The organism is Robinsoniella sp. KNHs210, from assembly GCF_000686105.1.
Lineage (GTDB): Bacteria > Bacillota > Clostridia > Lachnospirales > Lachnospiraceae > Robinsoniella > Robinsoniella peoriensis.
The window spans coordinates 3,517,401-3,575,071 of sequence record NZ_JMLZ01000002.1 but is presented as its reverse complement, the minus strand read 5'-3'; the positions used below and the strand labels follow the sequence as shown (position 1 = coordinate 3,575,071).

At 42.8% G+C, this 57,671-nt stretch carries 31 protein-coding genes (2 of these 31 cut by a window edge); 3 read left to right on the top strand and 28 right to left on the bottom strand.

The window, feature by feature from the left end:
* From CD03_RS0122240 to CD03_RS0122230, 3 genes are all read left to right on the top strand, one after another.
* A protein-coding gene (locus CD03_RS0122240; RefSeq protein ID WP_027295514.1) for a TetR/AcrR family transcriptional regulator crosses the window boundary here: on the top strand, positions 1 to 317 show its 3' portion. The gene continues 268 nt to the left of window position 1, outside the view; only the last 317 of its 585 coding nucleotides appear in the window; its start codon lies off the left edge, out of view; the stop codon is at positions 315 to 317.
* A 134-nt stretch (positions 318 to 451) separates the two neighbouring features.
* Positions 452 to 775, top strand: a complete 324-nt coding sequence (locus CD03_RS0122235; protein WP_027295513.1) for a PadR family transcriptional regulator — start codon at positions 452 to 454, stop codon at positions 773 to 775.
* Positions 772 to 1,764, top strand: a complete 993-nt coding sequence (locus tag CD03_RS0122230; RefSeq protein WP_027295512.1) for an HAAS signaling domain-containing protein — start codon at positions 772 to 774, stop codon at positions 1,762 to 1,764. Before CD03_RS0122235 ends, CD03_RS0122230 begins: the two co-directional genes overlap by 4 nt.
* A 70-nt stretch (positions 1,765 to 1,834) precedes the next feature.
* On the opposite strand, the gene CD03_RS0122225 is transcribed toward CD03_RS0122230, so the two are convergent.
* From CD03_RS0122225 to CD03_RS36365, 28 genes are all read right to left on the bottom strand, one after another.
* Complete coding sequence (locus CD03_RS0122225) at positions 1,835 to 2,476, bottom strand: DUF4318 domain-containing protein (protein ID WP_027295511.1); 642 nt, start codon at positions 2,474 to 2,476, stop codon at positions 1,835 to 1,837.
* Entirely contained in the window at positions 2,473 to 2,925 is a 453-nt protein-coding gene (locus CD03_RS0122220; RefSeq protein ID WP_027295510.1) for a LytTR family DNA-binding domain-containing protein, read from the bottom strand. Before CD03_RS0122220 ends, CD03_RS0122225 begins: the two co-directional genes overlap by 4 nt.
* A 106-nt stretch (positions 2,926 to 3,031) precedes the next feature.
* On the bottom strand, positions 3,032 to 4,102 hold the full coding sequence (locus tag CD03_RS0122215) for a zinc-binding dehydrogenase (RefSeq protein ID WP_044289595.1): 1,071 nt from the start codon (positions 4,100 to 4,102) through the stop codon (positions 3,032 to 3,034).
* 82 nt (positions 4,103 to 4,184) lie between these two features.
* Positions 4,185 to 5,291, bottom strand: coding sequence for a sugar ABC transporter substrate-binding protein (locus CD03_RS0122210; protein WP_197041688.1), 1,107 nt, complete (start codon positions 5,289 to 5,291; stop codon positions 4,185 to 4,187).
* Between the two features lie 147 nt (positions 5,292 to 5,438).
* Positions 5,439 to 6,425, bottom strand: coding sequence for an ABC transporter permease (locus tag CD03_RS0122205; RefSeq protein ID WP_027295507.1), 987 nt, complete (start codon positions 6,423 to 6,425; stop codon positions 5,439 to 5,441).
* Positions 6,418 to 7,914 carry a sugar ABC transporter ATP-binding protein gene (locus tag CD03_RS0122200; protein ID WP_027295506.1) on the bottom strand — a complete coding sequence of 499 codons (1,497 nt, stop codon included), beginning with the start codon at positions 7,912 to 7,914 and terminating at the stop codon, positions 6,418 to 6,420. Before CD03_RS0122200 ends, CD03_RS0122205 begins: the two co-directional genes overlap by 8 nt.
* A 311-nt stretch (positions 7,915 to 8,225) precedes the next feature.
* Positions 8,226 to 9,734 carry an ATP-binding cassette domain-containing protein gene (locus tag CD03_RS0122195; protein WP_027295505.1) on the bottom strand — a complete coding sequence of 503 codons (1,509 nt, stop codon included), beginning with the start codon at positions 9,732 to 9,734 and terminating at the stop codon, positions 8,226 to 8,228.
* The gene (locus tag CD03_RS34405) at positions 9,727 to 10,830 is read right to left on the bottom strand and encodes a sensor histidine kinase (protein WP_052377920.1); all 1,104 of its coding nucleotides are present in this window, start codon (positions 10,828 to 10,830) and stop codon (positions 9,727 to 9,729) included. Before CD03_RS34405 ends, CD03_RS0122195 begins: the two co-directional genes overlap by 8 nt.
* Positions 10,831 to 10,863: 33 nt before the next feature.
* Positions 10,864 to 12,483 (bottom strand): response regulator, encoded by a 1,620-nt coding sequence (locus CD03_RS0122185; RefSeq protein WP_027295504.1) that lies wholly within the window; start codon positions 12,481 to 12,483, stop codon positions 10,864 to 10,866.
* Between the two features lie 106 nt (positions 12,484 to 12,589).
* A complete protein-coding gene (locus CD03_RS0122180; protein WP_027295503.1) occupies positions 12,590 to 13,114 on the bottom strand; it encodes a spore maturation protein in 525 nt (174 codons plus the stop codon).
* A 149-nt stretch (positions 13,115 to 13,263) separates the two neighbouring features.
* Positions 13,264 to 14,577: a sensor domain-containing diguanylate cyclase gene (locus CD03_RS34400; RefSeq protein WP_052377919.1), complete on the bottom strand. Its 1,314-nt coding sequence runs from the start codon at positions 14,575 to 14,577 to the stop codon at positions 13,264 to 13,266.
* Between the two features lie 131 nt (positions 14,578 to 14,708).
* Positions 14,709 to 15,554, bottom strand: coding sequence for a carbohydrate ABC transporter permease (locus tag CD03_RS0122170; RefSeq protein WP_027295502.1), 846 nt, complete (start codon positions 15,552 to 15,554; stop codon positions 14,709 to 14,711).
* Position 15,555: 1 nt separating this feature from the next.
* Positions 15,556 to 16,476, bottom strand: a complete 921-nt coding sequence (locus CD03_RS0122165; RefSeq protein WP_027295501.1) for a carbohydrate ABC transporter permease — start codon at positions 16,474 to 16,476, stop codon at positions 15,556 to 15,558.
* Between the two features lie 135 nt (positions 16,477 to 16,611).
* On the bottom strand, positions 16,612 to 18,042 hold the full coding sequence (locus CD03_RS0122160) for an ABC transporter substrate-binding protein (protein ID WP_027295500.1): 1,431 nt from the start codon (positions 18,040 to 18,042) through the stop codon (positions 16,612 to 16,614).
* 126 nt (positions 18,043 to 18,168) lie between these two features.
* Positions 18,169 to 26,145 carry an Ig-like domain-containing protein gene (locus CD03_RS0122155; RefSeq protein ID WP_027295499.1) on the bottom strand — a complete coding sequence of 2,659 codons (7,977 nt, stop codon included), beginning with the start codon at positions 26,143 to 26,145 and terminating at the stop codon, positions 18,169 to 18,171.
* A 50-nt stretch (positions 26,146 to 26,195) separates the two neighbouring features.
* Positions 26,196 to 26,939, bottom strand: a complete 744-nt coding sequence (locus CD03_RS0122150; RefSeq protein WP_027295498.1) for a hypothetical protein — start codon at positions 26,937 to 26,939, stop codon at positions 26,196 to 26,198.
* Between the two features lie 210 nt (positions 26,940 to 27,149).
* Positions 27,150 to 33,149: an InlB B-repeat-containing protein gene (locus CD03_RS0122145; RefSeq protein ID WP_027295497.1), complete on the bottom strand. Its 6,000-nt coding sequence runs from the start codon at positions 33,147 to 33,149 to the stop codon at positions 27,150 to 27,152.
* On the bottom strand, positions 33,136 to 33,942 hold the full coding sequence (locus CD03_RS0122140; RefSeq protein WP_027295496.1) for a DUF6273 domain-containing protein: 807 nt from the start codon (positions 33,940 to 33,942) through the stop codon (positions 33,136 to 33,138). Before CD03_RS0122140 ends, CD03_RS0122145 begins: the two co-directional genes overlap by 14 nt.
* A gap of 174 nt (positions 33,943 to 34,116) precedes the next feature.
* The gene (locus tag CD03_RS0122135) at positions 34,117 to 34,917 is read right to left on the bottom strand and encodes a hypothetical protein (RefSeq protein ID WP_027295495.1); all 801 of its coding nucleotides are present in this window, start codon (positions 34,915 to 34,917) and stop codon (positions 34,117 to 34,119) included.
* Between the two features lie 332 nt (positions 34,918 to 35,249).
* Positions 35,250 to 36,815 (bottom strand): response regulator transcription factor, encoded by a 1,566-nt coding sequence (locus CD03_RS0122130; protein WP_027295494.1) that lies wholly within the window; start codon positions 36,813 to 36,815, stop codon positions 35,250 to 35,252.
* A 26-nt stretch (positions 36,816 to 36,841) separates the two neighbouring features.
* Entirely contained in the window at positions 36,842 to 38,599 is a 1,758-nt protein-coding gene (locus tag CD03_RS0122125; RefSeq protein WP_027295493.1) for a sensor histidine kinase, read from the bottom strand.
* A 258-nt stretch (positions 38,600 to 38,857) separates the two neighbouring features.
* Positions 38,858 to 45,418 (bottom strand): glycoside hydrolase family 2, encoded by a 6,561-nt coding sequence (locus CD03_RS0122120; protein ID WP_027295492.1) that lies wholly within the window; start codon positions 45,416 to 45,418, stop codon positions 38,858 to 38,860.
* 167 nt (positions 45,419 to 45,585) lie between these two features.
* The gene (locus tag CD03_RS0122115; RefSeq protein ID WP_044289594.1) at positions 45,586 to 47,484 is read right to left on the bottom strand and encodes an ABC transporter ATP-binding protein; all 1,899 of its coding nucleotides are present in this window, start codon (positions 47,482 to 47,484) and stop codon (positions 45,586 to 45,588) included.
* Positions 47,462 to 49,228 carry an ABC transporter ATP-binding protein gene (locus tag CD03_RS0122110; protein WP_027295490.1) on the bottom strand — a complete coding sequence of 589 codons (1,767 nt, stop codon included), beginning with the start codon at positions 49,226 to 49,228 and terminating at the stop codon, positions 47,462 to 47,464. The genes CD03_RS0122115 and CD03_RS0122110 overlap by 23 nt, the downstream gene beginning before the upstream one ends.
* 168 nt (positions 49,229 to 49,396) lie before the next feature.
* Positions 49,397 to 49,834 carry a MarR family winged helix-turn-helix transcriptional regulator gene (locus CD03_RS0122105; RefSeq protein ID WP_027295489.1) on the bottom strand — a complete coding sequence of 146 codons (438 nt, stop codon included), beginning with the start codon at positions 49,832 to 49,834 and terminating at the stop codon, positions 49,397 to 49,399.
* Positions 49,835 to 49,933: 99 nt separating this feature from the next.
* A complete protein-coding gene (locus CD03_RS0122100; RefSeq protein ID WP_027295488.1) occupies positions 49,934 to 50,620 on the bottom strand; it encodes a hypothetical protein in 687 nt (228 codons plus the stop codon).
* Positions 50,610 to 52,007: an AAA family ATPase gene (locus CD03_RS0122095; protein WP_027295487.1), complete on the bottom strand. Its 1,398-nt coding sequence runs from the start codon at positions 52,005 to 52,007 to the stop codon at positions 50,610 to 50,612. The genes CD03_RS0122100 and CD03_RS0122095 overlap by 11 nt, the downstream gene beginning before the upstream one ends.
* 170 nt (positions 52,008 to 52,177) lie before the next feature.
* Positions 52,178 to 57,671, bottom strand: partial view of an InlB B-repeat-containing protein gene (locus CD03_RS36365; RefSeq protein ID WP_197041687.1) — the 3' portion only. The gene runs 1,814 nt beyond the window's last position; only the last 5,494 of its 7,308 coding nucleotides appear in the window; its start codon lies beyond the right edge, outside the window; the stop codon is at positions 52,178 to 52,180.

Genomic DNA, 57,671 nt, shown 5'->3' with positions numbered 1-57,671 from the left:
ATTATATTATAAAGAAAGCATATGACTATGGACACAATGAAATAACCATCAAGCTTTATCCGATCAGCCAGAAACTTGCTATATCTTATAATTATCCTCTTTTATATATATGGGCAGGCCAGGCTACAGAATTAATGCTGAATTTTATCAGAAAATCCTGCCCTGGTATGTCTTTAACCCGTGCAAATACCATTGCCAACATCTGGCGTTGCCTGATTGATAATTATGCAATGTCCTTTGTATGGATTAAAAATCCACGATACTCCTTTTATACTGAAGAATTAAAGGAGTGTCTTCTGAAGCTTCTGGAATTTTAGAGTCTGCCGGCTTTCAAGGCAGATAAACGGCAAAATTAAAACAAAAAAACCTCTTGACATTTTTTAACCACAATACTATACTATGCATAGTATACAATACATAGTATGCATAACAGGGTATCAGGAGGTATTACATGGATACGCAAAGAAAAAAGGGTCTGCTGGATATCTGTGTATTGTCCGTCTTAAAACAAGGTCCGTCTTATGGATATTTGATCAATGGAGAGGTTTCAAAATGTATTGAGATTTCCGAATCAACCTTATATCCTATCTTAAAACGACTGGAATCCACGGGCAGTCTCACAACATATAAGCAGGAATACAACGGGCGCACCCGTAAATATTATAAAATTACGGATACAGGTATTGCAAAGATTCAGGAATTTTTAAATGAGTGGGAAGAAATGAAACAAATTTACACTTTCATAGAAAAAAACAGCCAGGAGGGATCACTATGAAGCAAGCAGAATTTTTCAAAGAATTAATGGAACAATTATCGGAGATACCAGACGCTGACAAAGAGCAGTTAAAAGAATATTATCAGGAATTGATCTGTGACGGTCTGGAGCTGGGGCGTGATGAAGAAAATATCATTGCCGGATTTGGTACCGTCGAATCCATTGTCAAACGAATTAAAGAAGAATACAGGGAAATCGGCAGACCGAGATATACCCAAACTAATACCGGGCAGGAAAACATTCAAGATGCGGGTTATGCATCCTCTACTCCCATACACACAATTAACGTGGAAGCCGAAAATGTACGAATTGAAGTAATTCCCGTGACCTCCGGTCCCATCCGGGTACTATTTAATCCACGGGAAGACTGTGATTACGTTTCCTTTACAGAACATGACGGGGAATTTAACTTCCGCCATACCATGCGTAACTTCCTTTCCTGGAACTGGCGCAATCTCTTCCGTGGTCCCTGGATACTAACTCTGGAAGTTCCCATAGATTTTGCAGGTAATCTGAGGGTGAAATCCTCCAATGCTTCTATTTCTGTAAACGGATTGAAACATTTGACCAATTCACAATTTATTACCAGTAATGCGCGGATCAGGGTTGACGACATCCATTGCAATTCCGTTCTAATACAGAGTACCAATGCATCTTTGGATCTGAATAACCTATCCGGTGACCAGTTGGAGGCCGTGACGAACAATGGCCGTGTTACGGCATTTGGATGTACTTTTACATTCGGACTCCTGCTCTCTACACGCAATGGTGCCATAGAAGGTAAGAACCTGACTGGAGATAACATTGTAATGAGAACCAGCAATGGTGCTGTCAGAGGTACCATCATCGGTGATATCCGTGATTACTCTATCCAGAGCCACACGGTAAATGGTTCTAATAATCTGCCGAACAGTAATTATCCGGATCAGAAAAAACATCTTGTTGCGAAGACCAGCAATGGACGTATTGATGTTGCGTTTATCCGGTAAATTTTCTTAAGAGGGGAAGACACACCAGAAAATTCAATTTTGGCATTTCTTCCCCTTACAGTCTCAGTTATTAATCCTGCTCATTTGCGCTGGAAAAGGTCATTGTATACACAATCGTTCCAATAGGTGTATAATACAATCCCATTTTTACGGCGTACTTTTTACCATTTATCCTGATTAGAGCCGGTTTCTCTTTTTTGATATATTCCAGATTCCAGTGATTGGCTTCACAGTATTTTTCAATTTCATGAAAATAGGCTTCCATGGTAGCTGGCTTTTCATCCAGATCTACCACTAACGCAGACCTGCCTTGAGGCATTCCCTGATTCAGCTCATCTGCTATTTTTTTTAAAGATACGTATTCCATCAGCCACAGCACAAACAATACTGCAATATTTACCAGTATCACGTAACGCACTGTCTGCGTCAAAAACGCAGCTATCGTCATCACCGCTACTACTACAAGAAACACCAGATAGCTGGATGCTGCACCGGTTAACAGACTGTGTTCTTTTGGCGTTCTTCCATGTATCCACCAGAAAAAGACGCCCAATATCAGGTAACCAGCCAAGATAACAGGCATATATGGCAGCGCCAGAACAATACCCGCTGTATCACCGGTGAAACTCACTACTAAAAGTGAACTCATCATTAACACTAAACCCAAAATACTGCCCTTTAATCCACATTCTTTTCGATTTTCCACACTCATCGTAATCCCTCCCGAATTAACGCTCTCAGATCTTTTAAATATTTTCTTGAAATATATACAGATTCCCCGTTATCCAGCTCCGCTTTCATAAGTCCATTTGCCAGGGGACTGTAAACGCTGACTTTATTCAAATGCAGAATTACAGATTTCGAAACTCTGACAAATTTTACAGGGAGCAGTTTTTCTAACTCATACAATTTTTTCGCAGATTCAAATATTTTCTCTCTGGTATGAACATATTGGACATTGTCAACCGATTCAATTATATAAATACTTTCACTTGGGATCCTGTAAATCTTCCCGTCCGCAGTACATGGAACAATGACCGCATTATATTCTTCATTTTCAATATATGATGAAATCTGTTCAGCCTGAGGTGTTAATTCATGCACATGCAGCGCCGCATATTCTATTTTGTCCTCCGGGATCTTCTTAATAACTACTTTCATTTTCTGCCCCTCCCTATGGACTTATATTATAATAAATTCCGGGAGAAATCTATATTATTTTAGTAAGTGGGCGGTTATGGGAGTGTAAGTGGCAAAAAGTACATTTCTATTCCTGCGGAACCAGCATCACCTTCACAGCATCTTCCGCTTTTTCCGCCGTTTCAAAAGCCTCTTCCCAGTCCTCCAGCTTAAACCGGTGGGAGATTAGTCCTTCGGTCCGTATCAACCCTTTTTGTATTCCCTTTATCACAGCAGGATAAGTCAGCGCCGACAAATGAGATCCGATTATCGTTAATTCTTTCCCATCCCCGATTACATTCCAATCCGCCTGTACTTCCTTTGCAAATACACCCATCTGAACATAACGCCCCAGATTTTTCAGTGCATCCATTCCCTGTGTGACACTTCCGGGACTTCCGGACGCTTCTACGTAGACATCACAGCCCAGACCGTCTGTCAGTTTCATAATTTCTTCCGCCACATTACATTCTGCCGGATTCAATACTACATCCGCTCCAAATTCTTTTCCCATTGCCAGCCGGTTCTCCTTTACATCAATTCCAATCACCATTCCTGGAAGATAAAGACTGGCTATATTCACCATGGACAGCCCAATTGCTCCAAGCCCTGCAATCACTACCACATCGCTGTGTTTGATATCAGCACGTTCCAATGCATGCATTCCGCAGGCGATTGGCTCCACCAGAACTGCCTGCTCCTGTGTAAATCCTTCCGGAATTCTGTGTTTTATACAATTCTTGTCAATCTTAACATATTCTGCAAAACCGCCATTGGCATATTGCTTAAATCCAAAAACTGCTGACCGGGTACACATCCAGTATTTTCCTTCCCGGCAGAATTTACATTCACCACAGGGAATTACCTGCTCAGCCGTAATAACTTCTCCAACCTCATATCCCGTAACATCCTCTGCTTTTTCTACGATTTCTCCGTAAAACTCATGTCCCCCTATGCACGGCGCTTCTATGTACCTGTTTTCTTCTGAAGTTCCCCAGATACGGATTCCCCCATGGTAAGATTTTACGTCGCCTGCGCAGATCCCGCAGCCCTTTACCTTTAACAGCAGTTCCCCTTTCCCTATCTCCGGTACCGGAAAGTCTTCGTAGCGGTTATCGTATGGCGCATAGGATACCAGCGCTTTCATTGTTTTACTCATATTGGTGCTCCTCCATTTTATAATAATTCTTTACTTAGCAACTAATATTGTTTCATTGCTTTTCATTTTTTATCTTTTTTCATTATTTTTTATAAATTGTATCGTAATATTCCTGTGCATTGGATGAATCTATCACATCGATGGGCATATACTGGGTTTCCTCGATCTTTTCATTTTTCAGCAGTGCATTTGTCATATCAATCAAGGCTCTTCCGTGTGCTTTTCCGCCGCCAAGGCTGACGGAAGATTTCTGAGGATCCCCATTGATGATATTTAAAATTTCGTTTTCCGTAGCATCGATCCCAAAGAGTCCGACAGATTCAAAATCTGTAATACCGGCCGCCTTTATCCCTTCATTTCCTCCTACACTTCCTCCGCCGCCAATGCAGCAGATTGCTTTTAGATTTGGATTTGCCTGTAAAAAGTTCTCTGCGTTACTAAGACCCTGCTCTGCTGTCAATGCCGGAGAAGTAGCGACTAATTTCGCATTCTTTGCGTTTTCTTCCACACCTGCTTTGATTCCATTGGCACGTTCTATGATTTCCGGAAATTCCGGAAGATCCATAAGCGCCCATTCCACAACTTTTTCATCTCCATATTTTTCGTTAATCCACTCCGCAGCTTTTTTACCGCATGCATAGCCTGTATTATAAGGATCTACCAGGTACTGGGCATCATAATTTTCTAATACCTGGGTGTAGGCAACCACATAGATTCCTGCCTCTTTTGCTTTTTTTGTCACATCGGCAATAGCATTTGCCTCCACTGCACAGATAATAATTGCATCCATTCCATTTTGGATAAAGTTCTCAATCTGGGTAACCTGCTTAGTCGCATCACTCTGTGCATCTACATAAGTAACTGACATTGCTTTTTCTTTACCATAGCTTTCTGCTTCCTGAACCAGCTCTGCCCAAACCGGATTACTGAGATCTGAAAATGTAATTCCTACATTATAAGAATCCTTACTCTCACTTTTGCCGGCAGCTTCTGTAATTGTACTGTTTTCCCCGCTTTCATTTAATGCTCCTGCTGCTGTTCCATCTTCTCCTCCCGCTTTTGTCCCCTCTGTTTGTGCTGATGCTGCTGCAGTTGTTCCTCCGCTGTCTGACGGATTGCTGCATCCAGCCAGCATGCCTGTTATCATAGCTACAGAAATCACCATGCTTAATAATCTTTTTTTCATCATAATCTTCCCTTTCATCACTTTATATTTTATTTTTTTATCTTCATTTCGTCATAAATACACTCAATATTAAAATGCATTAAAAGTTATCCACATTTTTTTCATATTATTTGATTTTGTATCCACATTTTCCACAAGATAATGTGAATATTACGCATTATTAGCATTTATAGCCTTCATTCTCTTTATCTTCTCACTGTTTGCTCTGGACATCGTATCGTAAACCACTGCAATCAGTAAGATACATCCTTTGATTACCAGCTGTACGTATTCACTGACATTTAGCAGTACCAGTCCGTTATCCAGAACTCCTACAATTAACACTCCGATAAATGCTCCCAGCATTGTTCCTTTTCCGCCGCTGCTGGATACACCGCCCAGGACACAGGCAGTCAGTACATCAAATTCAAAACCTGCTCCTGTTGCGGATTGCGCTGAATTCAGACGCGAAAGCATTAATATTGCTCCGATTGACGTAAAAAATCCGCATAAACTGTATACTAATATCCGCACTTTGACTGTATTAACACCGGAAAGCTTTGTCGCCTCTTCATTGCTTCCGATAGCATAGAAATATCTTCCATAATAAGTCTTATTCAGGATAAATACCCCTATTGCAATTATAATCAGCAGAAATATCAGGGATACCGGGACGGAAAGTATACTACCCTGTCCTAAAAAGGAAAAGCTCCTGGGGAATCCAAACATAGGCAGTCCTTTTGATATTAAATAACTCAGACCATTTAAAATAGTCATCATGGAAAGGGTCACTATCAGAGGCGCCACTCCGGTTTTTGTAATAATTAATCCATTAATCAGCCCGATCAGTATACCAGCCAGAATAGAAATCATTATGGCTGCCACCCAGTGAACCCCCATTTTGGTCATCATATAGGCGCAAATGATATTAATCAGCGATATCTGATAACCCAGGGACAAATCTATACCGCCTGTTATTAAGACGAAGGTGAATCCCACTGAGCAGATACCAAGGGTTGCGATCTGTTTTGTGATATTAAAAATATTGTTCAGCTTTAAAAACTGCGGCGATAGTATACTAAATACCAGAAACATTGCCACCAATACCAGAAAAATTCCCAGTTCCTTAGATTTAAATAACTTTTTACTCTTATTCATCCGTATCACTCCCTGCCGATTTTGATAATATTAATTCCTGGCTGACTTCTTCTTTTTCTAGCAGCCCGGTAACTCTTCCCTTGCACAGCACCACAATCCGGTCTGACATTCCGATTAATTCTTCCATATCTGATGAAATCATAAGGATCGTCTTACCATTGTCCGCCAGTTCGTTCATAATATTGTAGATCTCCTGTTTTGCTCCCACATCAATTCCTCTGGTGGGTTCGTCAAATATTAACACCTGGGGATCCATCGCCAGCCACTTTGCCAGTACTACTTTCTGTTGATTTCCACCACTCAGATTTTTCGTTTTCTGTTCGATGGAAGGGGCTTTTGTACGAAGACTGTCCATATAAGACTGGGACATCTCTTTTTCTTGGTCACTGCTGATCACTGCAAGCGTGGAAATTCTTTTCATGCTTGGCATGGTTGTATTCTCCTTAATGCTCATTTCCAATACCAGCCCCTGACGCTTGCGGTCTTCCGGAACCAGCGCAATTCCCGCCGCTATTGCCTCTATGCAGTTTTTTGGCCGAATAGATTTTCCATTTAAAATTATTTCTCCGGATATAATCTTTTCATATCCAAAAAGCAGCTGTGCCAATTCTGTCCTGCCGGCGCCAATCAGCCCTGCCAGGCCTAATACCTCACCTCGTTTTACATCAAAGGAAACATCTTTTACACCATTACCAGTGAGCTTTTTAATAGACAGTACGGTTTCAGAGGCTTTATTCTTTCGTTCCGGATATGTCTCACTGAGCTCCCTGCCCACCATCAGCTTAATTAATTCTGATTTACTGGTATCTGCCGTATTTACTGTAGTAATATATTTTCCATCCCGGAGTACCGATACACGGTCCGACAACTGAAAGATCTCTTCCATTCTGTGGGATATGTAAATAATGGTCACTCCCTGTGTCTTCAAGGTATCTACGATCTTAAACATCGCCTCAACCTCTGAAGTGGTAAGGGGGGCAGACGGCTCATCCATAATTAAAATCTTAGCATCCTTAGAAATCGCCTTTGCTATCTCCACAATCTGCTGATAACCGGTAGTCAGATCTGCTACCTTGGTAGAAGGATCGATGTCTACATGAAGCCTATTAAACAGCTCCTCTGCTTTCTTATCCATTTCCTTCCGGTCTAAAACCATCCCTTTCATAATGAATTCACCCAAAAATATATTTTCCGATGCGCTGAGTACCGGAATCAGCGTAAATTCCTGATAGATAACTGCTATCCCATTCTGCCTGGACAGGGTTGGCGTCATTTGTTCATATGTATGATTGTTAATCTCAATCGTTCCTCTGGTTGGCTGTACAGCTCCGGAAATTGTCTTAATCATTGTGGACTTCCCTGCGCCGTTTTCCCCTACCATTGCATGAATTTCGCCTTCTTTAAATTCAATATTTAAATCGTCCAGAGCAACCACGCCGGGATATAATTTCGAAATATGATTCAACTTTAAAATTGTATCGCCTAGCATAACCTTCCTCCTGTTTACACCCTCAATTCTTGCAAGAATTATTTGTTTTTGTTTCTGTCCCTATTATATCTGTCCCAGGGAGCCGCAACAATGCACTAAATTTAATATATTGTGTTCATTTTTATCTTTTTTCACTATTTTTTATATATTTTAGACCATAAAAATAAAGATACCACAATGACTATGCGTCATTTATGATATCCTTATCTTAATATTCTCTATTTGCTTGTATATATTTTCCAAGAAACCTTTGTTGTTTTTCATTGACACAACTTCTGCCGGGCGCTTTTAACCAGCATCCATAATCCGTTTCAGATATCCCTCAGACTCTCCCCATAGCTTTGCAGCAACTGATCCCTGTTTCCATCCGTTACGCTAAATGTCGCCTTTGTCTTTCCCTGGTTTACTACAATAATTCTGTCGCATACATCGAACATCTCCTTAATATCAGAAGTTATGAGAAGTACAGTTTTCCCTTTTGCCTTCAATGTCATAATATCTGCGTATATACTGTCTTTGGATATCACATCTATAGTCTGTGCGGGATTTACCAGGACTATCAGCGCAGGATCAGATGCCAGAACTCTGCAAAGTGCTATTTTCTTCTGAGCTAACCGGCTTTCCGGCACACAAGAATCTAAAGTACAGTATGGGCATGCGGATTTCATATAGTCGGAAAATAATTCCCCGGATATGTATTTTAATTCCCCACGGTTTAACCGTCCTGCCAGCCCTCTGTTCATTTTAAGTGCAGACATCATAATATTTTCTTCTATACTGAATTCCCAGAAGATCCGGTCATCTTCGGGCACTACAGCAATCCCTGCCTGCAATGCCTGTTCCGTGGACTTTAGGAGCAGCGTTTTCCCATCAAATATAATCTTTCCCTTATCCGCACAGCCAAGACCCATAAGCAGCCTTTCCACTGCCTTCCCGGAGTTTTTATTCACATTCAGCATCCCGGTAATGCTGCCTTTCGTAACTTTAAAATCCAGACCATGGAGAATATTTTCAAAATATACTCCTGAAAATTCCAGAAGATTTTCTAATCTGGGAAGCTCTTTTGGAACTGCACGAATCCCTTCTTCTCTTTCGTTCAGCGGATAACCGATCATGTAAGAAATGATCTCATCTTCTTTTAGATGCTTTTTATCCAAAACCGCTGCCGTCTTCCCATCCCGCATAATAAATAACCGGTCGCAATATGGTTTCAGACAGCGTAAAGTTGTCTCAACCAAAATAATACTGATGCGGAGCGAACGCAGTATGTAAAAGAGTTTTGCAAACCACTTGAGCGCTTCCTGTGACATTCCGTTTAATACATCGTCCATAACCAATATCCTTACATCATAGACAATTGCCTTTGCAATTTCCACCAAGATCCTGTTTTTAAAAGACAGCGTCCCCACCTTGTCCGTAATATCCGCCTGAATTTCCAATAATTCCATAATCTCAAGGCATTGGTTTCTCACTTCCTTTTTGTTTATTAGAACGGTTTTCTCTTTTACCGTCAGAAAAAGATTTTCTAATATTGTAAAGTCCTCAATTAATGAAGATTGCTTCTGTATATAAAATATACCCGCTTTTCTCGCCTGTTCAATAGAAGTGATACGAATACTTTCCTCATTCAGATATGATCTTCCTGCCGCATAGGGATAAAATCCTGCTATCCCCCCAATCAGGGTAGATTTTCCAGAATAATTTACTCCGATAATTCCAATAATCTCATTCTGGAACAAGTTTAGCCTGGCACCGCTTAAAATTTTTTTCCCTCCCAGATAACTTTCTATTTCTTCCATTCTCAGAATTTCTTTATTCATAGATACTTCCCTTTACCTGCCTGTCCTCCACTTCAATGCAGGGTAATATAAGCTCCGTAGTCGTCCCTACACCGGGTGTGCTCTCTATTGCAATTCCATAGATCTCACCAAAACGCAGCTTAATCCGCTGGCTGATATTAATAAGTGCAATTCCGGTATGAAACTTTGCCGCTTCCCTGGGCGATGACCGCTCTTTGCTCTTTAATCGCTTCTTCAGGTATTCCAGTGCCTCCTCTTCTATTCCCACACCGTCATCCGTAACATTCAGAACAAGCCGCTTCTCTGTTACATATCCACTGATTACCAGGTGCCCTCTCCCGTTCTTATTTTCTAATCCGTGCATAATAGCATTCTCCACAATCGGCTGCAATATCAGATTGGGAATCTGATAGCGGTCCAGCAGGCTTTTTTCCACCTCACAGATGTAGGCAAATCTCCCCTGGAAGCGAAATTCCTGTATCAGCATATAATTCTCCACGTTTTCAAGCTCTTCCCGCAAGGTTAACAGTTTCCCATCTTTGGCAATCATATTGCGGAATAGCCTGGATAGAGCCTCTGTCATCGCCGCTATTTCCTCCACATCATGAATCAGGGCGAGCCCCCTGATGGAGTCCAGGGTATTATACAAAAAGTGGGGATTAATCTGAGTCTGCAGTGCCAGCAGCTCCGTCTCCTGCCGTTGATTTTCAGCAATCTGGTTTTGCTGTTGGATAAACTTCTGTTCCTCCAGCATTTCCAGAAACATCCGTTCTATGGAAGAGTCTGCAAGATACTTCTCATATACCGCACTGTCCTCCATCCTGGTGAGGGTTTTATACTCTTCTACTGTGCTTTCCAGATGAAAAACCGGCTTGATCAGAAAAATATAATCTATTACACCCAGGATTACAATGCTGAGTCCCAGGCACAAGAAGACGATTTTCTGATAGTATCCAATGGATGTTTCCTCTATATAATTGTTTATGATCTGAAAATCTGCTATTTCTTTTCCAATCAGGCATAAGAAGCTTGGCAGCAGAAGATTTACCGCTGCAGCCAGCATCACTCCGCTGCTGTTTAATTTACCCGGCATGAATTTTTTCTTGATATTTTTCATGGGTACCTCCGTAATTCAATTTTAACAAATCATTTACGTTACATTTCTGCTTCGATATTCCGTTGGCTTAACCCCTACGTTTTTTTTAAACATCTTGGAAAAATATCTGGCATCGGAAAATCCCACAAGTCCTGCCACCTCGTTTACATTATACCTTACATCTTTTAACAGCTTCTTCGCCATATCAATCCGGTATTGATTCAGATAATCAACAAAGTTTGTCCCAACCTCTTTCTTAAAAAGTACGCTGAAATATACACCGCTCAGATTGACCACCTCTGCTACAGATGCCATTGAGATATTCTTGGCATAATTTTCGGCAATATACTTTTTCGCAATTCGTATGGAAGGGTTCTCACCACCTTTGCTGTTCTGTGTATATTCTTCAATAAAAATACTGATCTGATCCATCAGCGCGGCTGCTGTCTGCCTGGGCGTATAACACCAGAGCAGCTTTTCCATCAGCTGTACTTCCAAATCTTCATAACTGCCTTTATAAATGTCAATCTGCCTGAGATATTCATAAAACTTCCGGTGAATAAACTGCAGTATCTCATGATAAATGCATGTATCACGGTAACGGTATTCATCCCCCGCCGAAAATGCCCCCAGAACCTGTAATTTAATCTTGTCAACCTGAAAGCTTTTAAATGACTCTGCAAGTCTTACCCTGGCTTCATCTGAAAATATAATATCAATTATTCCGGGATCTTCTTTAACCATAGAATCCTGTATAATAGCTCCAATTTCAAGTGCGGTTCTGGTATACAGGCATTTTTCAGCAGAGCCATAGCTCTCCGAAAAACCAGAAAGCCCCGTTACCTCTCTTCCCATCCCCATTGTAATATATAACTGTTCAAATTTAACCAATACTTCCTGGATTCCTTTAAAATTATCCCTGAGCTTTTTCCAGACTTCCTCTCTCTGGTTTGCCTGGTAATTCAACAGCATGGTAATGCTGTTTTGTTCTGTTTTAACCAGGCACTCAAAGCAGCAGCCAGCCAGCCCATCCGCCATCAGCTCCTGTACCCGCCCGATTAACGTATCCGTAAAATTCTTATCCGGAATAGACTCTGCTGCATCTAACTTCACACAGATAACCTGAAAAATCCCCAGACTAAAAGTTGTAAAAAAAGTCTGGTTCACTGCCGCGAGATCCTCCGGAGGAATATTCAGACTGCCATTTAATATACGTTCAAAAAAATAAGAGCGAAGCTTCCCCTTGCTTACGCCCAATTGATTATCCAGCTTTTTCAGAACCGCTTCATTTTGTTTCTCCGACTCCAGCTTTGTTCCCAGTTTCTGCAGGATCTGCTCCAGTTCATTTTTACTGACAGGCTTTAAGAGATAGTCTTCCACATTATACTGCATTGCACTTTTTGCATATTCAAACTTCTTATGTCCGCTGATGACCACGAACTTTACTTTATCATTTAACTCCCGCACTTTCTGCATAAATGTAATTCCGTCATACCCCGGCATGCGGACATCTACAATAATGATATCCGGCTGCAGCCGCTTCACCTCTTCTAAAGCTGTCATTCCATTATCTGCCGTTCCAACAATACACATCCCATACTTTTCCCAGTCGATCAGTTTCTCGATCAGAGAGATAATGAAAATCTCATCATCTACAATCATTACTTTAAACATGATGCTACCTGCCCTCTCCTTTTACTCATCTGATTGAGTAAATGCTTTTGTATAAGCACTTTGCTGAGTTCATTTTAGCATCTAAAAATAGGCACGTCAATTCCGGTTACATCCTCCCGGCCAGGACAACGCTTGCAATTATCCCCGCCAGCGTAGCCACCAGTGCTCCTGCCAATGTATACCTGGTCTTCTTTACTTTTGCCGTCATAAAATAAACCGACATGGTATAAAATATGGTCTCCGTACAACTCATCATAATCGAAGTAAGTATCCCCATTGCTGAATCCGGTCCATATTCCTTGAAAATATCCAATACCAGCCCCGTTGCCGCACTGGAAGAAAACATTCTTACAATTGCGACCGGCATCAGCTGAGGCGGGAAACCCACATTTTGCAGCAGCCCTCCCAGCACACCGGAAAGCATATCCAGGAATCCGGAAGCACGCAGTATTCCAACTGCAACCATAAGCCCGATCAGCGTAGGCATGATCTGGATTACGGTGTGAAATCCATCCACCGCACCTTTTATAAATGTTTCATAAACATTTTTCTTCATTAGCAGTCCGTATCCCACAATATAAAATATAACAAAGGGAATCATAAAAGTAGAAAGAAAGACGAGTACCTTCATCCGTATCTCCTGCCTGTACATCTCTTACTCACAGCATATGTCAGACCGTCCTGTTTTATGTCCTGTGAAATTCCCATTCAATAACAAAAGCGATAAAGCATTGATATCCTCTGCCAGAATAATATGGCATCCATGCTTTATCGCTATATTCAATCCAGAGAAGGATCTTTCACTTTTGATATAAATCCTGCAAACAGTTCCGGAATATCATATTTATCGCGGATCAGGTAACCTCTGCATCTTAACCAGATCCATTCCCCACTGGGTTTTTGTGCCCGGTATTTTACATTGTGAGAATTTACCCTTCCATCGGCAATTTCCTGATTAGCTTCCAGAAAACATTTTTTATCATCCGGATGAATAAGACTCCCCCAGACGGCTGCCGCATTAGGGATAACCTGCCCCGGAAGCCCGAATTCTTCTACCATGGCAGGAGAATACCGAAAAGTACCGGTCTTCATGTTGCCTACGTATATGTAGTCATCTGTGCTCTCCATCAGAGCATCATACAGGTGCTCTTTATCATAATCAAAATCCTCTACTGCAGCCTGATATTCAGAAAGACTTCCGCTTAATCTCTCTTCTGCTTTTTTGATGTGATACACCTTTTTTTGACGATACATTTCCTCATCCGCCAGGGATATGACTTTGGATACAGAAAATTCATCCTTTCCTGTTATTTCCACAATCCCATAACAGAAGGATACTTCATGTGAAACTGCCTTTTCCTTCACAATCTGCTTCAGATCTTTCTGAATGGAACGTACCCTGCCATCTGCCTCCTCCAGGCAGATATCCATGAAAATAATTACAAATTCATCTCCGCTGAGCCGGAATGCCATATCATCCGCTGTTAAATTATCCAGTGCAGCCTGCGCTATATAGGAGATGCTTTTATCTCCCTCATAATGCCCATATACATCATTGATCTGTTTTAATCCGTTGAGATCATAAAGGCATACGCACAGGGTTCTTTCCGTTCCCTGCAGTTTTTTTAAAGCTTCCTGCAGCATTAATTTCCCTGCACGCCGGTTAAACATCCCGGTTAACTCATCCTTACTTGCAATTTCCGTAATGCGCTTGAATTCCGTAATATCAACGGAATGCTGTAAATGAACCAGCCTGCCGTCCGCCCATCTGATCAGACTGTCATAATTTTCGTATATACGTCCCGTAGCCGTATTCTCTTCTTCCCAGACGAAGAAAGGCGTTTCGCTGTCCTGTTCCAGTAAACGTGCAATCGGGCAAAAAGAACACCGGTGGTTCATTCCCCGCTGTAAAATCTGCCAGCAAATCTTTCCTTCCGGATTTTCCACCCCAAAGATCCCCTGCATGTTTTTACTCATAAATATAATCTCGTCCGTTTCTATGTCACTTACATACAACACAGCATTCATATTATTTAATAACGAGTCAAATACGAAACTCTGCATGCTCAATGCTTTTTTATCATCTTTCTCCATACAAATCCCCTCTGTCTGTTATTACTCCTGATGCCATTTATGACCATAATTCATAATCCCTATTATAGCATGGAATTTGAAGTCCTACAATGATATCCGGGTATTTTACAAAGGCCAAAGGGGTGTTTAACCTATTCCTTAACAGCTCCTGCTGAAACTCCTTCCAAAATGTATTTCTGGAAGAAAATGTAGATAATAACCGTAGGTATCATTACGATAATAATACCTGCTGCCAGTCTCTGCCACGATCCCTGCTGGGCATTGGCAAAGTTCATCAGGAATGTAGTAAGTGTCCGCAGAGAATTCTTTGGCATATATAAGTATGGAATGTACATGTCATTGATAATTGTAATTGCTTTAATAATCACCACAGTTGCGGTTGCAGGTGCCAGCAGCGGAAAGATTATTCTGCCAAACAGCCCGAAATAACCGCATCCGTCCAGCAAAGCGCTCTCATCCAGCGATACGGATATCTTGGATATAAACTGCCGGTAAATGTAAAGCTGCATCAGATCCGATGCCACATAAATAATGATTGGTGCACCCAGGGTATTATAAGCCCCGATTCCCTGTATTATCTTAAACCTTGCAATTTCGGTAACAAAGGTAGGAATCAGCATTCCAAGGAAAAAAAGTGCAAATACAACTTTCTTAAAACGGAATTCAAAACGTTCCAGAATAAATGCGGTTACCGATCCCAACATGATATTGAAAATAATACTGATAAATGCAATTAAAAACGTATTCCTAAACCCTACTAATAAATATTTATCTCCCAATACCCTTTCAAAGTTTTCAAAGGTAATTTTATCCAGTGCCGGCAGGAGCAGAGGGGATGTCTTAATCATGTCTCCCCTTGTCTTCAAGGCTGCAAACAGAGTCAGTATAATAGGAAGTACTACAATGATAACCATGGCGATACAAATCAGCTGCTTTGCGCACTGGGTCATAATTCTCTTAGATTTACCTGACTTCATATTATTTCCCTCCCTTCCTTCTGATTTTTAATACCTTCTGCGGCTTTGGTTTCCCAATGTGAAGCACTCTGTTTTGTACTACATAGATAATCACAATGAGGATCATAATTGCAACTGCCATAGTAGAAGCCAGACCAAAGTTGTTAAAGGTAAATGCCGTCTTAATGGTATAAAGTGTAAATGTGGAAGAAGCATATCCCGGACCTCCCTGGGTCATAACAAACGGGATATCAAATACCTGTAATGCACCTCTGATATTGTCAAATAAGATAAAATCCAGTACCAGGGAAATGGACGGAACCTGAATGTAACGGAAGATCTGGAATGCATTTGCACCATCTACATTTGCTGCCTCAACAATATCTTTGGGTACGGACTGTAATGCGGCTATAAATAATACAATATGGTAACCGCTGAATTTCCATAAAGATACAAATGCCAGAACAAAGTTTACGATCTTCGGATCGGATAACCAGTTTCTGCTCAGTCCGCCCAGATGCAATGCTTCTAATATAGAATCAAATGCACCATTTACCGGTGAAAAGAAGTAAGAAAATGCATATGCGATTGCTACACCATTGATGATATAGGGCAGGAATACGATTGTCTTATAGGCCTTTGCTGCTCTTAATTTAGAGGTTAAGATGACCGCTATTGCCATTTCCACCGGAATCATTAACAGATGGACTGCAAAGTAGATACCATTATTGCGAAGGGACAGCCACAGATCTTTATTTTTAAACATGGATATGTAGTTGTCAATTCCAATAAAATTGCTGTTTGCTGAGTACCCGTCCCAATTCGTAAAGCTCATTCGAAATAAATCCACTGCCGGAAATACAACGAATGCCACCAGTAATACAACCGGAACTAACAGACTCAGAATGATAAATCGATTCCTTTTTTTCGTTAAACTATTCATGAGATCCCTCCATTTCTCCTCTGGATGGCGATTGAAAATTGTTCTGCATTTTTCAAATACGCCCTTACCAGCATAAAAAATGCTGCCCCATTACAGACTGTTGCAACAGTTGTGCTGAGGCAGCCCTTATCCTATTTATTTAATACTTAATTTTTCTCTCGCTGCTTTCCATTTTGTATTCAGGTCATTTAGTGCTGACGGAAGATCAAATCCATTTACCAGCATTTCAGCCCCTAATTTTTTATAATCAAAGGTTGTCTCTGCTACCAGTGCAGTAAAGTCATCACCGCCGCCGTCATACATAACAAGTTCTTTGTCCGGCTGTAACTCATCAGCCTGTGCAAGTATCGGGTCTTTGTCTTTCTGAACCGTCTTCATGGTATTATCATCCGCCTGGGATTTGATGTATTCCGGGTACCATGCATCACTAAAGTAGAATTCTACAAAAGCTTTTGCCAACTCCGGATTCTTTGCATGTGTGGTAATAGACATAAAGTTATCACCCTGTGTAATTGCTCTGAATGGATCTTCTGCTTTTTCCCTGGTTGGCAGGTAGAAGGTTCCCAGTTCATCTGTGCTGTCAGCACCTTCTGAGATACTGGTAAGTGCCCATCCGCCGGATGCAACCATCGCTGCCTGCTTCTGTGCAAATAATGCAGTAGCCTGATCATTACCGATACCTACCGGATCTTTTCCAAATACGCCGGAGGTGAATAAGCTGTTAATCTTTGTATATGCCTTATAGAAATCCGTTCCTTCCGAAAATGGCTCGTCCTGAGTTGCCATTGTATTCCAGTTCTGTCCGTTTCCTCTTTCCAGTGCCGGCATGAACTCGGTAAATGGATAGGTTGGCCATTCATCTTTGCCGCCCATTGCAATTGCCATAAAGTCACCGTTATCTGCTCCGAAATGTTCCTGCAGCTTCTTAGAAACTTCTTCCAGCTCTGACCAGGTTGAGGGCACTTCTACGCCTGCTTCTTTGAACATATCTTTCCAGTAATACACATATTCTGCTGTCATTTTTTCCGGAAGACCTAATACTTTTCCATCAACTGCATAGCCCTCTGCAATATTGTTATTTTTATTAGCCTCTGTATCAGACAGGTCAACTAAATAATCTTTAAATCTTGACAGGGTAAAGGTCTTATTAAACATAATGTCCGGAAGCTGATTGGCGGATGCACGCATTTTCATTGCGTTCCAGTACTCAGAATCATCTTTCAGTTTTTCAAATTCAATGTTGGCATCCGGATACACTTCCTGAAATTTTCCGGCCAGATCCAGATCCTCAAATAACTGCATGGAAACATTATCCCAAAGGGCAACCACCAATGTTCCGCTCAGTTCTGTATTTGCATCTGCTTTCTCTGTGTCATCTGCTGCAGCTGTTTCCCCCTTAGCTTCGTCTGTGCCGGCTTCGGTTGTACCTGCCTGTGTTGCGGCTGCCTGCGTTCCTTCTGTTTTCCCGGCCTCCGTTGTACTGCTTCCTGTTGAGCCGCCGCATCCTGCTAAGATACCTGCAACCATTGATACACAAAGAATTGCACTAATTACTTTTTTCTTCATTATTTGTTTCCTCCCTTTCACTTTGTAAATGTATTCTACCATGTGCATCCGGTGGGGACTATGCACAAACGTTTGATTTCTTGATATATTTTCAGATGCCGACAGGTAATAATACCTTGATTCCCTTTATTTCGCCTTATACTTTAATACATTGGAATAACTGCCGTAGTAGTTCTTTCCATTGGTTCTGATATAAGTACGTACTTTAAAACGATAGGTTTTTCCTTTTTTCAGCCCCTTTACCACTGCATTTGTCTTCGTGGCTGTGGTTACTTTCCGGTAACTTCCTTTACCGGTCTTCATGTAAATGTCGTATCTGGCTCCACTGACTTTACTATAAGAAAGCTTTACACTGCCTGAACCTTTCTTCTTCGCAAGGTTTAATCTGGCTGCTGCCGGTCTTGTTGCTGCAGAAGCGCCTGAAGAGTAAGCTCCCCGTCCGCCTTTATTCACCGCTGCGACTTTCACCGTGTACTTTGTTCCTGCCGGTAAACCTTTTAATGTAATGCTTGTCTTTTTTGTAGCCGCAAAGTCTTTCCATTTCTTATTTGACTTATAAACATATACTTTATAAGAATCAGCGCCTTTTACTTTATTCCAAGATACGGTTAAGGTGGTCCTGGTAGTCTTATTTACCTTTGTTCCTGTTACTTTTACCGGTTTCTTCACAATCTGTACCTCGATTGTGCATTCTGCAGTCTTTTTACCATCTTTTGTGGTAACGGTGATCTTTGTGGTTCCGTTTCCAACTGCAGTTACTTTTCCCTTTGCATCAACCACCGCAACTTTTTTATTTTTAGATTTCCAGGTCACTGTTTTATTTGATGCATTTTTCGGCAATACGGCTGCATTTAGTTTTACAGAAGCCCCTTTCGCTGATAAAACTGCACTTTTTTGTGCCAGTCTCACGCCGGTTACTTTTACAACCGGATCCGGAATGCTTACCGTTACTTTACAAACGGCTGTTTTTCCGCCGTCTTCCGTAGTAACAATAATCTCCGCGGAACCGCTCGCCGCTGCCTTTACCAGTCCGTTTTGGTCTACGGTTACCGACTTTGTATTGGTAGATTTCCAGATGACATTTTTATTTGCCGCATCTGCCGGAGCAACCTGAGCCCTTAACTGTGCAGTTTCTCCTGCTTTTGTAAAGGTCACTGCCGGCTTATCCAGGCTTACTCCCGTTACTTTTATAACTGGTACCGGAATTTCAGTAAGTCCTGCCGCTGCTTTTTCTAATGCTGCATGAGCTGCATTAACCTGTTCTTGTGTTGCTTCACTGTCATTTAATACCATCTCAGCCTGATTCATTGCATTTACAAATGCACTCCAGCTATCCTGCGTATATTTCGACTGGTCTTTTCGGGAATTTGCATCATACAGATTCTTCAGTGCTGTTTTATTGACTTCCGGAACTGGATCTGCATCTGCCAAACCATTAATTGCGTTCTGTAATGCATCTTTTGCTGCATCTGCCTGTTCCTGCACTGCATCCGGATCATCCAGCACTCGTTTTGCTTCTTCCATGGCATCTGCAAATACTTTCCAGGAATCCGGTGTATACTTTGCTTCTTCTCTAGTGGTATTTGCCTCATAAAGCAGCCGAAGCGCCCCTTTGATATCTTCTTCTGTTCCTGCATCTTTCAGCTGAGCAATGGCATCTCTTAATACCTGCAGCGCCTGATTCACATCGTCCTGTGTAGCTGTTTCGCTGTCCAGTACCCCTTTTGCCGCTTTCATAGCCTGATCAAATACGGCAAAGCTTTCTTCGGTGTAATCTTCTGCTGCCTTATCTGCATTCTGGTCATAAAGTGCCTGTAATTCAGCTTTATCTGCCGGATCCGGAATTTCAGCCAGAACCAGACCTTTAATTGCCTCTTCCAGTGCCGCTTTTGCTGCATCTACTGCATCCTGGTCCGCAGATTCACTGTCCAGTACCTCTTTGGCTGCTTTCATTGCCCCATCAAAAGTATTCCAGCTCTCCAGGGTATAGTCTTCAGCCTTTTTACCGGTATTGTTATCATACAATCCCTGTAATTCTGTTTTATCCACCGGCTGAGGTTCTGCTGCCTGTAAGCCTCCAGCTGCCGTTTCCAGCGCTTCCTTCGCTGCATCCACTGCCGCCTGGTCTGCTGTCCCGCTGTCTAATACTGCTTTCGCTGCTTTCATTGCCGTATCAAAAGCTGCCCAGCTCTCTTCAGTATAATCTTCTGCTTTTTTACCTGTGTTTTCATCATACAGATTCTGTAAAGCTGATTTATCAACGGCGGGAGCCTCTGCCTCTTTAAAGGATACTGCAAGGGTATGGTTTCCTGTAATATCCGTAAAGGTATATTGAGCATCGGTTACTTCTGTCTCTACGTTGTCTACCAGTACTTTGCCCACCTCATATCCGTCATCCGGTGTAAAGAAAATGGTCTTGCTGCTCAGTCCGAATACAGTTACATCACCTTCCTGGCTTGCCGCACCGTGATCCCCTGCTGTTACATCAATCTTATACTCCTCTTCTGTAGTGTAATAAACCTCTTTGACTGTATAAGTCTTACCTGTTCTTCTGGCACCAAATCCAAACTTTCCGGGTGTCTGTGCATAAGCTAACGTTTTTGTTCCAAGATTTTCGCCGTCCACCCAAAGTGTAATGTCATAATTTGTTGTTCCATTTTTCTTAAACGTAACTTTTAACGTATGCTCTTCGTTTGCTGTAAGCGGGGTTGTCTGGTTAAAATCTCCCCATCCCGGATTATTGCCGGACTTATCATAGAACCATGCCGCCCTTGGTGTTGCCGCCTGGGGATCTACTTCGTATCCAATGCGGATAAATCCGCCGTCCCCTGTCTTGATATCAAACAGGCTCTGGTCACTCAGATTATCAATGGCAAACCTGGTATAGAAAGTTCCTTCTGTAATTTCCGGAGCATTTGTATCAATTGCCATTGGGAAATTATTGTCACTGCCCTTGTTCAGCTTAATCTTTACGCCATCTTCTTCTACTACACTGCTCTCCATCAGATTTCCCGCATAGTCAGCCCTATCGTCTACGCTGTAGTCCTGATGGTAGGTAACCTTTTCTGTCTCTTCACCGCTGCCTCCGTCACCTGAAAATGTGACTTCCAGAGTATGGTCATTACGAATATACGCAAAAGTATAACTGTTGTCCTGTACTTCGTCTGTTACATCCACACCGTCTGCCAGAACCTTCGTAATACGCTCCCCTTCTTCCGGAGTAAAGAATATCGTCTTGTCCGCTTCTTCAAACGCAGTTACTGCGCCGGTCTGGCTGACGCTTCCTTTTCCCGAAGCCGTTACATTGATCACGTGTTTTGGTGCATTTGTGAAATAGAACTCCTTGACGGTAAAGGTTCTTGCAACATTTCTGGTAGAGAATCCTGCCTTGCCTGCTGCGCCGTCATGATAAATATTTCCGGATTTTCCAAGGGAAACTCCATTCACAACTGGTTCTAATGTACAGGTATTCGCTCCGGTCATCACCAGATTCACCTGTAATTCATATTCTGTATTAACGCTTACACCAAAGCCTTTAAAGTATCCATAGGTTTTGCCGTCTTCCCAGAACCAGTTACTGTTTCCGTCAATTCCCACTACTATCTCGTTCCCGGTTGTAAGCTTAATTACAAACCTTGTCTGGTCTGATAAATTATTTACGGAGAATCTGGTGTAATAAGTGCCTTCTTTTAATGGGGTGGAATCCTGGTCTACTACATGGACTTTTCCGCCTCCTGACAGACTCAGCTTCAGTTCCTGGTTCTCAACCGCTGCAGTTCCGCCGGAATAATTGGCTTCTGTATCTATGTTATAATCTCTGTGGTAGTTGGTATATTTTGCAACAACTACGCTGTTCTTAAATACTGTCACCGCTTCTTCAAGCGCAAGATAAGATTCTTTATAGCTGTCCGCTGCAGCATCCGGATTCCCGGCTGTTTCCTGCGCTGACCGAATGGCCTCATGGAATGCATCTTTCGCTTCCTTTGGATACTGTCCGCGCATATCGCCTACTTCAGCTTCATCATGAAGCACAACTGCCTCTGCAATAAATGCCGCTAACTGCTCCTTACTTACTTCATCCGGAATAAATACTTTTTTTACCGGAAGGGTTGTTACGTGTCCTGCCGCATTGGTCAGGGCAATTTCCGTATAGATTGGCGTTTTCTCCTGACTTAAAGCCTTAAATCTGGCGGATAAAATTTCTGCCGTTTCCATAAATCCATCTGCTTTTTTGATACTGAAGACAGATGTTACCACCGCATTGTCCGGGTTAGAAAGATCCGGCTGCGACGTGGAGACATTGACCAGTGCTCCGGTGTTTAAATCTGTCTTTGCTTCCACAAATTCTGCAAGATGGCTGTCATAACTCATCTTAACCGTCATTGTTTTATAACGTTTGTAGATATTTTGGGCACCGATAATCAGATCATAATTATTTTCTGTGCCGTCTGCATGGTTTGTCGCAACATTCACCCGGGCATTTCCACGTACTTCTGTTCCATACACACCAAGCTCTGTCATGGATATTCCCCAGGAAGCATTTTTTTCTTCTCCTGTAATCCGTATGTAACGTGCCACTTCTGAATCCAGGGTAGTTACATTTAATCCCGGCAATGCTGCATTTACAGATGCCGCCGTAGTGAAATCCACACCATTCTCGGAGATCTCCACACGGTATTTGGTGGCATAAGCACCCGGGGTCCAGTCTGCCGCCACATTGTTAATCATGTAGTTCTTTCCAAGATCTACCTGATACCACTGGTCTCCGTTGTCCTCTGCCGACCAGCGTGTGGACTGATTATTATCAATAGCCTTGTCTGCCGTATTGCTGCCCTTTTCGGAGCTGGCGCTCACTGTTTTGCCAACTGCCAGATTGTCACCTTCGATACCTGCATACAGCTCTACTACAATAGCATTCACCATGGCCAAAGATCCCTCTGCTGCAGTAAAGTGAATATCAATCAAACCGTTTTGAGACTCCGTATAGGCCGTAATGTCCACTGCTTTTTCTTTTCCGCCTGCCTCTTTTTTAATGCTATAGTTTTCCTTAATAGTTTTTCCGTTTAAGGCAATGCTGAAGATATGCTCTTCATCATTTACTTCATTAAAGTACAATTTTACTCTGTAATTTCCAGGCTGGGCTTTAAATTTGTATCCAAAATCCTGTCCTGATCTTGCAGATTTTAAAACGGTTCCCATTCCTGCATCAGGATCAGGCAGTCTGTTGCCTGCCTCTGTCTCTGTATTTTCTCCATAATATCCGCTGCCGCCTGCGGGGAACCGGGCATCTGCATATAAACCATCAGAAGCATCTCCACCGCAGTTCAGTCGCATATTGACATCAGACATTGCATTTCTTTCCAGTGAAATACCGTTTAAGATAGCGTCTGTTTCTATTCCGTCTCCATTGTATGCGGCTGCCAGACGAATATCAATGATTCCGTCCACCGGATATACCGAACCTATTTCTTTTACAGAGGCGGTATCCGTGATTGTATAGACATCGTATTGCTCACCATTTACCAGAATATCAAACGTTCTGTTTTTTACGCCTTCTAACTCGGCAAAATTCAGCTTCACGTTGTATTCGCCCTGTTTGGCATAGATCTTATAGCCAAATTCTGCACCGGTAAGAGCGGTGTTATAAACTTCATCTGCTCCTGCTGCCGTACCGCTGATCTGTTTCACTTCACCATAATAACCGGACTTCCCTTTTTCTGCATCAAATGCCTGATCAGGGGAATATCCTTCAATCTCCCCGCCGCCGCTGTTAAAAGAAGAAGAATGCTCTGCCAGTTTCAGATACCACTGCTGTGCCGCTGTATCTGCCGGTGCTTCTACTGTGACTTTTCCGTCTGCCAGACTCAGGTATTGATTTCCATCATGAAGACGGAACAGTCCATTGTGAAGATCTTCTGTCTGCCATACGGTCTGATCGGTCTCGGATAAAGCAAATGTATCATTTACAATAGCGAGATACTGATAACTGTTTGCTTCGGAATCCCATATGCGGATCTTTACTCCGTCTTTTGTTCCCACAAATGTAAATCCCTGATTATTGTCTTCCTCTTTATTCAATGCCAGTTCGTTTCCGCTTATTTCCAGATAAGACATTTGATCTGTGTTCATAACACGGTAAACAGCATTTTTTTCTATTGTGAAATCACGGGTTCCAGTATCTGCAGATTTGTGGATACCAATGTCCGGTACTCCGTTATACAGCGGATTGCCGTAGAAATCCTGTGTTGCATTACGGTCAGATGTATAATCCCACTGTCCTGCATTAGACTGTTTGGTCTGGGGCACCACATTTACATAGGTACCTGCTCCAATCGCTATAGAACTGTTCTTAATCTGATAAGCTTCCAGCGAGGACCAGATATTATCCTTATTTCCATCTGCCCTGTCTGCACCGCCTCCGGGTTTAACAAACTCCGGATCTCCGTGGATTGCACCTGCAATCTCTTTTTCCGAATATGTTCCGGTTGCATTATAGACCAGGTTATTGGCAGTGCCTGCCTTTGACCAGTCCACATTTCCCCATTCCCCGTTACTCTTGGTACTGGTGTTGTAGAAAATGTTATTGTAAAAATTCCAGTTTGATGCTACGGAATTAGGAGAACCCAAAGACCACTTCCAGTTATCTCCATTATAATAAAATACATTGTTGTAGATATAACTTGGCGTACTGCTTCCAGCTGCAATGTGCCTCATTACCATACCATCATTCTGACTTAAATTATAGCGGATAACATCTGTATCGTTACCACCCATTAACAGCATGAATCCCATTGGAGTATCATGGCTGTAGTTATATTCAAAAATTGTCCCTGCACTGAAATAATCACTGTCGTAAGAACATCCATCCTGATTATAAGAAGGACCGCCATAACTTTCGTTATATCGGAACATGGTGTCAAATGCATTCCAGGACCATATTCCTGCATTGGCTCCCGGAGTGGCACGCATGGTATGATTGTGGAGTAAGTTATTTTCTACAACTGCTCCCTTTGTCTCACATACCAGAATTCCGTCTCCTCCAATATCGGATACATCATTATTCAGAACCTTATAGTTTCTCTGAGCCTGATCTTTGTAACGGATATTATTACTGCGGGACCCGTCATTTCCCCCATTATTGTCCGCGTCATTATTGGGATCATAATCGCTTTTACTGGGATCATTGTGTCGGAAATTGTCTAAATCCGAAATACGGATTCCTTTGATTCCGGTACGGTCACATTTCTCAATCTGATTATTCTGAATGGTAACACCGTCAAAATAAGGATAAACGCCCGCTTTGGAACTAAAAATAACCTCAATCCCAATACCACCGTCGACTTTATTCACACCTCTGTTTTCATTTCCATCTACATCATGAACATAGCAGCCGTCAATCACAATGCCCTTATACGAACGCTCATCCAGCCCTTTATAAGTTTCTACTGCCCGTTCATCCACCGTTACATGGATTCCCAGCCTTCTTGGCAGTTCATCATCCTTGTTGGATGCACCAGATTGCCAGTTCACCGTAAAATCATCGTCATTGGTAACCTCAATACCGGTAACCGTAGTATATTCCATGTTTTCAATCAAAATTGCTTCTTTATACCCTGCATATCCGGGTGTTCCGTCTGGATTGGCAGCCCCTGTCTTTCGAAAACCGCCTGCATTGATCACCGGCATATTACCTTCACCGTAGCTGCTGATCAGAATAGGTCTTTCCTCTGTTCCTTTTCCCTTTGGATACAGACGCTGGTTATCGAAAATACTTCCCTTTTTCAGCAGGATGGAATCCCCCGGATGGAGGTTTACTGCATTTACTTTTTCCAGAGTCTTAAATGCTTTATCTGCTGATGTTCCATCGTTTTCGTCGCTTCCCGTTTCACTGTCCACATAATAGATGGTTCCGTCTGTCACAGGTACATATTCATTTATCACTGCCTGGTACCCGTGCTGTACCTCTGTAACTGTATTCGTAACTGACTCTGTAACTGTCTCCGGCTCTGCTGCCTGTGCCGTAGCCGGAATTCCGGAAACTGTCATTGCGCCTGCCAGAAGAACGCTCATTGCCCTGGCTGTCCATTGCTTTTTCAATCTCATCAATCTTTTCCTCCTTTTTTCTTTGATATAGCCTGTTTCTATTTTTTCTGCTACATCACTGCCTTCTTAACTGCCTGCTCCATCACCTCCGGTTTGTTTATTTGAATGTCTGCTTTCGCAAGCATATCTTCCATATATTGATCAAATTTTTCCTTTAAGCCTAAGTCTTTTACACTCATCTTCACCGATTCAAAATCTTCATTTTGGAAATATTCCATGTTCTCATTGTAGATCTCCTGCATCTCTTCATCCGATAATACAAGCAGCTCGTCCTCACTTAATTTCCGGATCACCTGAAGTCTCAGGTTCTGGTTCAGATAATCATAATACTGGCTCTCAGGAAAACTCGTAATCCCGTAAAACACCTCGTTTTTGCTCTTTTTCTCCTGCCGCTGCGCGTTCTCACTTTCCATCTGCTTTTGAATGGATGGGTAATCGATGGCTTCCATCAATCCCTTATCCAGGGCAATTTTCTGAAGAAGCTTATCTCCTGCAATTGTCCGGACAGCCCTGTCCGTTACGCAAGCTAAAGCACTTTCCCCTCCGTCATAACTTTTTTCCCAGGAAAACCCTTCCGAATCCAGGTTATATGTATTCATCCATTCATTGCGGATTGACAACCGCAGTTCGGATGCTGCAAATATGATTTCTTCCTGATAGATGGGAATGTCATTCACTGCAGCCACAACTTTTTTATTTTTTCCCGTAAAACATGCAAAAAGAATACCTGCTGCAACGATTAAAACCACTGCCGCTGCCAGGATATACGCTTTAAAACTTTTCATTTTTACCATATTATTCCACTCCTTCCCACCTGGTTGGTCTCATTTTATCATTGAACTTGATTTATTTCCTTGTACCCTGGTTGTTTTTATTGATCTAAAGTCAGGTATGAGAATGCAGCCCACACTTACAAAAAAGACATCTGTTTGAAAACAAAGGTTTTCAATCCAGATGTCTTAATGTCTTAGACCGTATTGTAAAGTAAGATGGTGTATCTGTTATTACTCAATTTTCTTCAGTTTCGGCATAGAAGCCCCTTCTTCCATATACCACACATGATAGAAATCCCAATCCACAAAGGTTTGCTTTTTCTTAAGTTCCCCCTCTGTCCTGCCTGTATCCTGGCAGTATTTCGGTTCAAGAGACTCTTTATTATAATAACAATTATCTACATTGGTTTCATTACTCTGATAGCCATAGGCATTGAATGGATATCCTTTATACTCAATTTCTGCTGTTCCTGTTGTATAACAGTTTTTTACTTCCAGGTAAGCGTTACTGGACACAAAGCTTAATCCCATTGCTGCACTGTATGCTTTTATTTTACCATCAAAGTAGCAATCTTCAAATATACCGCTACTCGTTGTTCCTATCAAACCGCCTATATACTGCTTTCCATAAACCATCCCGTTAAAAGAACAGCGCTGCATAATGATTTTCGTGGCGGCACCTCCCAGTCCTCCTGTCTTTTCTGTACTAAATGTTCCCAATACATCCGGATCACCAATCTGTGCCGAACTGCTGCAGTCCATGATTCTGATATTCTGTGCAAATCCAAATAATCCTCCCGAATTCCATGAATTATATGAGACAAACAGGCTGCCAAGTACTTCCCGGTAAGACCCCACAATCTTACTGGCATCATCAATCGAACAATTCTCCATGTATGTATCTCCTGCCGCAAGGGCAACCAGCCCCGCTGTCCAATAATTCCCCCTGACATCAAAGTTCTCTAAACGGACATTCTTGAAAACGGCTGACTGCGTCCTTGAAAAAAGACCGGTTGCATCCCTCTCCCGCTTCCCGCGAATTACTGCATTCCGAATCGTATATCCGCCACCGTCCAGACTACCCGAAAAACTTTCCTCTGAGTTGATACTTGAATTTGTGTCAAAATATCCGATTGGCTCCCAGACTACCCCGGCTAAGTCAATATCATTCACTAATTTATAATGTCCCTTGGGGTTATCTCTGATCTGAGCCAGTTCTTCCGCCGTTGCAACCAGGTATGGGTTGTTTATTGTGCCCGGCTCGCCGGAATCTTCCCCATTTCCCGGAACTGCTATCAAATAGGGCTTATTCTCCGCAGTCTTTGCCCAAATAGATGACCACCAATAGGAAGTATATGCATTTTCTCCCAGAGCTTTTGCTTCCTCCGTTAAAGCTTGATTCCCTTCCTCTGTGAACGTTACATCCCCAGTAAAATACACATTTTTGATACTGTTCTTCTCTGATATAGGGTTAATTCCAAGTACGCTGGTAAATCCCCTCCCGGTTCCTGAAAAATGGCAGTACTGGACTCCATCATATCTTATTAGTGAAGTTGTAGTATCAAATAATGCTTCCCCAAAGAGACCGCCTACATGATCATTTCCGACCACGGTTCCATCTGAATAACAGTTTTTATAATTACCGCCTGTTACCTGTCCAGTCAGACCACCTACGAAGTCCACGCCTGTGACTTCTGCATCGGAATAACACTCCTCAACATACATATCGCCAATCCACTTTTGATTCGCAAATCTCTCCTGGCTCCCAATCAGACCTCCCACATACCGTGCTCCCTTTACCTGCAAGCCTCTGCCCGTGTAGCTTCTGTATATCCTGACTGTCTTATCTGTCTTGCCGATCAGACCGCCTACATGCTCACCGCCTGAGACCATACCATTTGAAACAGAACAATTCAATATACTGCTGCCGGTATAATTATCAATTACCGCTCTTCTGACCTGGGCTTTACCGGCTAAAACGCCTACCGCCAAGCTTCCTTCTGCATTGATCCTTACCCCATCTATCGCAACATTCCTGACAAGAGCATTGGTAAACGAACCAAAAAATCCCACATTTTCTGTATCGGGTTTGTCTATTTTCAGGTTCTGGATCTTATATCCATTTCCGTCGAATACACCGCTAAAATTCTGGATTGGTTCCCAGGGCTCCTCTTCCAAATCAATATCCTTCACTAATTTGTAAGAGCCTGTGGGATTATCTGCAACTGCTCTTAGCTCTTCTGGCGTACTGATTTCCGTAAAAGCCTTTTTGGTTATGTCGGTCTGTGTGGTCTGTTCTTTAAATCTTGCCGTCAGTTCCAGATCCCCTTCTGCCCGGAACCTGTATTCTGCATCTTCCGATACCTTTCTTCCATCCGTATACCAGCCTTCTAATACATATCCATCCACGGGCTGGGCCATAACCTGTGCAAAGCTTCCGAACCTGACTATTCCGCCGCCAGTTACAATACCCTGCTTCGTATTTTCAGAAGAAGCTTGTATCGTGTAAACAGCATTAGCTGCCTCTTCTCCGGTCATATTAACATCGGGTTCTATCACCTTATTACCCGGATCCCGCAGCGTATAATCCACGCCGGAACCATTTACTGCAGTCCCATTCTCAATATCCGCCTCACCAAATGCCGGTACCTCCGCCTGGAAGACATCCCCTTTACGGAGAGGTACGTCATAATTACAGACAATCCGGTTAATGCTTTCCACTACCGGGTTAAATTCATTCACCGTATAAGTCATATCCCCATCATCTACTGCCGTCAGGGTTAAATGGTAAGATTCGGTTGCAGGCAGAAAAAACTGCTTCTCTCCATTACTGTTCACTGAGGAGATAATGCTGCTGCCTTCTATCTCCACAGGAGTGTCCTGAATAATCGCTGCCACTTTCACGTCAGAGGAATCATAGACCTCAACATCCACAGGGCAATTGACAGACAACACCCGGTAAGAACCGTTGCTGAAGTGATTCAGGTTCTCCAGGGGGGTGAAATTAGGGTCCATGGACTGCATCCAGGCAAGACACAGCTCCGGATAATGTGCCGAAGCGATCGGTTCTATATTCCCAATCAGCGTAACTGTAGCATCCAAGTCTTGTAAGGCATAATCTATGAACATCTTCGTCAGGAAATCTGCCATATTATCCACAGTTTCATCCGATATCGTTCCGATCCCTACTTCCGCCAGGCTATCCTTCACGCACTGTTTCACGTCTGGAGCCAATATCCTTATCATTTCATCCTTTGTAGACTGCTCCTGGATTACAGTTGCAAGTGCCATTCTATTTATCAGTGACTGTATGAGGTTTGCAGATAATTGTTTTGTAAATTGCTTCCATTTATCCGGCTCTTGTTCATACATACTTCCCATCATATCCCGGAGAATACTTTGATAATTCTCTACGTAATTGGCACGGCTGACAAAGACTTTCTCCGATAAGTCGTTTACCGTCCATTCCAAAAATGCATCCTGTGTTCTCGTATCTTTCGGATTATCCTCCAGCGTTAAACTTTTAATGACCTGTCCTGCCAGCGTCCCTTTTCCAATACCCAGCCCGACAATGGCTGTGATGCCAATCACTCCGGCATTCAGAAGCACATCAGCACGGATTCTTTTCATCCGGAAATCATCTACCACATATTCCCCCGTACTGTCCAATGCCTGATAGCTTTTCAGCATGGTTTCTTTTATCTCTTCGTAACCATCCTGGATACTGCTTGTGGGTATTGTATGGTCAATTCCATAGCGTGTAAAATCAAAGTATTTTGGTGCCACCTTAGGCACCGGATCATTATTATTAATAATGTTATGGATATACTGGTATTCACTTTTAGAAACTTTGTTCTCATCTCTAGCTAAATCAAACAATGTCCCAGCAGGCACTTCAAATCCATATGCATATACATCACCCGGAAGAATCTGTTTGTCTCCTCCCACTACCTGATCCCGCAGGAGCGTAGCTGCAGTCAGGTTTACTACGGCTGATGCCCGGCTATATCCGGTCATCCAGATTTTTATTTCATTTTTTATATTTTGCTCTTCCACATAATCATTCAAAAAACTGATTACCTGATCCCTGGCAATTGAGAAGCCCTCATGTTCACCGTTCTCTCCCAATCGGAAATTACCTGCCCATTCCGCCTCATAGCCTGCTCCCCTAACTGCCACCGCAATTAAGGTGTAATCCTTTTTCCCATCGTTTATGATTTTCTTTCCTGCAATCACCCCAATGGAATCCCGTTCCGGCTTAACCTCGAATGCATGATTATACCGGATTTCCCCAAACCCGATATCCGACAACAGCCTGTCTGCATTCTTACTTTTTTTATCATAGGGCGCTTCATTGCTTCCAAATGCCGACATTGCAAGACTTAATGACATTGTTGACAGACTGGGGTTATAGTGTAAGGAATCCTCATAGAAGTAGAAGTCCTCATAGTAGCATTTACCGCTGTAATCCTGATCCGAACCGGATGCATAGAGAAATTCCAGCTCCCCCGAAGCGCCCCCTTCCACATATTCGATAGAATCCAGAATGGGGTATCCATCATTTCGATTTTCTTCGTCAATTAAAAAGGGCTTCTGTATTGAACCATTAAAATCCCTGAGTTTTTCCTTTTGCAGAATACGAATATTGGTTTCTGAACCGGATGCACTGCCAGCTGCACGTCCAATCCCTCTGATGCCATTGGCTAATATATAACTTTTCAGAATCATACTCTCTGCATATCCTGCTATACCCCCAAGCATCATCGAATTGGCTGCCATGATTTCACCTGAGTTGTAGCAGTTGCTTAAGGAGGCATACTTATCGTCCATATTGAACCGCCCAATTACTCCCCCTGCCACAGAGGCTGTGAGTGCAGCTACGGATGCATTGTTATAACAATCGGAAATGGTAATATTGCCATCTACTTTTCCTACCAGTCCTCCTACGATGCTCTCCGCCACTACCTGTCCTTTATTGGCATTCTTCAACAAATTCACCCGGATACGGGAGTCACCGTTATTAATCACGCTTCCGATCACCCCTCCAACTTCTTTTATACCGTAGATGTCCGCCTTGTTGTAATTGGATTCCGCCACAGATGTCACAATCCCCTGTACGGTAACCGGCGTACTGAACAACTGCCCAATGATGCCGCCGGTCTGTTCACTGCCGCGGATTTTCCCTGAAGTGATACAGCTTTTTATATCACTGTCTACCGACATTCCCACAATGCCACCGGTTATTTTTCCCCAAAGTGTTCCTGCAAATCTGCAGCCGGAAACCTTTGATAAGGATAAATATCCAACCAGCCCTCCTGCATACTCACTTTCCGTGTGCAGTTCCCCTTGTACGGAGCATCCGGATACCGTGCTTTGTACCGCCGATCCTGCTAATACACCTGAATAGGTTGCCGCTCCCTCTTGCCCGGATATCTTCACCGTCAGATTTTTAATTTCTGCATCTTGAATGAGTCCAAACAACCCCTGATATACTCCCTGGGATCCCAGATACAAACCAGTGATCATAAATCCATTGCCGTCAAAGGTACCACTGAAATTTGATATTGGACTCCATGGAAGGGAATCCCCGTTTTCCCCTCCATTCAGGTCGATATCTGCGGTAAGCTGAAAATACGTTCCGGAAAACGCATTGCCAGAATCGGAATATTCCTGCAGCCGTATCAAGTTCTCCGCGTTCTCAATCAGATAGGGGTTTTGCTCCGTACCATCTCCCCGGAAATCCAGGATTTCCCGTGAAGACCTTGCATCTATCTTTGCCGCCTGCTCTTCATTTGATTTTCTTACCTCCTCGGCTTTCTCTAATTCCTCCCTGGCTTCCTGCCTCCAGGCTTCGAGTTCCAACTCCAGATCTTCCGGCATCATCTCTTCCGTAGGTTCATCGGATAAAGTATTTCCCTCCTCCGAATCCTCCTCCAGAACCTGCTGTTCCGTCTCCTCCTGTATCGCTTCTGTGATCACTTCTTCCGTCGATTCATCGGATAAAGTGCTTTCCGCAGTTTCTTCTTCAAAAATCTGATATTCCGTTTCCTCCCTTACAGCTGCCGCCCGTACCGTCTCCGCCGGAATCAAACTTACCGCCATAACAGCTGATAGCAGTATTGCTGTTATCCGGGTCCCAATTGTGCTTTTCCTCTTCTTTTTTCCCATTGTTTTTCTCTCCTTATCCATTTGTGCATATCCACCACTCACGAGTACTTTACTTGAATACATAAACCTTTTCTCCTGGGATCGCTTCCTTACTCTCATCTATCCCCACATCCCTAGGCAGGCAAAATGCTGGACGGACTCCCGCAACGATTGACACTGCCGCAAAACCCACCCTCCCATCGCTTCCTACCCCTATTGCCACTGTATCTCCTCCTCCCATGCTAGGACTCCTCAGCCACCAGCCAGACTCTTTCCCATTCTTATCTGTTGTCTTCATTCTAGTAAAATCATCGTCGAAATATTTTAGTGGCTTTCCTTCATGAATATAACCGGAAGCTCCAGGTGCCATTTCCGTACAGGATAGTAAAAATGCTTTCCGTTTAATTTGAATCGTATCGGAATTCTCTCCCTGGTAAGCTGACATTGCAATGATCTCAATGTGGCTTTGAACGATCTGGGCACGCAGCTCCTCTGGCAACATATCCAGATACACATTGCTCAGATAGTCATCCAGGTTACTGTTTTCATAATATGCTACCCGTTGGTAATAGGTATGATATGGCTGCCGTTCATCCAGCACATACTTCCGCAAAAGCAGGACATTCCCATCACCATTGTAATCATTGTCCACTACCAGGTACGGCTGGTAACCCGCTGTTTCTTCCCTGATATATACGGTATTGCCGTTCCGCTTATTCACTGTGTATGCCAATTCATTTAATGTCTCCGGCTGTTTATAAGGTATTAATTTAGAGACAAACCCTATAAATATGCCGGTTACTATTGCTAACACCAAAAGTCCTGCTGCTGTTGCCGCCAAAATGGCTGCCGCCGCTAATACTCTCTTCTTTTCCATTCGCTTCCTCCTCCAACGCGCTGATACTCCTTAAATTGTTTTTGATTACTGTTAATAGATCTTTATACACAGCTTTCAGCGCTTGAGCGCACTACACTGACTATTATAGGGACAACTTCTACGCGAAGTGGGACTTGCAGATGGCAGGTATAAATTTATAAACATGCTCCAAACTTATTTCTTTTCTTTCGCATTCTTTAGCAGCCATTCCATTACCACTTCGTTTTGAAGCGCTATTTCCTGTTCATTTTTATTCAATCCGGTTTCCCTGCTCTGCTCTTGCCCATTGCCCCCATTTTCACCTGCCTTTTTTGTGAGTTCTTCATTCGAAAGCTCCAGTTTCTCCTTCTTCGCAATTGCTCCCAATATTAAATCGATTACCTCTTGGCCCTCCTCTGGCTTTTTGATGACTTCTGTATGCTCAAGTAAGTAACTTTCAATCTGCTGAAACTGCTTCTGGCGCCAGGTCTCCTGCGCCTCTTTTTCCAGTCCTTCTCTGATTTTTGCTTTTTCTTCCTGCAGGGAAGGATTTACTTCCTGAATAGATTTAATTGTAACGGTATAAAGTCCATCCACTTCAAAAGTATCTCCAACAGAACGTCCCTTAACCCGCTCCCGGAAACCTTCTGACAGATGTTCTGACCCCACTGGTACATTCATATCCTGTCTGGTAATCTCCTCCCCGTTTATTTTCTCTGTCAGATCAATGATAATCCGGTCACCGTCCTTAACCGTTTTTCTTTTGGTATCTACATACAATTCCTGATCAAATCCTGCATTCATAGAAAACTGGTTTTCAACCCTTTCTTCTGAAATCGTTTCTAGTTCCCCTTTGCTAATCTCGATTCCTTTATAATTGCCAAGCTTTACATACTCATTTGAAATATCTTTTTGGCTGCATCCTGGGAAAATAAATAACCCACATACCAAACCAACCATACTGATTTTTCTTAATAACACAGAGCTTACTCTCATAATTTCAATCCCCTTTTATAATTAATTGATTTTTTTCCATTGACAACATGATATTACATAATTATCGCAGGCTTTATTGACCGGGTTTTATTTTCCCATACATATTGTTTATAATAGTATCATATATCCATCACATATCTTGCCGTCATGTATTAAATGGCTCCTTTTATGTCACTAAAAAACCGTTATGTTATTATCTAACTTTTTATGTATCTTTGAAGAAAACAGATGTCTAATGGGTTCTGTGCATCAAATGAAGCAGAATGGATACAACGGATTGATCAGTATTTTAAAGAAGTCAAAAACCCCGCTGCAAGCAACGGGGTTTTTGACTATATTTTGCCGCCCTTTTTATAATGAACCGGGCTCATCTGGCAAAGCTTTTTAAATATCCTGTTAAAGTGTTCCACACTGTTATATCCTACGCTCTGGCTAACCTCATAAATTTTCATATCCGTCTTTCGAATCAGGTCTTTTGCTTTAGAGATACGGAATTCCATCAGGTAACTGCTGAATGTAGTTCCTGTCTCTTTCGTAAACCGGGTGCTGAAGTATTTTTCATTTAATCCTACAAAATCCGCCACATTACCAAGGGAAAGTTCCGGATTGGCATAGTTATCCCAGATAAAGCGCTTTGCTTTTTGTATTACATCGTTCTGCCTTCTGTCATAGTTATGTTCCAGGTAATCCATAATCCAGCGAAGGTAATTGGTCATCCAGATCTCCATTTCCTTTAAACTGGTTATCCGTTGTATTTTTTCGTAGTAATCCACCTCTTGGGGAAATACCTTCTGAATATCATCGTTATTCTCCCGCAGAGACACCGACACCTGGTAGATCATGTAGATGCTTTCTATTTTTGCCTGCTCAAATCCCATTTGGTAAAAGTTAGTGAAAATTCTCTGACAGCTCTGTTCAAATGCCGCATTATCCAGGGATTTCAGGCTGTCTTTTAAGTCCTGGTAACGGATTCCCGCCTGGATAGCTTCCTGTAAATTGACCTTTTGCTGGATATCCGTGGTAAATACATCCGTTTTTTCGAAAACACTTTGAAATGTGAGCAGAACTCCAGCCATTTGTAAGCATTCCAGGAACCCGGATGCACCTGAACCGATCTGGCTGATTCCTGCAATTGCCGGGAGATTCATATAATTCTTCCAGTTATTCAGTATCTGTCTGCTTACCGACTGCACCCGGTTCTTTCTATTTTCATCGGCATCCTTCGCACGATAATACAAGAGATAAGAAGAAGGCGACAGGGAGCAGATCGTACATTTGGAAGCAACCATGGGTATCTGATTTGCAATTTCCAGCATCGGTTTTATCAATGCATCCTCCAGGTCATTTCCAAATCGGAATACCTGCTGTTTGAAATCCAGAATTTCAAAACGGACAATATAATAATAATCTGCAAAAAAAGATTCTTTTAACTCCGTCCTTCCAAGAGCCATATCCTGCAGAATCTGGCTTTCTCCCACTGGTTTTACCGTTGTTTTCCCCACCGGACTGCTCCCCTTCGCCTTTTGCAGATGGTCTGCGATGCGTTCCAGATGGCTGCTCAGCATAATCTCATTGATATCTGATTTAAGCAGATAATCCTGTGCCCCCAGCCGGAACGCCTCCCGCACCAGCAGAAAATCATCGTAACCGCTAAGCGCGAGAATTACTGGTACCTGTTCCATCCGGTTTACCTGCTTAATCAATGTAATACCATCCATGATCGGCATTTTCATATCGGTAATTAACAGGTCTACGCAGGTGTCCTTTAACTTTTCCAATGCCTGCTGTCCATTTTTGGCATCACCCACAATTTCAAACCCAAACTTTTCCCAATCCACGATCGTATGCAGTGTTGTCCTTACGATCATATCATCATCTACAAACATAACTCTGTACATCTTCATCATCCTCTCTGATTCATGAGCTATCCCATACTTTTACGCGGTATCACAATAGTTGTTCTGGTGTATTTTCCAGGTTCACTCACAATTTTCATCTCACACGTCTCTCCAAAATTCAGCTTCAGCCTGCTGTATACATTGGATATTCCAATGCTGTAATTGTCCTCCATATCTTCTTTTGGTTTTAATATCTCACGAATCTGAGCTTCTGTCATTCCCTTTCCATTATCTTCAATGACAATGCAAAGCTTGTCTTCTTCATGATAAGCCCGCAGCTGTATTTCCCCGATATCCTCCATTTCACTAAATCCATGGACGATACAGTTTTCTATAATCGGCTGCAGAATCAGTCGGGGTACCCGGTCCTCCATGCACGCCTCCCCTACATCTGCTGTATATTCAAATCCATCTGAATAACGCACTTTCATCAAGAAAATATAGCTGCTGAGCACCTCCAGCTCTTCCTTCAGGCTGTAAAAACTTCCGTTTCTGCGAAATGAACAGGACAGTATGCGAATTAATGCTTCCGCCATATTTTTAATCCCATCGAACTTTGATACCTGAGCCATAAAGCGGATCGAACTCAGTGTATTTACCAAAAAGTGCGGGTTAATTTGTGACTGCAGTGCCCGTATCTCGGCTTCGTGTTTCATTTGCTGCTGCTGCTCATTGTCATGAATCAGTACTTTTAACCTGCGCACCATGCGGTTGAAAGAATGGATCATGGTTCTGATTTCTGACTGTCCGCTGATTGGAATATGAATGTCAAGGCTTCCTCCTTCTACCTGCTTCAGCCCTTCAATCACCTCATTGACCGGATGTATAATACGCTTTAAGAAGATGCTGGAAAACAGATAAAATAAAATGAAGAGTATTACGGTAATCACTATAATAATACAAGCAATTTTATTAAATTCCTCCAACAGAATCTCTGAATCTACCACACTTACCAGCTTCCAACCGGTTGGGGTAATCTCTTTTACCAGATATGTAAATGCCGTTAAACCTAAGCGCTCTCGATATATACTCTGGTTCAGATCCAGATCATTTGGAAGCTGGATTTCCTGATCGCTGACATTCAGGAGCACTTCTTTGTTTTCGTCCACCAGGTACATGGTTCCAAGACTGCTTTCTTTGTTGTATTCCCGAAGCATATTTCCGATTTCAGACTGAATAAACAAGGTTGCCATCTCAATTTTATTCGTTCTGTCCAGACTGTTGTCCGGGGACAGCCCCGCTGCAATGGTAAACTGATATTTTGTCTTTAGAGAATAGGTTACTTTGGACGAATAACTGCCTATACACACATTATTCTTGTTAGACAATGCCTGCTGATACCACTTTGACTGTTTGATCTCAGTCTGGGGTATTACCAGGTCATCCTTGATATAAGTGTTGTCCCCGCTGACCATATAGAACACGGAAGCCAGCATATCATCACTTGGGATCATCATATAATTGAAAGTTTCCCGTAAAATCTTTTCAAAATTATATTTGTTAAATGCATTGCTGTCATCCGTCTGTGCCGCCAAAGCCAATACATCACTGTTATTTACATTACACAGATGAGACAGACGCATGGAGACATTGTCTATCTCTTCTTCCAGGGTCTTCTCTACATTAGCCTGAACCAGTTCAATTTTTTCTGTGGCGGAACGAAGCATCATCGTCCTGACTATGGCAAACGACCCTATGATAATAAATAGAATAGGAATCACAATTAACAATAAAAAACTACTGTAATACGTAAATTGTAAACGGTTTTTCTTTTCTGTAAACATAACACATCCCCCAAATCCTCATTATCTTTTCCGATTATAACATGAAGCTTTTGAAGATACAAACTGATAAATGGGATTTAGCGCTTTTTGGCGGCACGCGGGCATTTGCGGGTATTTGCTGGCATTTGCCGGGAAATCCTGATGCATTTCCCGGCTCAGTGACCGCTTCGTATCCAATAGGAGCCAGTCGAATACGATCCGCCAAAAATCAAAAAAAGACTGCTTCCAGCCATAAAAACCGGAGCAGTCTTTTCTCAATTATTTAATCTTTACCGTCTTTGCCGGATTCCCTTTTTTGAAGGTTTTCTTATAATCAGATGCCTTTTTGTTTGGCACATTAATATAAGCGTTCTTATGGATTCCGCTGAATGCTTTGCTGTAAACTTTGCTGACTTTTGTTGATTTTATTACGATACTCTTTAATACTTTGTCATTATAGAATGCTTTGCTTCCGATGCTTTTCAGTCCTTTACCAATTGTAACGGATTTCAGTTTTTTGCATCCTGCAAAAGCGTAAGAGCCGATTCTGCTTACATTATCTGCAATCTTAACTGTCTTTAATTTGGTATTGTTTTTAAATGCATTCTTATAGATCTCCGTAACCTTAAAGGTATAACCATTTAATTTTACGGTCTTTGGAACACTGATGGAGGTATATGATTTTTTCTTTGCCTTCATTACTTTTACGGTTCCGTTTTTGGATGAAGATTTTGTTACTTTGTATACCAGACTGTTGACGGTATAAACTGCATTTTTCTTAGGTACCTTCGGAGCGGCCGGTTTCACCTTGAGCTGTGCCATTGCATCACTTAAGTTCTTTGCTGCCGCATTTACTGCTGCCTGGTCGTTCTTATTAACTGCTTCTGCTGCTGCCAGTGCCGCTTTTACCTTAGCATAAGAATCGGCGGTATACTTGTTCACATCCAGTTTCTTCGCTTCTGCAATCTTCTGGTTTAATACACTTAAGTCTGCCGGTTTTATCTTGAGCTGTCCAATGGCATCACCTAATGCTTTTGCTGCTGCATCTACTGCTGCCTGGTCTTTTTTATTCACTGCTTCCGCTGCTGCCAGTGCTGCTTTTACTTTGGCATAAGAATCTGCCGTGTATCTGCCTGGGTCTAATTTCTTCGCTTCTGCAATTTTACTGTTCAATACCGTAAGATCAACTGGTTTTAATACCAGCTGGTTAAGCGCTTCTCTGACTGCTGTAACTGCCCCGTCAATTTCCTGCTGATCGTAACGATCCGCATCCAGGGCCGCATCCAGAGCTGCTTTGAGTCTGCTGTAAGAATCTGCGGTATATTTGCCTGCATCTGCTTTTTGTGCTTCTGCAATGATTTCATCCAGCGCTTTTGGATCTGCCGGTTTCATTAACCCGCCGTCAATAAACTGGTTGTTGACTGCAACGTTGTCGATGGCCGAAGTTCCATTTACATTCATGACACCAATCTGACCTGCGGTAAATGCCGAATCTTCTGCTATCACAAGCGCTTCTCTGTTGTCATTTTTATAAGCTTTGATAACTGAGCCCTGCATTTCCACAGTTAAACGGTATGTCCTGCCTGCCTGAAGACGCATGCCGGTTTCCGCCAGAACAGTAGTCCTGCCATTTTCCGATTTTACAATCTGTACTTTATCATTTTCTGCATCTGCAACCAGCTGATAGCCTCTGATTCCTGCTGATCCGCTTACGGTACGCAGCAGCATTGCGGTTACGGAATCCTCTGTTCCCGGTTTTACATCTGCTGCAAACAGAACATCTTTTATTTTATTGCTGTCAATCAGGGAGTATGCGCCCTTAGAAGCGGAAGTATAAGCTCCGTCCACGGTCTTCCAGTTTCCGTTTGCTTCCCATTCATCACTGCCTTTTTCAAATGTGCTGCTATAACGCGGGATGCTTGCCACATGGATGTTGTCTAATGTGGCTGCTACACGGTAGCCTCTGACAGCTGCGCCGCCTTCCAAATACGTAGAATCATTAATGTCTACACATGGAACCTGGGCATCATCTACATAGATCTGGATCCGGGAACCAAATACTGCAATGCGGAGTGTATGTGTACTTCCTACAACCAGTTCCGGAACGGTAACTTTAGCAAGCTCTTTCCATCCCTGGCTCATGCGTCCAAGCTGTACATAACGGTCACCAATACCTGCATAATATCCATTGGCACCATCCGGTCCAATATTATAGTTAGAAGAACGGAATAAAAATCCTGCATTTCCGTTTATTCCTGATGAGTTGGTTACTTTGATATCCATTTCGTAGATACCGTCTGACATGGAGATGTCCTTCATTATCATTTTATCTCCCTGATCAGAAGCGCTCATATTCAGTGCGCCGTTTACGACGTTTCCACTCCATGCACCACCCATGATTTCATATCTTTTTGCATAATCTGCATCGCTGAAGTCATCCGTTACTTCAACATCTTTTACGGTATCATCGATTTCCGACTTAACTGCTTCATAGGATTCCGGTGAAACCACAAGATCTGCTACCGGATTGGTTCCGGATGCATTTACTGTGATTCCTCCGGTAAAACCGCTTCTGTCAAATACATTTATAGCAGCTTCCGGGTTGTTATCTGCAAATACGCGAATCTGTTCGTCAAATAAGGTTACTTTTACGTGATGGTTTCCTGCTGCCAATTCTGCTGCATCTCCAATCACCTGGTTTGTCTTCTTATTTGTAACGGTAATACTGCTTCCACCGTTTGCAAGAGCGATAACATATCCTTCTTTCTCGCCCGTTCTTACGTTCAGGCTGGAATTGCCGGATAAGACACCTTCAACACTGTAATTATCAGAATCTGTCTTAATATTTTTTACTGCCGTTACCTGATCTGCTTTTTCAATGTCTTTTGGATTTAAGATAATGGTAGGATTTACAGCATATCTTCCGTATACGGAGTTGTAAATACGAAGTCCGTTTTGATTTGCTGCATCCTCTTTTACAGCGTAAGTAACTTTCATTACTTTACTGTCACCCATAGCGGCTTTAATTTCAGCCAGTTTTTCCTTTGATACACTTAAATTTACCAGATAACCAAAGTCACCTGCACTGGTTGCTCCGTTATATGGAGCATTCAGGGAAAGTGTTCCTCTCATATCCCTTGGGTTGTCCGGAAGATAAACCGTGTCAACCTCTACGCCGTTTACATAAACGGTCATATCCGATGCCCGCTCCCTGCCCTCTGCTGTCTGGCTGTATGCAGAGCTGAAAGAAGAATGGTTCTTATCAGTTCCTGTCTGACCTTTAAAGGATGATGCCTCAGCAATAATTTTCAGGCCATTTAACGTATCCAGGTTAAAGTTTTCCGGCAATGTATAGCTGTAATCCTGGCTTCCGGTTCCTTCTGTGGTAACCATCCTGCGGTCATTAACAGCTGCTTTCATGGTAATGGAACCATTTTCATTATCCAGAACCAGTTCTTTATTCTCGCTTGACGGATCTGCAACTACGATATTGGTAAAGTTTTTCGCAATTTTTGCTCCATCCGGTCCTTCTATCCATACGGTTAAAGTTCCAACACAAGCCTGGGCAGGCGCATGGAAGGAAAGGCTTGCTTCTGCTTTTTCATAAGGGATAATTTCCATTCCCAGTGTACCGGCAAGGTCCGTACTGATATTGTTTCCATAGATATCTGTTCCGTCGAAACGCCATTTTACAACGGTATTTTCCGGTACATCATTTGTCCAGCTCATTGCCATAATCTTTGTTTTTATCTTTGCTCCCGGTTTTACATTTTTAACCGGACTGTCTACGATTCCGATATAGGTCTCCTGTACTAAATCCTGGATTCCCATGTCACCGCCATATGCAATTTCATCATAACCAAAGATCTTCTTCTGCCTGTCATAGGTCAATATTCCGTTGCGCTCGTATTCTACGTCAAATGGCTCTGTATATACGAAACCGCTTTGTTTTTCATATCTTCTCTGAACATCTGTCATAAATTTAAAGCAATAGGAGATGTCAAAATCGCCGTCATAAGCAGCAACACCGCCGTACTCACTGTTCAAAAGGGGATCGCCATCCTGCTTAAAGCCGAACTTATAGTTATTTTCTGATCCTACATATGCATTGTTAACCCTGTTCTCCACATCACCTACAGTACCGTCATAAGATTTTGGATACATGTGGTATGTATTCAGGTCAGACGGCTGAACGTGGTCACTGTTGCAGGGACTCATATCCTCAATCAGCATATTCGGATATGCCCCTTTTGTCTTATTATATAAGTACTCTACCCACTCTGCCGTACTCTTGCCGTCAGATGCTTTTACGTTCCGGTTCTTGCCGTTATCATTATATGCCGCATACAGTCCCCAGGTTTCGTTGAACAGCATAACGGACACAATTGACGGATGGTTATAATTCATTTCCATTGCAGCATCCAGGCATTCTTCATAATATTTTCTGCCAAGCGCCTCGCCGCCTTCTTTGGAGGGCACCATAGCGGTTGCATGCGGCATATCCTGCCATACCATCATTCCTAATTTATCACACCAGTAATACTGCAGCGGATCTTCAATTTTCAGATGCTTACGGATCATATTGAATCCCGCTTCTTTCATTGCCAGAATATCATATTTTAAAGCATCTTCGGATGGTGCGGTATAGATTCCCTCCTCCCAGAAGCCCTGGTCCAGAAGTCCTGACATATAAACAGGTTCATCATTGAGATAAATATATTTTACACCCAGGTCTTCATTGTAATATTTCGCTTCTACCTTACGAAGTCCAAAGTAAGTAGAAAGTTCATCCAGTACATTTCCATCCATATCCTTAACGGTCAGGGTACCCTGGTAAAGATTTGGATCATCGTAATTCCAGAGTTTCTGGTTTGCAATGGCAATCGGGGAAAGTTCCACCTCATTGTCACCTGATTCTACCTGAATCTCCTGGCTTCCCTCTACCACGGAACCGGTAGGGATATCCACGTCATTTTCCATGTCATAAACGGTACTTGCAAAATCATATTCCACTGTAAGTGTCTGGTCTTTATCTGTGGTTACATCCAGATCATAAGTTACCGTAGCATTGTCAATATCCGAAACTGCTTTGGCATTGTCCAGATAGGTTGCACTTCTGGCTTCCATACCCACTGTCTGCCAGATTCCGCTTGTATGGATATATCCGCAAGGTGCGTTTCTTCCCTGTTTACCAATCAATGCCGGATAGCTGTCATCGCCGTAGCTTCCTTTATCCTCTACCCAGAGCGTTATAACATTGTCTTCGCCCGCTTTCATATGATCTGTGACATCCATTTCAAATGCGCTGTACCCGCCAATGTGTTCTCCGACTTCTTCCCCATTGACCCAGAGCTTGCATTTCCAGTCAACGGCTCCGAACTTTAAGAAGATTTTTCTGCCTTCCCAGGACTTGTCTACACGAACTGTTTTCTTGTACCATGCCTGACCTTTATAATCAGGGTCACTGATACCGCTTAAAGAAGATTCCCAGCAGAACGGTACGTTAATGGATCTTGAAAATTCCTGATCCGGATTATACCAGCCTGCATTTTTTCCTTCTTCATCTGCGTCAAAGTCGAACTCCCAGATTCCGTTTAAGTTTACATAGGACTCTCTTTCCCAGTCTGCCCTTGGACGTTCTGTTCTTGTTGGAACTTCCTCTGTTCCCGGTTTTACAATGATAAGGCCTTTTGAAATCACGGCAGTATTGCTCTGTTTGATTTTCAGCTTGTATGTACCGGTTTCCATATTTGGGATTACAATTTTTGCTTCTTCATTTTTTTGTGAGGTTACTTCTGCGTAGACAGGAGTCTTCAGGGATTCACCGGAAGTCTTTACAATCTCAAAACTTTCCACCTGATCCAGTCCAAAACCATATACTGTTACATCCCCCTTAAAGTCTTCACCTTCCTTCAGGTTCGCTTGGGAAGTATCGATGCTTCCGATATAAATCCCATTATAATCAGAGGGGAGGAAAAATGCAGATGACGGAATGGTACTCTTGTCCTTCAATCCTTTGTTATTACTCCAGGATAAAGTGGCATGTGCGCCTCCGCTGTAGTCAAAATATTCTACTTTAATATCATAGAATTTTCCTGCTTCTAATGCTACTCCTTTACTTGTCTGTAATATATCCCAGGACTCGCCGTCCCAGTAATTAAACAGCTGCTCTCCATTCACCCACAGTCTGATTCCATTGTCAGCAAGACCGTAGAAGGTGTAATCCGCTGTTTCCGGTACCCGGATTCTGCCGCTCCAGCGGATGCCGGCATAATCATCTTTTCCCGTTGTAAGCATCAGCTTGGCATTCAAATCCCCGTAATTAATATTATAATCAATACCTTTTGACTTAAGTGCATCCAGTTTCACATTCTTTCCACTACCGGAAGTCGTATAATATTCTGCAAACAATCCATTTACATCCACATTATTGACTGCTGCTGCATTTTTATTCTTTGTCTCCCTGGCAGTTTCAGTCTCGGTTTCTTCTGTCAGCTGTGTCTCGGTTTCACTCATTGTTTCTTTTTCTGTTTCCACCTGGTTTGTCTCTGCAATTGTCTCTGCTTGCGACGTTGATTCCCTTACTGCTTCTGTTTCTGTCTCTACCCGGCTGACCGGTTCTGTTTCTGGTTCTGTTTCTGACTCTGTCTCCTTAATTGCCTTTGCAGTCCCAGGGGGCAGTGCATCGCCGGGGTCTTCATTTAACTCCGCTGTTTCTGCACTCCCCGTGGACACATTATCCGGTTCTGCCGCCAGTACATTCGTATACGGTGACAGGTTGGATACTACCATACCGACAACCAATGCCATGCTCAATAGTTTCTTTCTTCTCTTGCCCATAATGTCCTCCTTCTTAAGGTTTGTTTTGTGTAAATCGTACAATTTATATACGAATTTTCACCTTGTCTTTGACATTATAGCACTAGCAATTGGCATTTATCGTTGCAATTTTTTGAGTATTTTTTACACATTTATGATATTCTTATACTTTTATACAAAATATCCCCTTATTCTAACTCAAAAGCTCCTGTATAGAGCTGGTAATACTTCCCTCTGTCACTGATCAGTTTTGCATGGCTTCCCCGTTCTATAATCCGCCCCTGTTCCAATACCATGATCACATCTGAATTCTGTACCGTGGATAATCTGTGGGCAATTACAAATACCGTTCTTCCATGCATCAGCCCGTCCATTCCCCTTTGAACAATAGATTCCGTTCTGGTATCAATGGAAGAAGTGGCTTCATCCAGAATCATAACCGGAGGATCAGCTACTGCCGCTCTGGCTATTGCAATCAGCTGCCGCTGTCCCTGGGAGAGGCTGCCTCCGTTTCCGGTAATTACCGTATCGTATCCATCCGGCAGTCTCCGGATAAAGCCATCTGCATTTGCCAGGCGTGCCGCTTCAAATACTTCTTCTTCAGTAGCATCCAGTTTTCCATACCTGATATTTTCCATAATGGTTCCGGTGAAAAGATTGGTATCCTGCAATACAATACCCAGGGAACGCCGAAGGTCGTCTTTTTTAATTTTATTAATATTAATATCGTCATAACGGATCTTACCGTCTGCCAGATCATAAAAACGGTTGATGAGATTGGTAATTGTTGTTTTCCCTGCTCCCGTTGAACCGACAAATGCCAGTTTTTCCCCCGGTTCTGCATACAGCGTAATGTTATGCAGCACGATCTTATCTGCATTGTATCCGAAATCCACATCGTAGAACCGTACCTCTCCTTTTAGTTCTGTATAGGTCAGTGTTCCATCCCCATGAGGATGCTTCCATGCCCATAGTCCGGTACGCTCTTTTGCTTCTGTCAGGTTTCCTGCTTTGTCATAGACTGCATTTACCAGCGTTACATACCCTTCATCCACTTCCGGTTCTTCGTCCATCAGATTAAAAATACGTTCTGCGCCAGCCAGTGCCATAACGACCATATTTAACTGGTTGGATATCTGGCTGAGGGGATTTACAAAGCTTCTGCTCAACTGCAGGAAGGAAGCAATCGTTCCGATGGTAAGCCCGGCCATTCCTGTCAGCGCCAGTGTCCCTCCCAAAATAGCAATTAACACATACTGGAGATTTCCCAGATTTCCCATAACAGGCATTAATATATTGGCAAAAGCATTTGCCTGAGTGGCATCAGCACAAAGTTCCTCATTTTTCTGGTTAAATTCTTCCTTGGCCTTTTCTTCATGGCAGAATACTTTAATTACTTTCTGCCCGTTTATCATCTCTTCAATAAAACCATTCAGCCCCCCCAGCGCTGCCTGCTGGCGAATAAAATAGTAGCCGCTCTTTCCCGCGATCAGCTTCGTCACGTTCAGCATAATAAATACAAAAATCAGCACAAATATGGTCAGCTGCCAGCTGGTAAACAGCATTGCAAAAAATACGGACACAATGGTGATCATTGAAGAAAACATCTGCGGTATACTCTGAGCCATCATCTGACGCAGCGTGTCGGTATCATTTGTATAATGACTCATAATATCTCCATGGGCATGGGTATCAAAATACCGGATGGGCAATGTCTGCATTTTTGCAAACATGGAGTCTCTGATATCTTTGAGAATTCCCTGGGCAATTACAACCATAAGCCGGTTATAGAGCAGCGTTGCCACAACACCAGCCAGATAGATGCAGCCCATAAACAGGACAGATCTCAGAAGCGGCGTAAATACAGGCGCCGCTTCCAGTAAAAGCGGTGTTATATAATCATCGATCAGCGTCTCCAGATACAAAGAGCTGGCTACACTGGTCAGTGCACTGATCAGGATACAGATAAGCACTAAGGTAAAGCGCAGTTTATACTGCCCGATATAGGACAAGAGTCTCTTCACTACTTTTCCGTTTACTTTTTCCATTGTTTTCTTTTCTGATTTATTTTGACTGTTCTGATTCATCTTCCACGCCTCCTTTCACCTGGGATTCATATACTTCTCTATAAATATTACTGCCTGCAAGCAGTTCTTCGTGGGTACCCACATCCTGTATATACCCGCCGTCCATAACAATGATTTTGTCCGCATCCTGTACGGAGGAGATACGCTGGGCGATAATAAATTTCGTTGTATCAGGAATTTCTTCTGCAAATGCTTTTCGTATCATGGCATCGGTCCTGGTATCAACGGCACTGGTTGAATCATCCAGAATTAATATCTTTGGCTTTTTAAGGAGGGCCCTGGCAATACAGAGGCGCTGCTTCTGGCCTCCCGATACATTACTTCCTCCCTGTTCTATATAAGTATCATATTTATTGGGGAAACTCTGTACAAAATCATCCGCCTGGGCCAATATACATGCATGTATCAATTCTTCATCCGTTGCAGACTCATTTCCCCAGCGGAGATTCTCCTTAATCGTTCCGGAGAAGAGAATATTCTTCTGCAGCACCATAGCTACCTGGTCCCGGAGGGTTTCTATATCATAACTGCGCACATCCCTGCCTCCAACCAGAAGATTGCCGGAAGTCACATCATACAGCCTTGGTATTAACTGGACAAGGGTGGTCTTTGCCGCACCGGTTCCACCGATAATCCCAACGGTTTCACCGGATTTAATTTCCAGATTTACATTCTTCAGGCACAATTTATTTTGATCATCTACATAACTGAAATTTACATCTGCGAATACTACGGAGCCATCTTTCACTTCCATTACCGGATGTTCCCCATTTTTCAGGCTGCTTTCCTCAGTAAGAATTTCTACGATACGCTCGGCAGAAGCTCTTGACATGGTGATCATTACAAATACCATGGACAACATCATCAGACTCATCAGTATCTGCATTGCATAAGTAATCAAACTCATTAACTGTCCAGTTGACATCCCCACTGCCGGATTATTTCCGGATGCCACAATTGCCCTTGCACCAAACCAGGAAACCAGCAGCATACATGCATACATACAAAACTGCATCAGCGGCATATTAAAAGCCAGCAGTTTTTCTGCCTTTGAGAAATCAGAATAAATACTGCCGGAAATCTCCTTAAACTTTCCGTTCTCATGTTCTTCCCGTACATAGGACTTTACCACCCGGATTCCGTGAAGGTTTTCCTGGACAACATTATTTAATTTATCATAGGTACGGAATACCCGTTCAAATATGGGGTGCGCTTTTGTCATAATCACCCAGAGTCCAATCCCCAGTATAGGTATGGCACATAAGAAAATAAAGGCCATCTGCACATTAATGCCAAATGCCATAATCATGGAAAACACCAGCATAATCGGGCTTCTCACCGCCATTCGTATAATCATCTGATAAGCGTTCTGCACATTTGTTATATCTGTGGTAAGCCTTGTAACGATACTTGCCGTTGAAAATTTATCAATATTAGAGAATGAAAAGTTCTGTACATTATAATACATATCTTTTCTCAGATTCTTTGCAAATCCTGCCGAGGCGCTGGCTGCATACTTGCCTGAAAGTGCCCCGAATATGAGGGATATCATGGCGGATACTACCAGAAAGATCCCCATTCTCCATATGTATCCCAAATCCTTACCATCGATTCCATAGTCAATCAGCATTGCCATAAGAAGCGGTATAATTACCTCCATTACAACTTCCAGCGATACGAAAAAAGGAGTCAATAAGGAATCCCGTTTATATTCCCGTATACTTTTCATTAATTTTTTAATCATTTTTTTACCTCCACATTATCTGTTTGTACACGAATAATTCGTATACATACTGTTTGTAACCAAACATTATAGGGAAAATATAAGAAACACGCAGATGCATGTTTCTCATATCTATCCCAGCTTACCGGCCGGGTCCGCCAGTTCCTACTGCAATCGTACAGCAGCCGCCTAAAGAGTCTCAAGATTTACTCTTAACCTGTCCATCATGTTTAATAAGGCTTCCACTTCTTCCTCCGTAAACCCCTGGACAAGCATCCGTTCCGTATCTTCTATATGCTGCCTGACTTTCTGATACATTGCTTCTCCCGTTTCCGTAAGTATCAGTTTCTTTAATCTTGCATCCTCCGGAACGCTGACTCTGTATATTAATCCATTCTTCTCCATCAGCTTCAGTATTCCGGTTACTGTTGAACGGGTAATCGTAAAATCGCGTTCAATATCCCTCTGGAAGATATCCTGCCCCTTATGTTCCTGGAGATAGCCTATAATCCAGGTCTGCATGGGTGTAACGTCCTGCATTCCCTGCTGCTTTTTCTCTGCTTCTATCCTGCGGCCCAGCAGATTGGAAAGTGCATGTATTTCACGTCCAACGTCTCTTTTTCTCATTTACGATCCCTTTCTTACATTAAATTAGCGCTATAACTGTTTGGTCACAAACAATTATAGCGCCGAACTAATTTTATGTCAATCACTTTTTTACGCTATTCACCCCTGAAATGCCAATTGAAAATTAGTAAACCTATTCAGCGAATTTTCCCCTTCCTGTATAAAATCCCAGGTTTCTTTATAGGTTCCATCTACCGCCACCTGATTTTTTCCTAAAAATTCAATGAATTCTTCCGGCTTTCCCTCAAACCTCTCTGCAAAAGTATCCGAGTACTCCCATTTTTCTTCACTGCTAAACTCCCTCAGTTCATTAAATAACACATGCTCCAGATTACAGGACATATAATAAATGCGGTAAGGCACTTCGTTAATTTTACCGGTAGCGGAGAGCTTATATAACAACTCTGATTTTAATTGATTTCGCTTTATCAGAGAACCTACATTTGAGGTTTCAATGTGGTCGGTATAGTAAACCGTGGGACCTGACTTTTTTTGTATGACATTTTCCGCAGTCACAAATGCACCATCCAGGTCAGACAGATGGATGACTTTTAAGATATCCTCATCCGTGTATCTGTATTTTGTTTTAACATCCTCCATACAGTCATTGATTCTCTTAATAATCGTGTCAGAGTTCACACTTCCCCGGGCTGTGATGTCCCCATGAATTACGTGAAACTTTACCTCACTGCTTGAAAAATATTCCTTCACAATAGATCCGATTGCTCCTTCATCGCTGGGACCTTCCACAATAAATATAATCACTTTCTTCTCTTTATCTGGCATTTGTAATTTCCCTCCCTGCTTTACGAAATGACCTCGCAATCTTGATACTGTCCGTATCGGTATAGATACATTCCTGTTGTCCGCCTAAGGTGATGCTGCGGATATAGGCATCCCGCAGATTCAGGCTGTTTCCCGTATGCTCCATTCTGATATACCGGTTGTCCGGGTTGGCTGTGGAAAACAAGATACTGTCATTGCCCAACATTTCTAAAGCCCGCAGATTGTGGGAAGTGAATATCAGCTGCCCTTTTGCCCCTTTATTGAATATATCCAGAAGCTCTCCCAATAGATATTCATAAATACCGGCGTCCAGTTCATCCACAACCAGGCAGATGCCCGGATCGCTGTATGCCCGGATCAGCACATTGAGGATGGAAATAATCTTAACGATTCCATCTGACTCAAATCGTATGGGAATCTCCATCTCCCCACGCCTGGAAGTAAGATCCACCTTTCGCCCGACACCGCCATTCTCCACAAGCTGCTGTCCATAATCTTTGATATCCAATGTCATACCCGGTATAATGGTGGCAAGTACGATATTTATTTCCCCCACAATTTGCTTTAACAGTTCAAAACGGCTTTCCTCCACAAGAGTGGGTTCTTTTAAAGCAATTACAAAATCACCTCTGGTGGCTGACTTGCGGTCTGTAACCCGAAATGCCACGGGCAAAAGAAAATCCGCGCTGATTGCACCGGAGTGCGAATCCCGGATAACAAATAGATCCATCATTGCATAGTTGTATAGGGACTGAATCAAAAATGCATAATCCAGAAAATTCTCCCCACTCTCATTACAGAAAATCTCCCGGCTGGTCTCTCCAAAGATGTAGGAACAATTATGAATCCGGGCAACTTTTTTTGCTACAATCAGGTTCGTACCGTTCTCTTCATTTCCAAGAATCACATCCTCCAGCATTTCTTTTGGCGTAAATACACCTTCCGTATCTTCTGCAGTATATTCCATAAATAAATACTTTTGTGTGTACTCACCTTGTACGATCTTAGCAGCCGATAATGATTCTTTTGAAATAACAGCAGTATTTTCTTCTGTTCTGCGGAACCAAAGCTCATACTCCACCTCAAACTGCCGTTCCTTTCCGGTCACCAGAAACACTGCTTTTACTTTAGCATAATCCTGCCCGCTGGTAATATAATTAACCAGTTCTTCCGGAATACTAAGCCCCATGATTATCTTCTGCACATAGAAAAGCGTATCAATTACCGTAGTCTTTCCGGAGCCATTTTGTCCGTAAATCCCCAATATTTCAGAAGTATCCAGCACTATGCCCTGATGGATCCGGGAAGGCATCTCTACTTTTCCATATGCAGTATTTTTAAAGTTTTTTATTTCTACCGAATGCAGCCTTACAATGATGTCATCCATAATTTATCTCTCCTCCGATATATGAAGTATTTCTACATTATCCCCGATTCTGATACTTTGTATTCCATCACAGAAAAAAAGCAAGGCAGCTATTCCTGTTTATAAACATAACCTGTTTATAAATATCAAGAATCACTGCCCTGCTCAGAGGGTGTTTTAATATATCTATTTTATTTCAATTTTACTGTTCGAACCTTCGAATAATTTCCATATACTTTAGTATCTCCAACCTTCTTGTATCCACGCATCTTAAACTGGTAAGTCTTACCCTTTTTCAGTTTTGTCTTTGTATATGCAGTACGTGCTGCAGATGCGTTTTTAATCCTGGTAAAGCCACCTTTACCGGTCTTCATATAAATGGCAAATCCATCTGCCTTTGTTCCCTTTTTCCAGGATAGCTTCACGCTTGTTTTAGACGCTGCTTTAGCAGAGAGTACCGGTTTTTTTGGTGTCGTTGCTGTCTTTAAGTATTTTGAATTTTTACCGAACAGCTTTTTACTTCCGGATAACGTATATGCCCTTACCCTGTATTTGTAAATTGTTCCGGCGCTTAAGCCTTTTACCGTATAACTTGTCTGGCCTGTGGTTTTTACTACGTACCATTTGTTTTTATCCGGATTATAGCGGCTTAATTCGTAGCCTTTTGCACCGCTGGTTTTATTCCAGGTTAATTTCATCTGGTTAGTTTTCAGATTAGATGCTTTTAATCCGCTTACTTTTTTCGGCGCCGTAATCTTTTTGAATTTAGCTGTATAAGTTACGTTTTCATAAACCGTTACCGTATACTTTGCGGTTGTGGATACTTTCTTTCCATTGAGATACCAGCCCTCAAACGTATACTTAGCGGATGGTTTTGCCGTTAAATCAACCTTGCTTCCGGCATCCACTGTCTGACCGCCTGTTGCTGTACCGCCTGTTTCCGCTTTTACCGTAAGGGTAACTTTTTGTGGCTTCGGCGCTTCTTTCTTAATAAATTTTGCGGTATATACGGTGTTCTGTAAAGCATTCATTGTATATTCCGGATTTGATGATACTTTCATATCCCCTATATACCAGCCTTCAAATACATAGCCTTCCTGCGGATATGCCTTAATGGTTACCGCACTTCCATATTCTGCGGTCACGCTGCCGGTTACGGTTCCTCCGGCTTCTGCCACTGCCTGAATCGTGATCATTTCTTTTGGCTTTTCTTCAAATCGTGCTGTATACACAGCATCTGTTTCTGCCTTCAAGGTCAGGCTTGCCTGATCCGATACTTTTTCATCATTCAGATACCAGCCTTCAAATGTGTAGCCTTCATTTGGAAATGCCGTTATGGTAAATTCTTCACCTTTCTTAACGGTTCCGCTGCCGCTTACGGTTCCTGCCGTTTCATCTGCTGACTGTACGGTAATGTTCACCATTTCCGGCTGTGGCTCTTCTGCTTTTGTGAACCGCGCAACATAAGTGATATCCTCTTTTGCTACCACTTCATACTCTGCATTTTCGGATACCCTGACATTATCCAGGTACCAGCCTTCGAATACATAGCCTTCGTTCGCTGCTGCAGTAAGTTTTACCGTTGTTCCAATATCTACCGTTGCAGTCCCTTCTGCCGTTCCGCCTTCTGTTGCTTCAGCGGTAACCGTCACCTGCTGTACCGCATTTTTCGTAAACCGTGCAATGTATGCGGCATCCTCTGTTGCTTCTATTTTATATTCTGCCTGGTCAGATACTTTTGTTTCTCCCAGATACCAGCCTTCAAATGTGTAGCCTTCATTGGCTGTGGCAGTTATGGTTACTGTCTCACCAACGTTTACACTTCCGCCGCCGGATACCGTTCCTGCCGTTTCATCTTCAGACTGTACGGTAATGGTTACCCTGGCAGGTGCATTTTTTATAAATCTGGCAATATACTCCGCATCTTCTGCCGCTTCAATCTCATATACGGATGCATCGGATACTTTTATGCCTTCCAGATACCAGCCCTCGAAGGTATAACCCTCATGTGCCATGGCGGTAAGGGTGACTTTTTCCCCTTCCTTAACTGTACCGCCGCCGGATACGCTTCCTGCTGCTTCGTCTTCCGAACGGGCTGTAATTGTTACGTCTTTTAAGTCTTTTATAAACTTAGCTGTATAGACGGTGTCCTCTGTGATCTCCGGCGTAGTGAAAGCAGGTTCCTCGCCTACCTTTTCTTCCCCAAGATACCATCCGCCAAATGTGTATCCTTCGTTGGCTTCTGCCGTCAATACCGCAGTTCCGCCCGCTTCCACATCTGTAGTCCCTTTCACAGTTCCGCCCTCTGCCGGGTCTGCCTGTGCAGTCACTGTATATTCACCTTTCACTATGGTAAATACGGATGTGCGAACTGCTTTTGCACCGTTTACTTCTGCGATAGCACGTACTTTTATAATGCCTGCAGAGCCAACCCTGAGCTCTGTTCCGGATATGGCTGCACCTGCAGCTCCTTCTGCAATTTCAAAGGAGTAGCTGATGTCCTCCTGGTCATGGCCTGGTGTCTCACACGGTACGAGCATTCCTTCTGCGGACAAGTTTACTGTAATCTGGTCTGCATTTTTCGGTATAACAATCTTGCGGTTGTCGAAAACCAGGCTGCTGAAAGTACACCCGCATGAACCCGGTGTAATAACCAGGCTGTCATCCCCCGGCTCTTCCGTTTCCACCGCTTTGTAGAATGCCATATACTGTCCGGAGATAAATTTATCTGCAGGATCTGCACCCGGATAGTCTACGTTTTCCATAGAATGAAGCACTCTCATCTGCAGCCTTCTGGCATCTACCGGCGCAAATGCAGCTGTCTTCTTCTCTTTATCAGCAGCCCATACGATATGTCCTTGCGGAACTTCCTGCCAGTCATCCTGATCTGCCGTGGTACTGTAGTACAGCTTAAATTCCTTGATAATTCCATTCGTTCCGTCCTGCCTTGGACGATATTCCAGCTTGCCAATTTTACAGATATCCCCAAAATCAAAGGTCAGCTTATTGTTAATTCCCTGTGCCATATTGATTCCGCCGCTCCAACTGCTGTGATAGATCGAATCATTATCTGCCAGCATGTTGGTAATTGGATATCCGGGCTGTGTACTTTCTGCCGCTGCTGCTTTTACTTCCACCTTTTCATATTCATAATCATTTTTCTGTGCCTGATATACATAGAGTTCAGCAGCTGAGACAAATCCACCTCCAGCCTGCGTAGCACGAAGCATCAGCCTGCGTGCAGTCACCACAGAGAACTTTGCGGTTTTCTTAGAAGCATCTGCTGCCCAGGTACCGCTTCCTCCCGGAACTTCCGTAAATGCACCCTCTTCATATGTTCCAGTTTCAGCTTCACTGTAGTATAATTTATATCCCGTAATAATTCCATTTGGACCATTTTTTCTTGGAACATATTCAAGTTTACCGATATCATACGTCCCGCCCAGATCAATGGTAATTCCATTATAACGGTCATTTGGAATATCTGCCTGTGGTGCATGACCATACGCAGTATGCCAGATTGTATCTTCATTTCCATCCACTGCATTGCTGCCTGGTCCATCTCCCGCTCCCGGAGTATTGTTCTCCTGACTTTCTGCAACAGCTGTTAATTCGTCACTTGGAATTTTTGTATAAGTAATTCCGCCTTCTTCCCACATAGCAGTCAACGTAGTATTACGTCCCGGCATACTGTAGGTATCACCGGCTTCGTATGTTTTATTACCGTCATTCCATCCGACAAAGTTATAATCCTTTCTGGTGTAAGGATTCTTTGGCAATACAATTGCCGTACCTTCTGATGCTGTGACTGCTTCCGGGTTTGTCCCTGTCACAGTTCCTTCACCAGGTGCAAAGCTTAATGTATACTCCTGAATATCTGCTGCTTTCCCTTCGTCTACATAGAAATTATCAAAGATATATTCGGAAGCGCTCTGTTTTGTAAGGTCAATATAATAATCATCATAGTTACCGGTTGTAAAAGTTACTTTTACGCTTTCCTTCTGCCCGTATCCGGTACCGCTCAATGGTTTGAGTATCAGCGTTGCATTTTTTGTATCTTCTGCTGCCAGTGCCTTGTCGGATTTCACCCCAAGGACAACTGCATTTTGTGCCTTCGCCTTATAATCGATGCCTACCGTATAAGCTGTATTTGGTTTTAAGCGGACACGATGGGAAAGTGTCCTCATATAATCACCATTGCGGACTTTTAATGAGTAGCGTCCTTCAATTACATCATCTGTTAATGCAGGGTTAACCGTATTTATTTCAGATAAGTGACTCTGGTCTGACTCCGTTGACACAAACGGCCCGTATTCCTGGTCTACATTTTCAAAATCTTCAAAGAAATAATGGCTTCCCTGATCTGTCAGACCGACTGGTATCACGCGTACATCATCGATAGTTGCCACGGCATCCTCGCTGCCTGCATCAGCCTTGATCTTTATGACTGCCGATGTCTGCCCCTGTGGTTCAGTAAAGGTAAGTTTTACTCTCTGGAAATATTCTTTGTATTTATCTGTATGGTGAACACCATATATTACATTAGAACTATCAATATAGTTTGCTGCCAGTTCCCTGCCATTTTGATCTTCTACTGATATATGTACTTTTCTTCCGGCTGCCGTGCGGATCCAAGCAGACGCGGAGTAGCTCTGCCCACCGGTAAGCCCGTTCATCTCCTGTTCGATTCCGCCTTCTTCACTGCCTTTAATCTGAATCATTGTATTTCCGATACTGGTATCTGTAAATGTAACATTTGGATTATTATTGATATTTGTCCAACCATTTTCGAAAGTATGACTGTCAAATCCCATATCCTTTACCAGGCTGCCTGTGCTCCAGTCATAAGATGCCATATCCGGTATGTCTGCTGCTGCACTTCCCGGATATACCACGTATCCCTGCCTTGCATCTGCCGTGATGGTGACAGCACCGTTTGCCACATTGATGATCTGTTCATCTGTTTTTCCGGTAGATGTCAGTTTGTATAGTTTTACCGTAGTGTAATTCCAGTCTTCCGGAAGTGTCCAGGTTGTTTCCCCTCCGGCTTCATTATAATGGTAGATCTTGTCCTGTCCGTCAATCGTCCATGGGATGAAGATCTGATTGCCAATTGCCACTTCATTTCCATTCAGGCTGATCACATTCTTACCGTTTCTCATTTCTGTCACAACTTCATTGTTCCTGCCTAAAACCGCTTTATTATTATTGGTCCACTGGCTGATCGGATACTGGGCCAGAAAACGGTTCGGCAACAAATTCGTAAAGAAATCTCTCATGGTTGCATAGTAATCATCTGCTCCCTGCCAGCCGTTAAAACCATTGACACGTCCGCCCTCGCCGCGGAACAGGCTTGTTTGTCCGAAAATATCTTTCTGTCCGTTGTAGACAAAACGTACCATATTCCCCGCACCCGAATAAGTACTGTTAATATGGTGTGCCCAGGCACTCCTTCCTGTCATTTTCTCAGGATACTCTGTCGCTGCCGCTATTCCCTGGTCAGTCAGTTCGTTGATTGCTTTTTGCAGACGGTACGACGTCCAGCGGTTATCAAAATAAGTATCAACATAGATCAGTTTCAGTTTTCCGTTTGTATCTGAATTAAGCTGCTGAAGCCTCTGCTCCATATTGCCTCCCGGAATCGTACTTCCATCCATTAATATATCGTTTTCACGAATCATATTT

Excerpts from the sequence above, each read along its gene's own strand:
- CD03_RS0122235 (WP_027295513.1), top strand. The coding sequence starts at position 452 with ATGGATACGCAAAGAAAAAAGGGTCTGCTGGATATCTGTGTATTGTCC.
- CD03_RS0122230 (WP_027295512.1), top strand. The coding sequence starts at position 772 with ATGAAGCAAGCAGAATTTTTCAAAGAATTAATGGAACAATTATCGGAG.
- CD03_RS0122225 (WP_027295511.1), bottom strand. The coding sequence starts at position 2,476 with ATGAGTGTGGAAAATCGAAAAGAATGTGGATTAAAGGGCAGTATTTTG.
- CD03_RS0122220 (WP_027295510.1), bottom strand. The coding sequence starts at position 2,925 with ATGAAAGTAGTTATTAAGAAGATCCCGGAGGACAAAATAGAATATGCG.
- CD03_RS0122215 (WP_044289595.1), bottom strand. The coding sequence starts at position 4,102 with ATGAGTAAAACAATGAAAGCGCTGGTATCCTATGCGCCATACGATAAC.
- CD03_RS0122210 (WP_197041688.1), bottom strand. The coding sequence starts at position 5,291 with ATGATGAAAAAAAGATTATTAAGCATGGTGATTTCTGTAGCTATGATA.
- CD03_RS0122205 (WP_027295507.1), bottom strand. The coding sequence starts at position 6,425 with ATGAATAAGAGTAAAAAGTTATTTAAATCTAAGGAACTGGGAATTTTT.
- CD03_RS0122200 (WP_027295506.1), bottom strand. The coding sequence starts at position 7,914 with ATGCTAGGCGATACAATTTTAAAGTTGAATCATATTTCGAAATTATAT.
- CD03_RS0122195 (WP_027295505.1), bottom strand. The coding sequence starts at position 9,734 with ATGAATAAAGAAATTCTGAGAATGGAAGAAATAGAAAGTTATCTGGGA.
- CD03_RS34405 (WP_052377920.1), bottom strand. The coding sequence starts at position 10,830 with ATGAAAAATATCAAGAAAAAATTCATGCCGGGTAAATTAAACAGCAGC.
- CD03_RS0122185 (WP_027295504.1), bottom strand. The coding sequence starts at position 12,483 with ATGTTTAAAGTAATGATTGTAGATGATGAGATTTTCATTATCTCTCTG.
- CD03_RS0122180 (WP_027295503.1), bottom strand. The coding sequence starts at position 13,114 with ATGAAGGTACTCGTCTTTCTTTCTACTTTTATGATTCCCTTTGTTATA.
- CD03_RS34400 (WP_052377919.1), bottom strand. The coding sequence starts at position 14,577 with ATGGAGAAAGATGATAAAAAAGCATTGAGCATGCAGAGTTTCGTATTT.
- CD03_RS0122170 (WP_027295502.1), bottom strand. The coding sequence starts at position 15,554 with ATGAAGTCAGGTAAATCTAAGAGAATTATGACCCAGTGCGCAAAGCAG.
- CD03_RS0122165 (WP_027295501.1), bottom strand. The coding sequence starts at position 16,476 with ATGAATAGTTTAACGAAAAAAAGGAATCGATTTATCATTCTGAGTCTG.
- CD03_RS0122160 (WP_027295500.1), bottom strand. The coding sequence starts at position 18,042 with ATGAAGAAAAAAGTAATTAGTGCAATTCTTTGTGTATCAATGGTTGCA.
- CD03_RS0122155 (WP_027295499.1), bottom strand. The coding sequence starts at position 26,145 with ATGAGATTGAAAAAGCAATGGACAGCCAGGGCAATGAGCGTTCTTCTG.
- CD03_RS0122150 (WP_027295498.1), bottom strand. The coding sequence starts at position 26,939 with ATGGTAAAAATGAAAAGTTTTAAAGCGTATATCCTGGCAGCGGCAGTG.
- CD03_RS0122145 (WP_027295497.1), bottom strand. The coding sequence starts at position 33,149 with ATGTATTCAAGTAAAGTACTCGTGAGTGGTGGATATGCACAAATGGAT.
- CD03_RS0122140 (WP_027295496.1), bottom strand. The coding sequence starts at position 33,942 with ATGGAAAAGAAGAGAGTATTAGCGGCGGCAGCCATTTTGGCGGCAACA.
- CD03_RS0122135 (WP_027295495.1), bottom strand. The coding sequence starts at position 34,917 with ATGAGAGTAAGCTCTGTGTTATTAAGAAAAATCAGTATGGTTGGTTTG.
- CD03_RS0122130 (WP_027295494.1), bottom strand. The coding sequence starts at position 36,815 with ATGTACAGAGTTATGTTTGTAGATGATGATATGATCGTAAGGACAACA.
- CD03_RS0122125 (WP_027295493.1), bottom strand. The coding sequence starts at position 38,599 with ATGTTTACAGAAAAGAAAAACCGTTTACAATTTACGTATTACAGTAGT.
- CD03_RS0122120 (WP_027295492.1), bottom strand. The coding sequence starts at position 45,418 with ATGGGCAAGAGAAGAAAGAAACTATTGAGCATGGCATTGGTTGTCGGT.
- CD03_RS0122115 (WP_044289594.1), bottom strand. The coding sequence starts at position 47,484 with ATGAATCAGAACAGTCAAAATAAATCAGAAAAGAAAACAATGGAAAAA.
- CD03_RS0122110 (WP_027295490.1), bottom strand. The coding sequence starts at position 49,228 with ATGATTAAAAAATTAATGAAAAGTATACGGGAATATAAACGGGATTCC.
- CD03_RS0122105 (WP_027295489.1), bottom strand. The coding sequence starts at position 49,834 with ATGAGAAAAAGAGACGTTGGACGTGAAATACATGCACTTTCCAATCTG.
- CD03_RS0122100 (WP_027295488.1), bottom strand. The coding sequence starts at position 50,620 with ATGCCAGATAAAGAGAAGAAAGTGATTATATTTATTGTGGAAGGTCCC.
- CD03_RS0122095 (WP_027295487.1), bottom strand. The coding sequence starts at position 52,007 with ATGGATGACATCATTGTAAGGCTGCATTCGGTAGAAATAAAAAACTTT.